Annotated in this window: 56 protein-coding genes, 3 tRNA genes and 1 pseudogene (1 of these 60 running past the window's edge); 34 read left to right on the top strand and 26 right to left on the bottom strand. The window is 69.9% G+C overall.

The features are described 5' to 3' along the window. The 3 genes from QSK32_RS37585 to QSK32_RS37575 all read left to right on the top strand — a co-directional run. Nucleotides 1–74: the final stretch of a hypothetical protein gene (locus QSK32_RS37585; RefSeq protein WP_285474625.1), read on the top strand. Its footprint begins 331 nt before the window's first position; the window shows 74 of its 405 coding nt (coding positions 332–405); its start codon lies off the left edge, out of view; its stop codon occupies nucleotides 72–74. 55 nt (nucleotides 75–129) lie between these two features. After that, nucleotides 130–507, top strand: a complete 378-nt coding sequence (locus tag QSK32_RS37580) for an ArsR/SmtB family transcription factor (protein ID WP_014440216.1) — start codon at nucleotides 130–132, stop codon at nucleotides 505–507. Between the two features lie 93 nt (nucleotides 508–600). Then, complete coding sequence (locus tag QSK32_RS37575) at nucleotides 601–1,275, top strand: class II aldolase/adducin family protein (protein ID WP_045742580.1); 675 nt, start codon at nucleotides 601–603, stop codon at nucleotides 1,273–1,275. A 73-nt stretch (nucleotides 1,276–1,348) separates the two neighbouring features. Here the strand turns inward: QSK32_RS37575 and QSK32_RS37570 are convergent, their stop codons facing one another. The 5 genes from QSK32_RS37570 to QSK32_RS37550 all read right to left on the bottom strand — a co-directional run bounded on the left by QSK32_RS37570 (nucleotide 1,349) and on the right by QSK32_RS37550 (nucleotide 7,588). Continuing rightward, nucleotides 1,349–2,404 carry a DedA family protein gene (locus QSK32_RS37570; protein WP_353051009.1) on the bottom strand — a complete coding sequence of 352 codons (1,056 nt, stop codon included), beginning with the start codon at nucleotides 2,402–2,404 and terminating at the stop codon, nucleotides 1,349–1,351. 110 nt (nucleotides 2,405–2,514) lie between these two features. Then, entirely contained in the window at nucleotides 2,515–5,010 is a 2,496-nt protein-coding gene (locus tag QSK32_RS37565; protein WP_285474624.1) for a polynucleotide kinase-phosphatase, read from the bottom strand. Beyond that, nucleotides 5,007–6,410, bottom strand: a complete 1,404-nt coding sequence (locus QSK32_RS37560; protein ID WP_285474623.1) for a 3' terminal RNA ribose 2'-O-methyltransferase Hen1 — start codon at nucleotides 6,408–6,410, stop codon at nucleotides 5,007–5,009. The genes QSK32_RS37565 and QSK32_RS37560 overlap by 4 nt, the downstream gene beginning before the upstream one ends. 49 nt (nucleotides 6,411–6,459) lie before the next feature. Further along, the gene (locus tag QSK32_RS37555) at nucleotides 6,460–6,663 is read right to left on the bottom strand and encodes an Rv3202a family protein (protein ID WP_045742583.1); all 204 of its coding nucleotides are present in this window, start codon (nucleotides 6,661–6,663) and stop codon (nucleotides 6,460–6,462) included. Between the two features lie 76 nt (nucleotides 6,664–6,739). Beyond that, entirely contained in the window at nucleotides 6,740–7,588 is an 849-nt protein-coding gene (locus QSK32_RS37550; RefSeq protein WP_285474622.1) for a hypothetical protein, read from the bottom strand. Nucleotides 7,589–7,946: 358 nt separating this feature from the next. On the opposite strand from QSK32_RS37550, the gene fbaA reads away from it, so the two are divergent. Further along, nucleotides 7,947–8,972: a class II fructose-bisphosphate aldolase gene (fbaA, locus tag QSK32_RS37545; protein ID WP_045742585.1), complete on the top strand. Its 1,026-nt coding sequence runs from the start codon at nucleotides 7,947–7,949 to the stop codon at nucleotides 8,970–8,972. Nucleotides 8,973–9,077: 105 nt separating this feature from the next. Then, nucleotides 9,078–9,599 (top strand): hypothetical protein, encoded by a 522-nt coding sequence (locus QSK32_RS37540; RefSeq protein ID WP_045742639.1) that lies wholly within the window; start codon nucleotides 9,078–9,080, stop codon nucleotides 9,597–9,599. Nucleotides 9,600–9,770: 171 nt separating this feature from the next. Here the strand turns inward: QSK32_RS37540 and QSK32_RS37535 are convergent, their stop codons facing one another. The 3 genes from QSK32_RS37535 to QSK32_RS37525 all read right to left on the bottom strand — a co-directional run bounded on the left by QSK32_RS37535 (nucleotide 9,771) and on the right by QSK32_RS37525 (nucleotide 11,626). Then, the gene (locus QSK32_RS37535; RefSeq protein ID WP_285474621.1) at nucleotides 9,771–10,022 is read right to left on the bottom strand and encodes a hypothetical protein; all 252 of its coding nucleotides are present in this window, start codon (nucleotides 10,020–10,022) and stop codon (nucleotides 9,771–9,773) included. An 81-nt stretch (nucleotides 10,023–10,103) separates the two neighbouring features. After that, nucleotides 10,104–10,385, bottom strand: a complete 282-nt coding sequence (locus QSK32_RS37530; protein ID WP_285474620.1) for a hypothetical protein — start codon at nucleotides 10,383–10,385, stop codon at nucleotides 10,104–10,106. A 53-nt stretch (nucleotides 10,386–10,438) separates the two neighbouring features. After that, the gene (locus QSK32_RS37525; RefSeq protein ID WP_045742588.1) at nucleotides 10,439–11,626 is read right to left on the bottom strand and encodes an LOG family protein; all 1,188 of its coding nucleotides are present in this window, start codon (nucleotides 11,624–11,626) and stop codon (nucleotides 10,439–10,441) included. 76 nt (nucleotides 11,627–11,702) lie between these two features. Between QSK32_RS37525 and QSK32_RS37520 the strand changes: the two genes are divergently transcribed. Both QSK32_RS37520 and QSK32_RS37515 read left to right on the top strand, forming a co-directional pair. Continuing rightward, nucleotides 11,703–12,692 (top strand): ADP-ribosylglycohydrolase family protein, encoded by a 990-nt coding sequence (locus QSK32_RS37520; RefSeq protein ID WP_285474619.1) that lies wholly within the window; start codon nucleotides 11,703–11,705, stop codon nucleotides 12,690–12,692. A gap of 203 nt (nucleotides 12,693–12,895) precedes the next feature. Then, the gene (locus QSK32_RS37515) at nucleotides 12,896–13,318 is read left to right on the top strand and encodes a DUF3151 domain-containing protein (protein WP_045742590.1); all 423 of its coding nucleotides are present in this window, start codon (nucleotides 12,896–12,898) and stop codon (nucleotides 13,316–13,318) included. Between the two features lie 339 nt (nucleotides 13,319–13,657). Here the strand turns inward: QSK32_RS37515 and QSK32_RS37510 are convergent. The 3 genes and pseudogenes from QSK32_RS37510 to QSK32_RS37500 all read right to left on the bottom strand — a co-directional run. Further along, nucleotides 13,658–14,923 (bottom strand): annotated as a pseudogene (locus QSK32_RS37510) (MinD/ParA family ATP-binding protein); the annotation flags it as partial. Nucleotides 14,924–15,371: 448 nt separating this feature from the next. Then, entirely contained in the window at nucleotides 15,372–16,328 is a 957-nt protein-coding gene (locus QSK32_RS37505; RefSeq protein WP_285474618.1) for a diacylglycerol kinase family protein, read from the bottom strand. A gap of 2 nt (nucleotides 16,329–16,330) precedes the next feature. Beyond that, complete coding sequence (locus tag QSK32_RS37500) at nucleotides 16,331–17,623, bottom strand: adenylosuccinate synthase (RefSeq protein WP_045742592.1); 1,293 nt, start codon at nucleotides 17,621–17,623, stop codon at nucleotides 16,331–16,333. Nucleotides 17,624–17,745: 122 nt separating this feature from the next. Between QSK32_RS37500 and purD the strand changes: the two genes are divergently transcribed. The 3 genes from purD to QSK32_RS37485 all read left to right on the top strand — a co-directional run bounded on the left by purD (nucleotide 17,746) and on the right by QSK32_RS37485 (nucleotide 20,042). Next, nucleotides 17,746–18,987, top strand: coding sequence for a phosphoribosylamine--glycine ligase (purD, locus tag QSK32_RS37495; protein ID WP_045742593.1), 1,242 nt, complete (start codon nucleotides 17,746–17,748; stop codon nucleotides 18,985–18,987). Between the two features lie 148 nt (nucleotides 18,988–19,135). Then, nucleotides 19,136–19,342: a hypothetical protein gene (locus QSK32_RS37490; protein ID WP_285474617.1), complete on the top strand. Its 207-nt coding sequence runs from the start codon at nucleotides 19,136–19,138 to the stop codon at nucleotides 19,340–19,342. Continuing rightward, a complete protein-coding gene (locus QSK32_RS37485) occupies nucleotides 19,326–20,042 on the top strand; it encodes a hypothetical protein (RefSeq protein ID WP_285474616.1) in 717 nt (238 codons plus the stop codon). Before QSK32_RS37490 ends, QSK32_RS37485 begins: the two co-directional genes overlap by 17 nt. Before the next feature lie 70 nt (nucleotides 20,043–20,112). Here the strand turns inward: QSK32_RS37485 and QSK32_RS37480 are convergent, their stop codons facing one another. Continuing rightward, nucleotides 20,113–20,565, bottom strand: coding sequence for an SCP2 sterol-binding domain-containing protein (locus QSK32_RS37480; protein ID WP_045742595.1), 453 nt, complete (start codon nucleotides 20,563–20,565; stop codon nucleotides 20,113–20,115). Between the two features lie 131 nt (nucleotides 20,566–20,696). On the opposite strand from QSK32_RS37480, the gene QSK32_RS37475 reads away from it, so the two are divergent. Genes QSK32_RS37475 through purB form a run of 3 tightly spaced genes read left to right on the top strand, consistent with a single transcriptional unit; the run spans nucleotide 20,697 to nucleotide 23,886 of the window. Then, nucleotides 20,697–21,215 (top strand): ArsR/SmtB family transcription factor, encoded by a 519-nt coding sequence (locus QSK32_RS37475; protein WP_285474615.1) that lies wholly within the window; start codon nucleotides 20,697–20,699, stop codon nucleotides 21,213–21,215. Then, nucleotides 21,212–22,468, top strand: a complete 1,257-nt coding sequence (locus QSK32_RS37470) for an MFS transporter (protein WP_045742597.1) — start codon at nucleotides 21,212–21,214, stop codon at nucleotides 22,466–22,468. The genes QSK32_RS37475 and QSK32_RS37470 overlap by 4 nt, the downstream gene beginning before the upstream one ends. After that, the gene (gene purB, locus QSK32_RS37465) at nucleotides 22,465–23,886 is read left to right on the top strand and encodes an adenylosuccinate lyase (RefSeq protein WP_285474614.1); all 1,422 of its coding nucleotides are present in this window, start codon (nucleotides 22,465–22,467) and stop codon (nucleotides 23,884–23,886) included. Before QSK32_RS37470 ends, purB begins: the two co-directional genes overlap by 4 nt. Before the next feature lie 45 nt (nucleotides 23,887–23,931). Here purB and QSK32_RS37460 read toward each other — a convergent pair whose 3' ends face one another. Further along, the gene (locus QSK32_RS37460) at nucleotides 23,932–24,609 is read right to left on the bottom strand and encodes a S1 family peptidase (protein ID WP_045742599.1); all 678 of its coding nucleotides are present in this window, start codon (nucleotides 24,607–24,609) and stop codon (nucleotides 23,932–23,934) included. A gap of 268 nt (nucleotides 24,610–24,877) precedes the next feature. On the opposite strand from QSK32_RS37460, the gene purS reads away from it, so the two are divergent. From purS to purL, 3 genes are read left to right on the top strand one after another with little or no spacing between them, the layout of a single operon-like run. Then, complete coding sequence (purS, locus tag QSK32_RS37455) at nucleotides 24,878–25,135, top strand: phosphoribosylformylglycinamidine synthase subunit PurS (protein ID WP_045742642.1); 258 nt, start codon at nucleotides 24,878–24,880, stop codon at nucleotides 25,133–25,135. Then, complete coding sequence (purQ, locus tag QSK32_RS37450; protein ID WP_045742600.1) at nucleotides 25,132–25,842, top strand: phosphoribosylformylglycinamidine synthase subunit PurQ; 711 nt, start codon at nucleotides 25,132–25,134, stop codon at nucleotides 25,840–25,842. The genes purS and purQ overlap by 4 nt, the downstream gene beginning before the upstream one ends. 59 nt (nucleotides 25,843–25,901) lie before the next feature. Then, a complete protein-coding gene (gene purL / locus QSK32_RS37445) occupies nucleotides 25,902–28,274 on the top strand; it encodes a phosphoribosylformylglycinamidine synthase subunit PurL (RefSeq protein ID WP_285474661.1) in 2,373 nt (790 codons plus the stop codon). Nucleotides 28,275–28,336: 62 nt separating this feature from the next. Here the strand turns inward: purL and QSK32_RS37440 are convergent, their stop codons facing one another. Further along, nucleotides 28,337–30,112, bottom strand: a complete 1,776-nt coding sequence (locus tag QSK32_RS37440) for a carboxypeptidase regulatory-like domain-containing protein (RefSeq protein WP_169792447.1) — start codon at nucleotides 30,110–30,112, stop codon at nucleotides 28,337–28,339. A 150-nt stretch (nucleotides 30,113–30,262) separates the two neighbouring features. On the opposite strand from QSK32_RS37440, the gene QSK32_RS37435 reads away from it, so the two are divergent. The 5 genes from QSK32_RS37435 (at nucleotide 30,263) to amcA (ending at nucleotide 35,036) form a co-directional block, all read left to right on the top strand. Continuing rightward, on the top strand, nucleotides 30,263–30,625 hold the full coding sequence (locus tag QSK32_RS37435; protein ID WP_285474613.1) for a sterol carrier family protein: 363 nt from the start codon (nucleotides 30,263–30,265) through the stop codon (nucleotides 30,623–30,625). A gap of 142 nt (nucleotides 30,626–30,767) precedes the next feature. Continuing rightward, entirely contained in the window at nucleotides 30,768–32,357 is a 1,590-nt protein-coding gene (purF, locus tag QSK32_RS37430) for an amidophosphoribosyltransferase (protein WP_045742603.1), read from the top strand. A gap of 35 nt (nucleotides 32,358–32,392) precedes the next feature. Beyond that, nucleotides 32,393–33,544, top strand: a complete 1,152-nt coding sequence (gene purM / locus QSK32_RS37425; RefSeq protein ID WP_045742604.1) for a phosphoribosylformylglycinamidine cyclo-ligase — start codon at nucleotides 32,393–32,395, stop codon at nucleotides 33,542–33,544. Between the two features lie 192 nt (nucleotides 33,545–33,736). Further along, nucleotides 33,737–34,840 (top strand): cyclophane-forming radical SAM peptide maturase AmcB, encoded by a 1,104-nt coding sequence (amcB, locus tag QSK32_RS37420; RefSeq protein WP_211275370.1) that lies wholly within the window; start codon nucleotides 33,737–33,739, stop codon nucleotides 34,838–34,840. Further along, entirely contained in the window at nucleotides 34,809–35,036 is a 228-nt protein-coding gene (amcA, locus tag QSK32_RS37415) for a multiple cyclophane-containing RiPP AmcA (RefSeq protein WP_045742606.1), read from the top strand. Before amcB ends, amcA begins: the two co-directional genes overlap by 32 nt. Before the next feature lie 148 nt (nucleotides 35,037–35,184). Here amcA and QSK32_RS37410 read toward each other — a convergent pair whose 3' ends face one another. Together QSK32_RS37410 and QSK32_RS37405 are read right to left on the bottom strand one after the other, a co-directional pair. Then, the gene (locus QSK32_RS37410; RefSeq protein ID WP_045742607.1) at nucleotides 35,185–35,406 is read right to left on the bottom strand and encodes a DUF3073 domain-containing protein; all 222 of its coding nucleotides are present in this window, start codon (nucleotides 35,404–35,406) and stop codon (nucleotides 35,185–35,187) included. Nucleotides 35,407–35,599: 193 nt separating this feature from the next. Then, nucleotides 35,600–36,664 carry a Glu/Leu/Phe/Val family dehydrogenase gene (locus QSK32_RS37405; RefSeq protein WP_285474612.1) on the bottom strand — a complete coding sequence of 355 codons (1,065 nt, stop codon included), beginning with the start codon at nucleotides 36,662–36,664 and terminating at the stop codon, nucleotides 35,600–35,602. A 151-nt stretch (nucleotides 36,665–36,815) separates the two neighbouring features. Here QSK32_RS37405 and QSK32_RS37400 point away from each other — a divergent pair, with 151 nt between their 5' ends. Together QSK32_RS37400 and QSK32_RS37395 are read left to right on the top strand one after the other, a co-directional pair. Further along, complete coding sequence (locus tag QSK32_RS37400) at nucleotides 36,816–37,655, top strand: DUF8083 family protein (RefSeq protein WP_285474611.1); 840 nt, start codon at nucleotides 36,816–36,818, stop codon at nucleotides 37,653–37,655. Nucleotides 37,656–37,936: 281 nt separating this feature from the next. Beyond that, entirely contained in the window at nucleotides 37,937–38,146 is a 210-nt protein-coding gene (locus QSK32_RS37395) for a BldC family transcriptional regulator (protein ID WP_014687221.1), read from the top strand. 229 nt (nucleotides 38,147–38,375) lie between these two features. Here QSK32_RS37395 and QSK32_RS37390 read toward each other — a convergent pair whose 3' ends face one another. After that, on the bottom strand, nucleotides 38,376–38,750 hold the full coding sequence (locus tag QSK32_RS37390; protein WP_045742610.1) for a PPOX class F420-dependent oxidoreductase: 375 nt from the start codon (nucleotides 38,748–38,750) through the stop codon (nucleotides 38,376–38,378). 55 nt (nucleotides 38,751–38,805) lie between these two features. Between QSK32_RS37390 and QSK32_RS37385 the strand changes: the two genes are divergently transcribed. From QSK32_RS37385 to QSK32_RS37370, 4 genes are all read left to right on the top strand, one after another. Beyond that, entirely contained in the window at nucleotides 38,806–39,546 is a 741-nt protein-coding gene (locus tag QSK32_RS37385; protein ID WP_285474660.1) for a class I SAM-dependent methyltransferase, read from the top strand. Beyond that, the gene (locus tag QSK32_RS37380; protein ID WP_285474610.1) at nucleotides 39,543–40,109 is read left to right on the top strand and encodes an RNA 2'-phosphotransferase; all 567 of its coding nucleotides are present in this window, start codon (nucleotides 39,543–39,545) and stop codon (nucleotides 40,107–40,109) included. Before QSK32_RS37385 ends, QSK32_RS37380 begins: the two co-directional genes overlap by 4 nt. 82 nt (nucleotides 40,110–40,191) lie before the next feature. Beyond that, entirely contained in the window at nucleotides 40,192–40,773 is a 582-nt protein-coding gene (locus QSK32_RS37375; protein ID WP_045742612.1) for a hypothetical protein, read from the top strand. Then, a complete protein-coding gene (locus QSK32_RS37370; protein ID WP_045742613.1) occupies nucleotides 40,770–42,038 on the top strand; it encodes a PrsW family intramembrane metalloprotease in 1,269 nt (422 codons plus the stop codon). The genes QSK32_RS37375 and QSK32_RS37370 overlap by 4 nt, the downstream gene beginning before the upstream one ends. A 78-nt stretch (nucleotides 42,039–42,116) precedes the next feature. Here the strand turns inward: QSK32_RS37370 and QSK32_RS37365 are convergent, their stop codons facing one another. After that, nucleotides 42,117–42,368 carry a hypothetical protein gene (locus QSK32_RS37365; protein ID WP_045742614.1) on the bottom strand — a complete coding sequence of 84 codons (252 nt, stop codon included), beginning with the start codon at nucleotides 42,366–42,368 and terminating at the stop codon, nucleotides 42,117–42,119. Between the two features lie 200 nt (nucleotides 42,369–42,568). Here QSK32_RS37365 and QSK32_RS37360 point away from each other — a divergent pair, with 200 nt between their 5' ends. After that, nucleotides 42,569–42,919, top strand: coding sequence for a hotdog fold thioesterase (locus QSK32_RS37360; protein WP_045742645.1), 351 nt, complete (start codon nucleotides 42,569–42,571; stop codon nucleotides 42,917–42,919). Between the two features lie 55 nt (nucleotides 42,920–42,974). Next, nucleotides 42,975–43,373, top strand: coding sequence for a hypothetical protein (locus QSK32_RS37355; protein ID WP_045742615.1), 399 nt, complete (start codon nucleotides 42,975–42,977; stop codon nucleotides 43,371–43,373). A gap of 34 nt (nucleotides 43,374–43,407) precedes the next feature. On the opposite strand, the gene QSK32_RS37350 is transcribed toward QSK32_RS37355, so the two are convergent. Further along, nucleotides 43,408–43,716, bottom strand: coding sequence for a hypothetical protein (locus tag QSK32_RS37350; protein WP_045742646.1), 309 nt, complete (start codon nucleotides 43,714–43,716; stop codon nucleotides 43,408–43,410). Nucleotides 43,717–44,072: 356 nt separating this feature from the next. Between QSK32_RS37350 and QSK32_RS37345 the strand changes: the two genes are divergently transcribed. Further along, a complete protein-coding gene (locus QSK32_RS37345) occupies nucleotides 44,073–45,050 on the top strand; it encodes a calcium-binding protein (RefSeq protein WP_052720478.1) in 978 nt (325 codons plus the stop codon). Nucleotides 45,051–46,174: 1,124 nt separating this feature from the next. Here QSK32_RS37345 and QSK32_RS37340 read toward each other — a convergent pair. The 7 genes from QSK32_RS37340 to QSK32_RS37310 form a co-directional block, all read right to left on the bottom strand. After that, nucleotides 46,175–46,248, bottom strand: a tRNA-Phe gene (locus QSK32_RS37340). Between the two features lie 13 nt (nucleotides 46,249–46,261). Next, nucleotides 46,262–46,335: transfer RNA gene (locus QSK32_RS37335), tRNA-Asp, on the bottom strand. Nucleotides 46,336–46,396: 61 nt separating this feature from the next. Then, nucleotides 46,397–46,469 (bottom strand) — tRNA-Glu (locus QSK32_RS37330). 187 nt (nucleotides 46,470–46,656) lie between these two features. Then, nucleotides 46,657–47,583 (bottom strand): MerR family transcriptional regulator, encoded by a 927-nt coding sequence (locus QSK32_RS37325; protein WP_285474609.1) that lies wholly within the window; start codon nucleotides 47,581–47,583, stop codon nucleotides 46,657–46,659. Next, nucleotides 47,573–48,172 carry an isopentenyl-diphosphate Delta-isomerase gene (gene idi, locus QSK32_RS37320; RefSeq protein WP_045742617.1) on the bottom strand — a complete coding sequence of 200 codons (600 nt, stop codon included), beginning with the start codon at nucleotides 48,170–48,172 and terminating at the stop codon, nucleotides 47,573–47,575. Before idi ends, QSK32_RS37325 begins: the two co-directional genes overlap by 11 nt. Further along, nucleotides 48,169–49,653 carry a phytoene desaturase family protein gene (gene crtI / locus QSK32_RS37315; protein ID WP_285474608.1) on the bottom strand — a complete coding sequence of 495 codons (1,485 nt, stop codon included), beginning with the start codon at nucleotides 49,651–49,653 and terminating at the stop codon, nucleotides 48,169–48,171. The genes idi and crtI overlap by 4 nt, the downstream gene beginning before the upstream one ends. Before the next feature lie 34 nt (nucleotides 49,654–49,687). Then, complete coding sequence (locus QSK32_RS37310) at nucleotides 49,688–50,758, bottom strand: polyprenyl synthetase family protein (protein WP_045742619.1); 1,071 nt, start codon at nucleotides 50,756–50,758, stop codon at nucleotides 49,688–49,690. 69 nt (nucleotides 50,759–50,827) lie between these two features. Here QSK32_RS37310 and QSK32_RS37305 point away from each other — a divergent pair, with 69 nt between their 5' ends. From QSK32_RS37305 to QSK32_RS37290, 4 genes are all read left to right on the top strand, one after another. After that, on the top strand, nucleotides 50,828–51,715 hold the full coding sequence (locus tag QSK32_RS37305) for a phytoene/squalene synthase family protein (RefSeq protein ID WP_045742620.1): 888 nt from the start codon (nucleotides 50,828–50,830) through the stop codon (nucleotides 51,713–51,715). Then, a complete protein-coding gene (locus QSK32_RS37300) occupies nucleotides 51,715–53,040 on the top strand; it encodes a cryptochrome/photolyase family protein (RefSeq protein ID WP_285474607.1) in 1,326 nt (441 codons plus the stop codon). Before QSK32_RS37305 ends, QSK32_RS37300 begins: the two co-directional genes overlap by 1 nt. A gap of 104 nt (nucleotides 53,041–53,144) precedes the next feature. Continuing rightward, on the top strand, nucleotides 53,145–54,518 hold the full coding sequence (locus QSK32_RS37295) for a dihydrolipoyl dehydrogenase family protein (RefSeq protein ID WP_045742622.1): 1,374 nt from the start codon (nucleotides 53,145–53,147) through the stop codon (nucleotides 54,516–54,518). A 36-nt stretch (nucleotides 54,519–54,554) separates the two neighbouring features. Further along, nucleotides 54,555–55,409, top strand: coding sequence for a Rieske (2Fe-2S) protein (locus QSK32_RS37290; RefSeq protein ID WP_211275368.1), 855 nt, complete (start codon nucleotides 54,555–54,557; stop codon nucleotides 55,407–55,409). Nucleotides 55,410–55,835 lie beyond the last annotated feature (426 nt).

The raw sequence follows: 55,835 nt of genomic DNA, 5'->3' as shown, positions 1-55,835 counted from the left end.
GGGGTGCGGCACGCGTCGTCGCGTCGCCCCAGCGGTCGTCCGGGTCGCCGAACCGCGTCGCCCTTGCGGCCTGAAGTTAGCCGGTTCTCCCTGCACACATGCAGGAGAATCGATGCAGTTGGTGGAAGGATGGAGATCGTGGGAACTGCGTTGGCGGAAATGACGATGCCTCAGATCTCGCCGCTTGCCGGCGAGCCTATTGAACGCGCTGACGCCGAGCGCCTGGCGGGAGTGCTCAAGGCGCTCGCCGACCCGGCCCGGCTGCGGCTGCTGAGCCTGATCCAGTCCGCAACGGATGGCGAGGCTTGTGTCTGCGACCTGACGGCTCCTCTGGGCCTCTCGCAGCCGACTGTGAGCCACCACCTGCGGATTCTGACGGAGGCGGGTCTGCTGGAGCGCGAGAAGCGCGGGGTCTGGGCGTACTACCGCCTGGTCCCGACCGCTATCGCGACCATTGCGGACCTGCTGACGCCGCCCCGTAAGCGCGCCACCAAGAAGGCTCGCTGACCGTTGGACAAAGCCTGGCGTCACTCGCATGGGGTCGTGACGCCAGGCCGAGGACCTCGTCGACGTCCATTTTGCGGACCTGAGGAGGAACGGGTGAACTACGTCCCCGGTGACCTGCGTGATCAGCTCGCACACGTGGGTTACGACGTGGTCCAGGCCGGCCTCGTGTGTGGTTCGGGCGGCAACCTGTCCGCCCGGATCCCGGATGAGGACGCCGTTTGGGTGACCGCGAGCGGTTCCTGGCTCGACCGGCTGAGCCGCACCACCTTCGTCCCGGTGCGGACCACCGACGGGACGCCCGCGTCGATCGGTTCGCTGCCACCGCCGCGGATCGAGCCGTCGAGTGAACTTCCGTTGCACCTCGCGCTCTACCGGGCCCGCCCGGACGTCAACGCAGTGGTCCATCTGCATCCACAGACGGCTCTACTGCTGGACGCCCTGGGCGAACACATCCGGATCGTGACCACCGATCACGCGTTCTACCTCCGCCGGATATCGACGGTGCCGTTCCGCCTGCCGGGTGGCACCGAGCTGGCGGCGCTGACCGCGGCGATGGCGGCAGACGGGACCGACTGCCTGGTGCTCAGCCGGCACGGTTGCGTGGTCCTGGGCGACTCGGTGGAGATCGCGCACAAGCGGGCCCGCAACCTCGAGGAAGCGGCCCGGCTCACCTACCAGGCGCTGGCCGCCGGCCGGCTGGAGAACCTCCGGGACTGCCCGGAAGAGTTCCTGGACCGGTTGCAGGGTTCCACCGCTGTGACGGTGTGACGACGCGCTGACACGAAACGGCCGGCCCCGGAGAGATCCGGGGCCGGCCGTTTCCGTGGGTCCATGCGAATGTCTAGCGGGGCGGCCAGTCACCCTGGTTCTGCGACTGACCGTAGGTCTGGCCGCCACCGTAGGGCTGCTGACCGTTGTGCGGCTGCTGACCGCCGTAGACCTGACCGCCGCCCTGCGGCTGCCCGTAGACGTGGCCGCCCTGCGGGGGCTGCTGCGGTTGCTGCGGCTGCTGACCGCCGTACGTCTGGCCGCCACCGTAGGTCTGGCCGCCCTGGTACGGCTGCTGACCGCCGTACGGCTGCCGGCCGAACTGCTCGGTGGGCTGCTGCTCGTCGTGGTGGTCGTGGAACTCCTGGTGGGCGGCGTCCGCCACACCGGCGACGGTGGCCGCGGCCACCACACCCAGGGACTCGGCGGCCTGCGGGCCGGCCTCGCCACCCTTCTTCTTGGCGCGGCGCTCCCGGACCAGCTCGATCAGGATCGGCAGCACCGAGATCAACACGATCAGCACGACCACCGGCAGGATGTAGCGGTCGATGTGGTCGCCGACGAGGTCGTAGATCTGCTGGGCCAGCAGGTAACCGATCAGGATGATGCCGTCGGTCCAGAGGACCGCGCCGACGATGTTCCAGATCAGGAACTGCTTGGCGGGCATGCCCAGCGTGCCGGCGACCGGGTTGAGGAAGGTCCGGACGATCGGGATGAAGCGGGCCAGCACCACGGCCTTGGCCGGACCGAACTTCTCGAAGTAATACTCCGCCTTCTCGACGTACTCCTTCTTGAAGAGCTTCGAGTCCGGCTTCTCGAACATCTGACGGCCGTACTTCGCGCCCAGCCAGTGGCCGAACTGCGCGCCGATGACGGCGCAGATCGGCGCGCCGATCAGCAGGCCGGTGATGGACAGCTTGGCACCCGCGCCGAAGATCGAGTCGGCCACCGAGGAGGCCGCCACCCCCGCCAGGAACAGCAGGGAGTCACCGGGGAAGAAGAATCCGACCAGGAGTCCGGTTTCGGCGAAGAGGATGGCCAGGACACCCGGCAACCCGAAGGCGGAGAGAAGATCCTTCGGATCCATCGGGTTCAGGGCTAGCGGCTCGGTGAGCGCATGGATGTCCACGAGGAGCCAGGGTACCGGCCCTGCAAGGGCCGGTACCTGTATGAATCCTGTGGATACCGCGTGGTCGCCCACCGGTGACGGTGCGGAGGCACCCAGGAGGGGACGGACCGCTACAGACGGGGATCCACCGGCTCCGACTCGGCGGCCAGAATGGCGAACACCAACTCGTGCACCCGCCAGGCCGGCGCGCCCTCGGCCAGCCGGTCCAGTGCCGCCAGACCGAGACCGTGCTCACGCAACGCCAGCGACCGCTTGCGCCCGAGGTTCCGCCCGCGCAGCCGCTCCAGCTGCTCCGGACGGGTGTACTCCGGCCCGTAGATGATCCGCAGGTACTCCCGGCCGCGGCACTTCACCCCGGGCTGCACCAGCCGGCCCTTGCCGTCGGTCACCCCGAGACCCGCCCACGGCTTGACCACCATGCCCTCACCGCCGGCCCCGGTCAGCGACAGCCACCAGTCGGTCGCCGCCTCCTCGGACGCCGGGTCGGCCAGATCCACGACCATCCGCCGGGTGGCGGTGAAGAGCTCCGGGTCTGCCGCGACCAGGCGGTCCGCGATCGCCAGGTGCCAGTCGTGATCCTTCTTCGCGTACGAGACGCCGGCGCCCGCCAGCACCGCGAACGGTGCGAGCGTGACCCCGGTCAGACCATCGGTCGGCCGGATGTAGGACCGGTAGGCGGCCGAGTACCCGTCGATCTCGGCGGACCGCAGCTCCAGCCGGTCCCGCAGCGTACCGACGTCGAGCCCACGCTCGGCGGCGTCCCGCAGGACGTCGAGCGCGGCCGGCAGCGCCGTCCGGCCGGCCGCCCCGACCGCGGCGTAGTGGTCACGGATCAGACCGCCGGCCTTCGCCGACCAGGGCAGCAGCTCGGCGTCGAGCAGCAGCCAGCCGGTCTCCAGCTCGGCCATGATCTCGGTGGCGGCGGCGCGGACCCGGGCCAGCAGCGGCTCGTCAAGCTCCGGGCCGAAGAACGGCCGGCCAGTCCTGGTCCAGATCGCGTCCCCCTCGCCGGTGACGGAGACCCGCACGACGGCCCGGGAGCCCATGTGTTTCTCCTCACAGACGACCCGGTCCAGCCCTGCGGCCCGCAGATCGGCGAAGGCCGACGACGGGTACTCCAGGTAGCCGTCGACGGTCGAACTGGAGCACGGCGCCATCGTGGGCGGCAGCCACACCAGCGTCTCCGGGTCGACCGCGAACCGGCCCATCACCTCGAGCGTCGCCGCCGCGTTCTCGGCGGGGACGGTGGTCCGGCCGTACCCGAAATCGATGTGCCGGCGACCCGTCACGTCCGCGATGTCCAGGCCCTGGTCGAGCCGGTCGGGGACGGTGACCAGCGGCCGCACCGGAGCGTAGTACTCCTTCGCCGCGGGCGTGGCGACCAGCTCACGTTCCGGCCAGCGCAGCGCGGTGAGCCGGCCACCGAAGACACAACCGGTGTCCAGGCAGATGGTGTTGTTGATCCACTCCGGTGTCGGGGTGGGCACGTGGCCGTAGACGACCGCGGCGGAACCCCGGTAGTCCCGCGCCCACGGGTAGCGGACCGGCAGGCCGTACTCGTCGGTCTCGCCGGTGGTCTCGCCGTAGAGCGCGAAACTGCGCACCCGGCCGGACGCCCGCCCCTGGTACGCCTCCTTCAGCCCGGCGTGCGCGACCACCAGCTTGCCGTCGTCGAGCACGTAGTGGCTGACCAGGCCGTCGATGAAGGACCGCACCTCGGTCACGAACTCGTCCGGCTCGGCGGCCAGCTGCTCCAAGGTCTCCGGCAGGCCGTGGGTGAGCTGCACCTTGCGGCCGTTCAGCTTGCGGGCCAGTTTCTGCTCGTGGTTTCCGGGCACACAGATGGCGTGCCCGGCCGCGACCATGCCCATCACCAGGCGCAGCACGCCCGGCGAGTCCGGTCCGCGGTCGACCAGGTCACCGACGAACACCGCGGTGCGGCCGTCCGGGTGGGTGGCGTCCACCGGGCGTCCCCGGTCGTCGCGGGCCAGCTCCCAGCCCAGGTCGCCGAGCAGCGTCTCCAGCTCGGCCCGGCAGCCGTGCACGTCACCGACGATGTCGAACGGCCCGTGCTCGGAACGCCGGTCGTTGAACAGCTTCTCGTAGCGGATCTCGGCGGCCGCGATCTCGTCGAGCCCTCGCAGCACGTGGATCTTGCGGAAGCCCTCGCGGGCCAGCTGGTTGAGCGAGCGCCGCAGGTCACGGCTCATCCGGCCGAGCACCTGACGGCCGAACGTACGGTCCGGGCGGCTCTGCGTACGCTCCCAGGCCACCGCCTCCGGCACGTCCAGCACGATCGCCACCGGCAGCACGTCGTGCTCCCGGGCGACCTTGACCAGCCCGGCACGGGCGTGCGCCTGCAGGTTGGTGGCGTCGACCACGGTGAGCCGGCCGGCGGCCAGCCGCTTGCCGGCCACGTAGTGCAGCACCTCGAACGCGTCACCGGACGCCGACTGGTCGTTCTCGTCGTCGGCGACCAGCCCGCGGAAGTAATCCGAGGAGAGCACCTGGGTGGGCTTGAAGTGGGCGCGGGCGAACGTCGACTTGCCGGATCCGGAGATGCCGACCAGGGCGACGAGGGAGAGCTCGGGAACGTCGAGGATCATGCGGTCACCTCCGTGACGGTGTCGGTGCTTGCTTCGCCGGTTGCTTCGGTCGTCGTGAACAGGGCCAGTTGGGTGGGTGCGCCGGTCGTCTCGTCCGGGTCGCCGACCCCACGGAACGTCACCGTGTAGCCGTGCTCCGCGGCCACCCGGTCCGCCCACGCGGCGAACTCCGCCCGGGTCCACTCGAAACGGTGGTCCGAGTGACGCATTCCGGTCAGGCCCTCGTAGTGGACGTTGTACTCGACGTTCGGCGTGGTGACCACGACCACGCGGGGCCGCGCATGCCCGAAGACGGCACGCTCCAGCGCGGGCAGCCGGGACAGGTCGACGTGTTCGATCACCTCCATCAGCACCGCCGCGTCGAAGCCGCGCAGCCGGTCGTCGCGGTACGTCAACGCGGTCTGGATCAGCCGGATCCGGCCCCGCTGACGCTCCGGCAGACGGTCCAGCCGCAGCCGCCGGGACGCCTGCTCCAGCACCCGGCTGGAGACGTCAGCGCCGACGATCTCGGTGAACGACCGTTCCTTCATCAGGGCGGTGAGTAGCGCGCCGCCACCACAGCCCAGATCGAGCACCCGGGCCGCACCCGACTCGACCAGCGCGGCGAGCACCGCGTCACGCCGCTGCCCGGCGAGCGGCGCCCGGCGCTGCACCGGCAGCTCGGCCTCCTCCTCGGTGGGCGCGGCCACCTCCGGCTCCAGCAACTGCAGCGCGGTGGCCGCCAGCGACTTGCGATGAGCCAGGTAACGCCGGGCGATCAGCACCTTCTCCGGATGGCCGGCCAGCCAGCCCTCGCCGGAACGCAGCAGCTTCTCGATCTCGTCCGGGGCGACCCAGTAGTGCTTGCCGTCGTCCAGGACCGGGAGCAGCACGTACAGGTGGTTCAGCGCGTCGGCGACCCGCAGCACGCCGGTCAGCCGGACGTCGGCGTACCGGCTGTCCACGACGCCCAGCCCGGCGTCGAGCGGGATCGGGGTGGCCTCGACCGTCCAGCCGAGCGGCGCGAACAGGCGGGTGATCAGATCGGGAGTGCCGCGCAGCACCGGCACCCGGATCTCCAGCGGGATCGGGGTGCCGGCCAGCTCCGGACGGTCCTTGGAATTGCCGCGCAGGGCACTCCGGAAGACCTTGGACAGCGCACTGGCGAGCAGGCTGGACGCGGCGTACGGCCGGTCGTTGACGTACTGACTCAGCTCGAACGCGTCCTTCTGCGCCCGGAGCAGTTGCGGATCGACGTCCAGCATCAGCGCCGCCGTGCACTTCTCCTCGGTCGCCTCCGGGTACAGCACATAGGCCGTACCGGTGGGGACGTCGAAGGAATGCACCTTCTCCGGGTGTTTGACCAGTAGGTAACCCAGATCGGTGGCAGGTCGGTGAGTGGTCGTCAACGTGAGTAGCACGCGTCGATGGTGTCAGTGTGCCGCCATCGACGCGATCGAAAAACCGAGGTCAGCGGTAGTCGTCGTCGAACTCGACGACCCGAGCCTGCTCCTGGACGTCCCATTCGTTGGCCTCGACCGGCGCCGGCGTCCGGCTGCGCCCCGGCTCCTCCGGCTCGTCATCGTGCCAGCTCGGGCCCGCGACCACCGCCTGCTCAGCCGCGTCGACCTCGGGCGTCTCCACGTCGATCTCGTCCAGCACCCGCTCGGCCATCGTGGGCTCCCTACGCTCGCGGTCGGTTCCCTGCACCCATGGTGGGCCTTCCCCGCTCCGAATGCCGGACAAACCGTCAGGCACCCCTCGGCGTGACCACGATCTCCGCACTGTCGTTGGCCCGATCGGGGTCGACCGGGCGGGCGTACCCGCTCATCTGCGCACCGAACCGCACCCGCCCCGGCGTCGGCGATCCCTTGGTGACCTTCAGCCGAACAGCGAACGTCTGACTCGCCCCGGCGGCGAGCGGCTTGGACGGGTAGCACCAGAGCATCCGCTCCCGGATCGGGAGACAGTCGCTCCCGACGATCTCGGTGTTCCCCGGCGGCCGGACCTCCAACGTCACCATGTTGTTGAGGTAGAGATCGGGCCGGATCCGGCGGGGGCCGTGATTGACGAGCGTCACCCGCAGGGTCAGTCGGCCACCGACCGGGGCGGATCCGCGAGCACCCAGAACGGCCAGGTCGGTCGCCGGTCCGCCGCCGATCGCCATGTCGAGCAACGCGTGGTTGTTCTCCTGATCGAGGTCGGCCTGCGGTTCGGCCGCGGCGCCGGTCAACTCGGTCAGGGTGAGTTCCGGGCCGGTTCCGGGCACGGCCGGGGTGCCACCGTCGAAGACGCTGGTCATGTCCGACCATTCGGCCGCGGTCGTCCATACCGTCGTCGCGGTGAGGATGCTGCCAGTCACCTTCACGATGCCGGAGTCCCGTGTCGTGGCGTTGGGGCGTGCCTCCACCCAGAGCATCCCCAGGGGATTCGGGTACACCGTTTCGGTCACGGTGATGGTGCAGGTCGTGCGCAGTCCCACGGTGGTGCAGGGCGACGCCGCTCGGTAAGAGCTGTCGCCGCCGCCGACCGACAGGGTGAAGAAGCTCGTCGGGTCGACGGTGACGGCGGCGAAGGCGTCGACACCGGCCCGATCCACAGTGAGGCGGAGGTGATGTGTACCCCTTCCGGGGACTGTGCCCCAGATAATCACGTCTTTCCCATCACTCCCGGGTGCCAATGTCGCGGTCTCCACATGCAGTTGGAAGCCGGATGCGGCCTGGGCGGGGGCCGCAACACCACAGAGAGCGAGCATCATCGCGACGGTCACCGTTGCGATCCGCCCCAGAAGTACGGACATGAGTCGAGCTTATTTACAGTGATAAGACCCATGTGCCGGATTCGACGTCGGGATTTCGGGGTGATTTCCGCTACGCAACGCGACTGCGGAATACTGCCTGTGGAGGACAGCGCGGTCCTGCCCTCTGCTTCCCGTTCCACGAGCAAGGAGCGCACTGATGCCTATCGCTTCCCCCGAGGTCTACGCCGAGATGATCGATCGCGCCAAGAGCGGCGCGTTCGCGTACCCGGCGATCAACGTGACGTCCTCGCAGACCCTCAACGCCGCCCTGCAGGGCTTCGCGGAGGCGGGCAGCGACGGCATCGTCCAGATCTCCACCGGTGGCGCCGAGTACGCGTCCGGCCCGACGATCAAGAACATGATCACCGGTGCCGTCGCGCTCGCCGAGTACGCCACCGAGGTCGCCAAGAACTACCCGGTCAACATCGCGCTGCACACCGACCACTGCCCGAAGAACAAGCTCGACGGGTACGTCCGGCCGCTGCTCGCGATCTCCAAGGAGCGCGTCTCCAAGGGCCTCGCCCCGCTGTTCCAGTCGCACATGTGGGACGGCTCGGCCGTGCCGCTGGAGGAGAACCTCCAGATCGCCGAGGAGCTGCTGGCCCTCTCCGCCGCCGCGAAGATCATCCTCGAGATCGAGGTCGGCGTGGTCGGTGGCGAGGAGGACGGCGTCTCCGCCGCGATCGACGACAAGCTGTACTCGACCGTCGAGGACGGCCTGGCCACCGCTGCCGCGCTCGGCCTGGGTGAGAAGGGCCGCTACCTGACCGCCCTCACCTTCGGCAACGTGCACGGCGTCTACAAGCCGGGCAACGTCAAGCTCCGTCCGGAGATCCTCAAGGAGATCCAGGACGCGATCGGCGCGAAGTACGGCAAGGAGAAGCCGCTCGACCTGGTCTTCCACGGCGGCTCCGGCTCGCTGCTCTCGGAGATCCACGGCGCGCTGGACTACGGCGTGGTCAAGATGAACATCGACACCGACACGCAGTACGCGTTCACCCGCCCGGTCGTCGACCACGTCATGAAGAACTACGACGGCGTGCTGAAGATCGACGGCGAGGTCGGCAACAAGAAGGCGTACGACCCGCGCGCCTGGGGCAAGCTAGCCGAGAACGGTCTGGCCAAGCGCGTCGTGGAGGCCTGCGAGCACCTCCGCTCGACCGGCACCACGTTCGCCAAGTAGTCATCCGGCAGCGGTCGGTCCCGATGCCGGGGCCGGCCGCTGCTGTCGTTGTGGGATCACCCAGGTACATGGGTACGATCGAGCCCGTTCTTGATCAAGGGACCGGTGATCGTGTTCGCTATCGACGGGTGGAAACCCGAGTGGCATCACGACGCCGAGGCACTCGCGGCCATCCACCGGCACGCGTTCGTGCGACTCATCGGCCGTAAGCTGCGGTCCGGCTGGCTGATGTGGGACGTCGGGCAGCGCGGCTGGTTCGCCGACGGCCCGGTGATCCTGGACTTCGGCCAGAGCCGCGTCGAGGTCACCCACCGCAAGTTCGACGAGTGTGCGATCACCTGGGACCAGATCGACATGGCCGTGCCGATCGACTGGTACGAGCACTTCGACTGGCGGGCCGACCCGCACGCCGCGTTGCGGAAGGCGCGGGGCCGACCGCTCCGGGCGGTCAACATCATCGAACGGACCACGTCCGCCGACTGGCGTCCGCGGGTGCTGCACGCGGTCGAGTTCCTCTTCGACGGCGCCCGGCTCGCGGTGTACAACGCGATGGACGAGAACGGGCTGACCGACGTGCCGGAGGCCGAGCTGCCCGCCGCGCACTGGCGCCGTATCCACGTCGCCTGAGAGCCGACCCGGTCCGCCGGTTCACGTGGGCTTGAGAGCCGGGCGGGTCCGCCGGTTCGCGTGGCCCGCGGAGTAGCCGGGTTCACGTGGTCTGAGGGTCAACACGAGCGTGCGCCGCGACCGCCAAGGAGCCATCGCCCGCGGAGTAGCCGGGTTCACGTGGCCTGCGGGTCAGCAGCCGCTGCTGCCGCCCCCGTCACCGCCACCTCCGCCACCGTCGCTTCCACCGCCGCCCCAGCCGCCGCCGTCACCCCAGCTTGCGCCGGTGTCGGTCGGCGCACCGGTGTACGGGTACACGCTGGAGGCGGCGCCGGCCCCGGCCCCGGTGTGGCGGTGGTGTCCACGACGACGCCGGCCCGAGGTGGCGAAACCCAGTCCGACCAGGATCAACACTCCGATGAGGAGAAGCAGCGCGGTCATCATGGCTGCAGTGTGAGTGACGTCCGCCACCGTTCCGCCCGGGTGCCGCCACCGTCGGAGCCCGGGTGCCGTGACCTCGGGAGATCAGTCGCCGCCACCGCCACCACCGCCGCTGTCGCCGCCGCCCCACCCACCCCCGGAGTCCGACGAATCGCTGCTCCACGAGTTGTCCCAGGACGACCCCGAGTCGTGCGACGAACTGGTGCTGCCGACATAGCCGCCCCCGGCGTAACCACCGTGGCGGCTCCTCCGGCTGCCGTCCCGTCCCCGCCGTGCCCGGCCGAAAATGATCACCGCAGCGAACACCGCGACGGTGAAGAGGAACAGCGCGCCACCGAGCGCGAGGATCAAGACGAATCCCACCATGCCCGCAGTGTGCGGCACGCCCGCCAGCACCCGGGATCAGTCGACCGGCCAGGTCACGGCTGCAACGCGGCGACCGCCTCGTCCAGCGAGTCGGTGACCACGACCAGGTGCGACTGATCGCCGTGCGGGGACCGGGCCAGCAACGGCCGCAGCAGGTCCACCACCGGCAGAGCGGACCAGTGCTCGACGCCGAGGAACACGTACGCCCCCGACGGCCCGTCCGTCGCGTAGAACGTCTTCGTCGCCGCCTGGAAGATCTCCTGGACCGTTCCGGCCCAGCCCGGTGCGAACACGATGCCGCCCCGGGACAGTCGCAGGATCGAGTCCTCGCGGACCGCGTTGGAGAAGTATTTGCCGATCTGCCCGGCGAACAGGTTGGCCGGCTCGTGCCCGTACAACCAGGTGGGCAGGGCCAGACCGCCGTGCCGGAGCAGGCCGGCGACATCGGTGGCGGCGACCGGGAACGCCCGCCGGACCGCCAGTGCCGCCGCCGTGTACGGCTCGTGGTCCGGGAAATCCGGCGCACCGGACAGCATGTCGATCGCGGCGGCCAGCTCTTCCGTACCGCGGGACGCGAAGAACGCCCCCAGGTTCGCCGCCTCCATCACCCCCGGGCCGCCGCCGGTCACGATCAGGCGGCCCGCCCCGGCCAGCCGCTGGGCCAGCGAGGCGGCCATCCGGTACGCCGCCGAGCCCCGCGGCGCCGCATGCCCGCCCATGATCCCGACCGGCCCCTCGTGCCCGTGCACCGCGGCCCACGCCGCCAGGGCCTTGCCGAGCGCGTTGTCGATGCCGGCGTCGTGCAGCCGCTGCGACAGGGCCTCCCGGATGTCCGGGACCGGCCCGCCGTGCGCCACGAAATGCTGGTAGACGAGCGTGTCGAACATTCCGGCGAAACCGGCCTCGGCGAATCCCCGGGACAGGTCCTCCGGCGTGTAGAGCAGGGCCGGATGGGTGGGATACGGGCGCTCCCGGAACGGCGGGATCAGATGCGCGCCCCGCCGGATCAGATCGATCTCCACCTCCGGGCCGGCCAGCCGGCAGCCGACGAACAACGCGCCGCCGACGTCCACACCGGTCAGATCCGGCGGGTCCACGTCCAGGTGCAGACCGAGCACCACCAGCCCGGACAGGCTGCGCTTGGCGAGATGGACGTCCAACTCGGCACGGGATTCGATCTCGAGGGCGGTCGCGTCGAACGGCATGTCGCCGCCGAGCACGGGTTGCAGAGGATCCGGCATCGTTCCATCTTGCGCGTGGCGCGCGAACGACAGCCGGGTGGCCCTTGTCGTTGACGGCGAACCTAGAGTTGACCGCATGCGTGCTGCATCGGGATCACTGTTCGGGCTCGCCTACGGCGACTCCCTGGGAAAACCCACCGAGTTCCGGGACTACCAGGAGATCGTCGCCCGATACGGTCCGGGCGGACCGCGCAGACTCGAGGGCGAGCCGGCGCTGGTCACCGACGACACCCAGATGACCCTGGCGGTCGGTGAGGCGTTCCTGGAGGTGCGCACGCTGACCCCGGGCCTGCTGGAGCCGGTGCTGCGCCGCCGTTTCCTGGAGTGGGCGAACAGCCCGGAGAACGACCGGGCACCCGGGATGACCTGCCTGCGGGCGATCGGCGCGCTCGCCGACGGCCGGCCGTGGACCCGGGCCACCCAGACAGACTCGAAAGGCTGCGGGGCCAACATGCGGGTCGCACCGGCCGGGCTCGTCCCCGGGCTGAGCGACGAGGTGCGGTCCGGAGTGGCGCAGTTCCAGGCCGCACTGACACACGGGCACCCCACCGCGTTGGCGGCGAGTGAGCTCACCGCGTACGCCATCTTCTGGTTGGGTAACGGCCTGGCGCCGGCCGATCTGCTCGCGGCGCTCCGGCAGCGCTGCGCCGAGCAGCGCAAGGTCTACCACGGTGACTGGCTGGGCGAGCTCTGGCAGCGGCCCGCGGTGAGCTCACCGGAGGAGTTCATCGCCCGGGGCTGGGACGAGTGCGCGACAGCGCTCGACCGGGTGGAGGCGGCGCTCGCCGCAGGCGACTACACCGGCGACCCGTGCCTGGCCACCGGCGCCGGATGGATCGCGGAGGAGGCGCTGGCCACGGCGCTCTACTGCTATCTGATCTCCCCGGACGAGCCGGTCGCGGTCCTGGGGCGCGGCGCGGCGTCGTCCGGCGACTCCGACTCCATCGCCTGCCTGGCGGGGTCCTTCGCGGGGGCTTCGCTCGGCCTCGCCGCGTGGCCGGCCGAGTGGCAGACCCAGATCGAGTACGCGGACCGCCTGTTCCGTCTGGGCAGGGCCTGGGATTGACCGTCCCGCCGGGCGGCGCGGTTCGAAGGCTCCGTCCGACGTCAGGTGCCGTGCTGTTCAAGCAGTTCTAGTGCTTTCAAGTGTTCCTGGTGTTTTCAAGTATTTCCGGTGTTTTCAAGCGTTTCCGGTGGGTTCAAGCGGTTCCGGTCGGGGAAAAGCGGGCAGGGCGGAATGAACACCGGCCGGCCGGGTTGAATGAGGGCATGCAGAACCTCCTTCCCGAGCCTCCGGCCACTCGCCTGCCCGCCGACGCCGTGGCGGACAAGGCCCTCGCCGAGGCCGCTTCCGCGGGCACCGCGGAGGCCTACAAGGCGGTTGCCGCCGCCCACCCCGCCTACAGCGCCGCGTGGGCGCCCCTCGCCGCCGGTGCTCTGGCCGACGGCGAGCACGTAACGGCCTACGCGTATGCCCGGACCGGATACCACCGCGGACTGGACGCGCTGCGCCGCAACGGCTGGAAGGGCCACGGGCCGGTGCCCTGGTCGCACGAGGCCAACCAGGGCTTCCTGCGCTGCCTGCACGTCCTCTCGCAGGCCGCCGCGGCGATCGGTGAGGCGGACGAGGCGGCCCGCTGCGCCCAGTTCCTGCGCGACAGCGACCCGGCCGCCGCCGACGCTCTCAGCTGACCGCTCACGCCCGAACTCCCCACGCCACTCGGGCTGTGTCGAGTTCGGGCGCCCTACGCACCCCAATTCACCACGCCGCTTGGGGTGTGCTGAGTTTGGGCGTCCTACGCGCCCCAATTCACCACGCTGCTTGGGGTGTGTTGAGTTTGGGCGTCCTACGCGCCTCAATTCACCACGCCACTCGGGCTGTGTTGAGTTTGGGCGTCCTACGCGCCCCAATTCACCACGCTGCTTGGGGTGTGTTGAGTTCGGGCGTTCTACGCGCCCCAATTCACCACGCCGCTTGGGGTGTGGTGAGTTGGGGCGTTGTGCGCGCCTGACGTCGACACGCGGGGTGGGTCAGAGGCCCTCGGCCACGGCGGCGGCTATCTTGAGCCAGGCGTCGCGGGTGTCGGCGGAGAGTTCGCCGTAACGGATCGGCTCACCGGAGTCGACCAGCTTCTCGTACGGGGCGAGCAGCACCGCCCGGGTCCGCGCCGCGAAGTGTTTCTCGATCGCGGGCAGGTCGATGTCCTTGCGGGTCGGCGGCATCGTCACCACGGTCACCGCCTGCCGCACCAGCCGTCGCCGGCCGCTCTGCTCCAAGTGGTCGAGCATCCGCGCGGCGGTCTCGGCCGAGTCGTTACGGGCCGACATGGTGATCACCAACTGGTCGGTGGCGTCCATCGCGGCCTGCCAGTTCTCCGCCCGCACGTTGTTGCCGGTGTCCACGAAGATCAGCTTGTAGAAGCGGCTGACCACGTCGCGGATCTCGGCGAACGCGCCCGCGGTCAGCATCTCGCCGGCGGTTGCGGACTCGTCCGAGGCGAGTACGTCGAACATGCCCTCGCCCTGCGCCCGCACATACTGTGACAGGTCTCCGACCCGGCCCTGGGAACCCTGGAACAGGTGCAGGTCACGGAGCATGTCCCGGACCGTGCGGGCGTGGAAGTCCTGCTGGGCGCGCATCCCCAGGGTGCCCTGGGTCTCGTTGTTGTCCCAGGCCAGCACGTACCCGCCGCGCTTCTGCCCGAACGTCATCGCGAGCAGCACCACGGCTACCGTCTTGCCGGCGCCGCCCTTCGGGTTGACCACGGTGACCTGGCGTAGTCCGCCGAAGTTGCGGCGCACCATCTCGACGTCCTGGCGGAACTCGCGTTCCCGGCGGCCCGGCGCCATCTTGACCAGGCCGAGTGTGCTCTTGCGCAGCAGCGCCCGGGGTCCCATGGTGGCGTCCTGCTGGGGCGGGCGGGCCATCCGGCGCCGGGCGAACTCCTCGGCGGTCGGCGTGCCGTCGGCCAGCCAGGCGAGTTCCTGGAACGGGTTGCCGGCCGGCGGCTCGTCGAACGGGTTCGGCCCGTCCGGCATGGCCGGCACCCCATGCTTCTCCAGGGCACCCGGCTGCTCCGGAGTGCCCGTTTTCTCCGTGAAGCCCGGCGGTCTTTCGGTCGATGCCGGCGGCACGGTCCGGGTCCAGGGCGCCAGGGCAGTCGGCGGAGGCGGCAGAGCCGGAACAGGCTCCGGCGTAGGCAGCGGCACGGACTCCGGTGTAGGTGGGGGCACGGGCGCGGCGAGCGGATCCGCCGGCCGGTGCAGAGGTTGTGCCCACGGCGAATCCGGGTTCGCGTAATCGGAAACCGTGTGATCAGAGGCCGCGTGATCAGAGGCCGGGTGACCGGAAGCCGAGCGATCAGGAATCGCGCGCCCGGGAGCCGCGCGATCGGGACCCGGATCCCGCGCGGGAGGGCGGGACCCGCCGGCCCGCTGAGCCGGGACGTGCACGCCCGGTGGCAACTCCGGCGCCGCCCGCCCGGCCGGCCGGTAGACACCCGGCTCGACCTCCACAGCGGGCGGCCGACGGCCGTCGAGCGGCACCACACGGCCGTGCACCGGGGCCTCCGAGACCCCCGGCGAAGAAGGCGCCGGAGGTACAGAAGATTGCGAAGGCTCCCCGGTGCCGTCCCAGAACGGTTCCACGTCGCGGGGCGGAGGGACGGACTCGTCCTGCACGGATCGACCTCCCGGATGACAGGCAATCGGACCGGATGTCCGGTTCAGCCTGTCACAGAGAGCGTCAGCCCGCGTACACCGCCCAGGCGCCCGGCTCGGTCCACCAGGATCGTTTGCGGCTTGTGGATCCCGCCACCCCGTCGTCCAGGAACTGCAGATCGCCTTCGCGGGGCAGCACCGACACCGCCCGGCCGCGGGCCCGGCGTACCTCGATACGGATCTTGGTGTCTTTCCGGAACCGCTGCTTGACCACGATCGGGACGGCCACCGCCACCTCGACCCGGCCGTCGGTCGGGTCGCCGTCGGCGAGCAGCCGCAGGCCGTCGAACTCGGCGTATCCCGCAGCGTTGCCCACCGCACAGGCCAGGACCGGCTCCTCGCCGTCGGTGAGCAGCGCGTCGTCCACCTCGACCCGGCCGCGCCACGGCACCGCGCGCCCGTCGTCGTCGGATCCGCCGAGCAGGGCGCCGTCGAGCGTGACCGAGCCGCCGTCGTTGCGCAGCAGGTCGAGCCGGCGGACCGAGCCCTCCAGCACCGCCGCCGCCACGGCCGCGGGGGTGCGGGGCAGGCCGAGCTGGGCGGCGAGGTCCCCGGTGTGCGTCGGGTCGAGCGGCAGGATGGCCAGCGGAGGCAGGTCCGGCACGGTCCGGACGGCCGGCAGATCGTCCGGGCGTTTGCTGGGCGGCGGAGCGTACCGCCGGACCAGCCTGCGCACGACGGCGCGCAACTGGCCGTCGGTGGCGCTCGCCACCACCAACCTCAGCTTGGATTCCGGATCCGGCCAGGTCAGGCCGTCCGGCCGGGCCGGACCGTCGAACCGCGCGAGAACCGCGTCGATCTCCTGGTCCGATCCGGCCAGCACCGTCTCCACCCGGGCGCCGGCCTCGCGCAGCGCGTCGGCGCAGGCGAGGACCGGGGTACGCGGGGTGGCGCACACGGCGTTGCACCCACCGCACCCCGACCCGCAAGAGTCGGAGCCGCCCTGGCCCTCGGCCAGGCTGAGCAGCACGACGTCGAACATCCCTAGGCTCCGCTGAGCACCGAGTGGCGCTCGATGACCGCCTCGCGGCCCGGTCCGACGCCGACGATCGAGATGCGCGCGCCGACCCGCTGCTCGACGAACTCGACGAACTCCTGTGCCTGCTTCGGGAGTTCGGAGAATTTGCGGCAGCCGGAGATGTCCTGTTTCCAGCCGGGCAGCGTCTCGTAGACCGGGGTGGCGTGGTGGAAGTCGGTCTGGTTGATCGGCATCTCGTCGTGCCGGACGCCGTTCACCTCGTATGCCACACAGACCGGGATCTCGTCGAGCCCGTCGTAGTTGTCCAGCTTGGTCATCGCGAAGTCGGTGACGCCGTTGATCCGCTGGGCATACCGGCCGATCACCAGGTCGAGCCAGCCGATCCGCCGGGGACGGCCGGTGGTGGTGCCGTACTCGTGGCCGACCTCGCGCAGGTAGTCGCCGAACTTGTCGTGCAGCTCGGTGGGGAACGGGCCCTCGCCGACACGCGTGGTGAACGCCTTGAGCACCGCCACCACCCGGTCGATGCGGGTCGGCGGGATGCCGGAGCCGGTGCAGGCGCCGCCGGCCGTCGCGTTCGAGCTGGTCACGAACGGGTAGGTGCCGTGGTCGACGTCGAGCAGGGTGGCCTGGCCGGCCTCGCAGAGCACGACCTTGTCCTGGTCGATGGCCTGGGCCAGCTCCAGTGCCGTGTCGGCGACGTAGGGCCGGAGCCGTTCGACGTAGGAGAGCAGTTCCTGGACGACCTCCTCGCCCTTGACCGCACTGCGGTTGTAGATCTTCGACAGCACCTGGTTCTTGAACGCCAGCGCGGCGGTCACCTTCTGCCGCAGGATCGACTCGTCGAAGAGGTCCTGCACCCGGATGCCGATGCGGTTCATCTTGTCGGCGTACGTCGGGCCGATGCCGCGCCCGGTGGTGCCGATCCGCCGCGCGCCGAGGAACCGCTCGCTGACCTTGTCGAGCGACCGGTTGTATGCCGCGATCACGTGCGCGTTGGCGCTGATCCGCAGCCGGGACGTGTCGATGCCCCGGGCCTCGAGGCCGTCGATCTCCTGGAACAGCACGTTGAGGTCCACGACGACACCGTTGCCGATGACCGGTACGACGTTCGGGGAGAGGATGCCGCTCGGAAGAAGGTGTAGTGCGTATTTCTCGCCGTCGATCACGACGGTGTGGCCCGCGTTGTTACCACCATTGAACTTCACCACGTAGTCCAGCCGGTCTCCCAGCAGGTCCGTGGCTTTGCCCTTGCCCTCGTCGCCCCACTGGGCGCCGACCAAAACGATCACCGGCACTTTGTGTGATGCCCTTCCCGAAGGAGCATTGCCCGATAGGGAGCATTGCCCCACGTCGTACCTGGAGGAGCCCGGGTACTGCCGAAGTTTACGCGACCGTGTCGCAGGTAGGATGGGCCGTCGTGCGCGTACTTCTGATCGGCTCCGGTGGGCGCGAACACGCGCTAGCCGTCGGCCTTGCCGCTGACCCGTCCGTCGACTTCCTGGCCGCCGCGCCGGGCAACCCCGGCATCGCCCAGGTTGCCGAGCTGCATGAGGTCAAGGTCACTGATGCCGCCGCGGTCGCGGCGCTCGCCGTCACCCTGCGCGCCGACCTCGTGGTGGTCGGCCCGGAGGCCCCGCTCGTCGCCGGCGTCGCCGACGCGGTCCGGGCCGAGGGCATCGCCTGTTTCGGCCCCAGTGCCGCCGCCGCGGCCCTGGAGGGTTCCAAGACTTTCGCCAACGAGGTGATGGCCGCCGCCGGTGTGCCGACCGCCCGGTCGTTCGCCTGCACCGAGATGGACGCGGTCCGTGCCGCGCTCACCGAGCTGGGTGCGCCGTACGTGGTGAAGAACGACGGTCTCGCGGCCGGCAAGGGTGTGGTGGTCACCGACGACCTCGACGAGGCCCTGATCCACGCCGAGGCGTGCGGCAAGGTCGTCATCGAGGAGTTCCTGCCCGGCCCCGAGGTGTCGCTCTTCGTGGTCACCGACGGGACCGCGGTGGCGCCGCTGATGCCGGCTCAGGACTTCAAGCGGCTGCAGGACGACGACGAGGGCCCGAACACCGGTGGCATGGGGGCGTACGCGCCGCTGGACTGGGCGCCGGACGACCTGGTGGAGCGGGTGCTCCGGGAGACCGTCGAGCCGACCCTGGCGGAGATGCGCAAGCGGGGCACGCCGTTCGCCGGTCTGCTCTACGTCGGACTCGCGCTCACCCCGGACGGCCCGAAGGTGATCGAGTTCAACGCCCGGTTCGGCGATCCGGAGACCCAGGTCGTGCTGGCGCTGCTCGAGTCGCCGCTGGCCGGGCTGCTCAACGCCGCGGCCACCGGCACGCTCGCCGAGCACGGTCCGCTGCGCTGGAAGGACGGCTCGGCGATCACCATCGTGATGGCGAGCCACAACTACCCGGGCGTTCCGCGGACCGGTGATGTGATCGAGGGCGCCGAGCGGCCGGGTGTCATCCACGCGGGCACCGCCCGGGACGCTGCCGGGGCTCTGGTCTCGGCCGGCGGGCGCGTCCTGAGTGTCACCGCCGTCGGTGACGACCTGGCGTCCGCACGGGACGCGGCTTACGCACTGGTCGACGGGGTGAAGCTGGACGGCGCCCAGTACCGCACCGACATCGCTCTCCGGGCGGTCCGGGGCGAGATCAAGCTCTGAGTCTATTGCCCGTTTAGGGGAAGAAACGCCGGTTGTTCGATGGGTTGACCGCAGGTAGGGTCCTAGTAGCTTGGTGTGGTTTTCCGGAGCCGCACTCACTCGGGCACCGCACTCTGTGGTCACCCGGCCGACGAGCGTGGGAGACGACATGACTCCGCAGGCGACCGCCATCGAATCGGACGAGGAAGTGCAGGTCCTCCGGCCCTCGCCGGCTGATTGGACGACCTTTGTACAACAGGAGCTCGCCGCGCTCGGGATCGATATGGCCGAGCTGCGCAGGCAAGCACAGGAGCGGGATTTCGCCTCTGCCGCCGCCCGCGAACTGTGGGTGATGGTGGGTGACTCCACGAGTTGACCTGGCGAGTCTGACCAGATCATTCGCCAACCAGTTGAAAGACCTCCTGAACGCGACCGTCTGCGACGGGGCGTATATCGGAGTTCTGGAACGTCCGGATGGTGTCGTATTCCTCGGGACCGAGCTACGAAAGGTCGGTAGGGCGCAACCGGTGCGACTCCGGACCAGCGGGGATGTTCCGCTGTGGCTGGCGGTGCACATGCGGACCGCGTTGGATCCCGAGGGGTACCTCGTCACCCAGGAATCCACCTACACCCTGAGTAAGGGCTTCGACCAGGTGGAACTTCTCCACTACGACTACGAGCGGGACAAGGCCGGATATCCGGACGCGCACGTCCAGGTCATCGGCGGGAGCAAGGACTGGGACGACGTGCTTGTCGCTTCCGGCCGGAGTCGTGGCGGGCTGGGAAAGCTGCACTTCACCGTGGGTGGGCGACGATACCGGCCTTCCGTCGAAGATGTTATCGACATGCTGATCGACGAACGTTTTCTCGACCCCAAGCCGCAGGCACGCGAGCGTCTCGCCGTGAGCCGTGAGGCGTTTCAACGTCGGCAGTTGCGGGCCGCGATTCGTCGTGATCCGGATGCGGCCGTCCTGGAGCTGCGTGCGGCGGGATACCACGTCGTCGAGCCTGATCAGGTGGAACGGCGGAGTCGTACCGGCCTCGCGCCCGGCCGAAAGCGTCGGGGTCGTGGGTGACGGGACTTTGAGGCGTACGAGAAAAGGGGTGTGCGCATCGATCGCACACCCCTTTTGCCGTGTTGTGTTCTCAGTTCTTGGGGATGTCGAACAGCTTGGCGATGCTGGCCGCCAGGCTGAGGTCACCCTTCGCCTTGATCTTGCCGGTCATGAACAGCATCATCGGGTTGCCCTCTCCGGTGATGGTCTTGAGGAACGTGAGCGAGTCCATCGTCATGTGCAGCTTGGGCTCGCGGACCGGCTGGTTGGTGACAGTGCAGGCGCCGTTCTCGATCACGGTCTCGTAGGTGTCGCTCGAGCCGGCCGGGCCGCCCGTGATGGTCCAGTGGATGACGGCCTGGGTGTTGCCGGCCTTCTCCGCGCGGAACAGCGACGGCATCCGGTTGAACACCTCGTCGAGGATCTTGGGGCGCAGGTCCGACGCCATCACCTCGGAGATCTTGGAGTCCGGGGTGGACTTGACGAGCTGGGCGAACTCCTTCGGGCCGATCGACGCGAGCGACTCGGGGCTGAAATCAGTCATCTGCGGACCTTTCGGGATGATCAATTGCCTACTCGCCAGTAACCTTAGCGAGAATGCCGTGTCCTCGTGCAGTGTGCCACTCCCCAACATCCGTTGGACAGTCGGCCTACCGTGCTCATAGACTCCCCAACATGTCTTTGGGAGAAGGTGACACGGCCGCCCTCCGGGCACTCGCCCACCCGGTCCGCCTGCAGATCATGTCGCTGCTCACCGGTGCCTCGCTGACCGCCGCCGAGGTGGCCCGCGAGCTCGGCATCACCCACGCCAACGCCAGCTACCACCTGCGCAATCTCCTCGCCGCCGACCGGATCGTGGTGGCCGGCGAGGAGAAGATCCGCGGCGGTGTCGCCAAGCGCTACCGCTACGTCGGACAGCACCCCCGCGGGACGGTCGCCGCGGAGGAGAAGCGGGAACTCTTCCCAGTCGTCGCCACCGAGCTGCAACGGCGGGCGGCCGCCGCCCGATGGCCCGGTGTCGACCTCATGGGTGACGCCGAGGTCTGGGTCGACCCCGGAAAGTGGCGGGAGATCCGGGACCGGATCGCCGCCGCACTCCACGATCTGCACCAGGCCGCCCAGCCGTCCCGCACCCCGGGCACCGTCCGCACCAGCACCACCATCGCCCTCTTCGAGATGGACGACCCGTCGTGAGCGCCGCGCTGGCACCGTTGCGCCTGCGCGACTTCCGGTGGCTGCTGGCCGCCCGCACGACCGGCGCGTTCGGCAACGCGTTCGCCCCGATCGCATTGGCCTTCGCGGTCCTCGACCTCACCGGCTCGGCCCGCGACCTGGGCCTGGTGGTCGGCGCCCGGACGCTGGCCAACGTCCTGCTCCTGCTCTTCGGCGGGGTGCTGGCCGACCGCCTGCCGCGCGGCCTGCTGCTGGTCGGCGCCTCGGTGGCCGCGGCCGGCACCCAGGCCGCCGTCGCGGCACTGGTGCTGACCGGCGCGGCCACCGTGCCGGTGCTGATCGTGCTCGCCGTGCTCAACGGCATGGTCGCCGCGGTCTCGCAGCCCGCCTCCGCGGCGCTCATGCCGCTGATCGTCGGGGCGGAGATCCGCCAGCAGGCCAACGGCCTCACCCGGATGGCACACAACGGCGCGATGATCATCGGGGCGTCGGCGGGTGGCGCACTGGTCGCGTTGATCGGCCCGGGCTGGGGCATCGCGGTCGATGCCGGCACGTTCGCGCTGTCCGCACTCTTCTTCGCGGTGCTCCGGCTGCCCACCCGGCCGCCGGCCGGTCCCGGGACGGCCCGCCCGGGTGTCCTGTCCGACCTGCGGACCGGCTGGACCGAGTTCCGTTCCCGCACCTGGTTGTGGGTGGTGGTCGCCGGGTTCTGCCTGGCCAACATGGCCTGGGCCGGTGCGATGAACGTGCTGGGCCCGGTCGTCGCCGACGACACCGTCGGCCGGCAGGCCTGGGGTCTGGTGCTCGCCGCGCAGACCGCCGGCATGGTGGCCGGCGCGGTGGTGGTGTTGCGCCTGCGCGTGCGGCGGCTGCTCGGGTACGGCGTCGTCTGCTGCCTGTTCTGGGGCCTGCCGGTGCTGGCCCTGGGCGTCCTCCCGCAGCTGCCGGTTCTGATCGCCGCGGCGTTCCTGTCCGGCCTGGCGATCGAACAGTTCGGCATCGCCTGGGAGACCTCGATGCAGGAGCACGTCCCGGCCGACCGGCTGGCCCGGGTCTACTCCTACGACATGCTCGGTTCGTACCTGGGCATGCCGATCGGGCAGATCGCGATCGGCCCGATCGGTGAGGCGGCCGGCGCCGGGCCGGCCCTGATCGGCGCGAGCGCGGTGATGTTCGTGGCGGCCGTGGGCATGCTGAGCAGTTCCTCCGTCCGCACCCTGCGTCACCAGCTGCCGGAGGACTCGGCGGGGCCCATGAAAGAATCGGTGTCGTGACCATCCCGAACGTGCTCGCCGCCCGCTATGCCTCCGCCGACCTCGTCGCCCTCTGGTCCCCGGAGGAGAAGATCCGGATGGAACGGCAGCTCTGGCTCGCCGTCCTGAAGGCCCAGCGCGACCTCGGAGTGGACGTGCCGGACGGTGCCGTCGAGGCGTATGAGGCGGTGCTCGACCGGGTCGACCTGGAGTCGATCGCCGCCCGCGAGCGGATCACCCGCCACGACGTGAAGGCGCGGATCGAGGAGTTCAGCGAGCTCGCCGGCTTCGAGCAGATCCACAAGGGGATGACCTCCCGCGACCTGACCGAGAACGTGGAGCAGCTGCAGATCCGGGCGTCCCTGGAGCTGATCCGCGGACGCGTCGTGGCCACGCTGGCGCGGCTCACCGCGCTGGCCGTCGAGCACTCCGACCTGGTGATGACCGGCCGGTCGCACAACGTCGCGGCGCAGGCCACCACGCTCGGCAAGCGGTTCGCCTCGGCGGCGGAGGAGCTGCTCATCGCGTACGAGCGGCTGGACGACCTGATCGCGCGGTATCCCCTGCGGGGCATCAAGGGACCGGTCGGCACCGCCGCCGACCAGCTCGACCTGCTTGACGGCTCGGCGGACAAGCTCGCCGGTCTGGAGGCCAAGGTCGCCGAGCACCTCGGGTTCGCCCGGGTGCTGTCCAGCGTCGGCCAGGTCTACCCGCGGTCGCTCGACTTCGACGTGGTCTCGGCACTGGCGCAGGTCGTCGCGGGCCCGTCGTCGCTGGCCACCACGATCCGGCTGATGGTCGGCCAGGAGCTGGTGACCGAGGGCTTCAAGCCGGGCCAGGTCGGCTCGTCGGCGATGCCGCACAAGATGAACACCCGGTCGTCGGAGCGGGTCAACGGCCTCGCGGTGATCGTCCGCGGCTACCTGTCGATGATCGGCGAGCTGGCCGGCGACCAGTGGAACGAGGGTGACGTCTCCTGTTCGGTGGTGCGCCGGGTGGCCCTGCCGGACGCGTTCTTCGCCGCCGACGGGCTGTTCCAGACCTTCCTCACCGTGCTCGACGAGTTCGGGGCGTACCCGGCCGTCATCGCCCGTGAGCTGGACCGTTTCCTGCCGTTCCTGGCCACCACCAAGGTGCTGGTCGCCGCGGTCCGCAAGGGCGTCGGCCGTGAGGTCGCGCACGAGGTGATCAAGGAGCACGCGGTCGGCGTGGCCCTGGCCATGCGGGAGAAGGGCGTGGCCGTCAACGACCTCTTCGACCGGCTGGCCGGCGACGAGCGCCTGCAGCTGTCCCGGGCCGAGATCGACACCCTGGTCGCCGACCGGGCGGCGTTCGTCGGCGCGGCACCGGCGCAGGTGCGTGCGGTCGCCGACCGGGTCGCCGAGATCGTTGCCCGGCACCCGTCGGCGGCCGTCTACGCACCCGCCCCGATCCTCTGATCCCTGAGCCGTTCTCCGTGGTCCCGCGGGATCACGGAGAACGGATCAGACGCCGGCCACCGAGGTGATCCACGACCGGTTGTACGCGACGCTGCCGTAGTACTGGCGGCTCGAACCGTCGGCAGTGGACGCCACCCCCACCTGCGCGTTGTTGTAGACCTGCGGCCCACCCGAATCGCCGCGCCACGCGTTGCCGTTGATCCGGGTGCTGCCGATCGCCCGGCCGCCGTACGCGTCGGTCTGGTTGGTCGAGGTGACCTGCACCGACGCGGTCTTCAGCGTGGTCGACGCGTCGCAGCCGGAGTAGCAGGTCATGCCCCAGCCGTAGATCGAGTTGGTCGACCCGACCGGCGGGTACGCGCTGGACAGCGCCATGTACGTGGTGCTGATCGGCGTGCTGAGCCGCATCAGCGCCAGGTCGTACCGGGTGGAGGTGGCGGAGACCGCACTGGTGGTGCCGCCGGAGGTGCGGTTGACGCTGCCGACGCGGACCGACATGGTGCCGCTGATGCAGTGCCGGGCGGTGAGCACGTAGTTCGCCGAGATGATCGTGCCGGAGCAGGTGAAGCTGCCGTTGCTGAACACGGCGGCCGCCCATGGCGCGGAGGACACCGTGCTGCCTCCGATGATGAACGGTGTGGCGGTGTCGTCGGCCTGTGCCGCGGCCGGGGCGAGCAGCCCGGCGGCCAGGCCGGTCAGGGCGGCCAGCAGTCGAATGCGCACGTCGAGGTTCCTTCCGGGGATCGGGCTTACGGACTGCGCGCGCGGTCGAGCATCGAATTCGATGGATCGAATCTAGAGCGTCCCGATGGACTTTCACCAACGTCAATTGATACCTATCACCGTGTGATGGCCGCGAGGGTGTGCTAGATCACCGGGAGATTGCCTGCTCAATGACCGTTGCGTCGGCCTGCCGACACCGGCCCGTGGCTTGGGTGCACGCCTCACCAGGTAGGCTTCGCGTGCTTACACCTATCAGTCAGGAGTGCCCGTGGCTCGCGTCGTGGTCGACGTCATGCTCAAGCCGGAGATCCTGGACCCGCAGGGCCAGGCGGTGGCGAAAGCGCTGCCCCGGCTCGGCGTCACCGATGTCTCCTCTGTTCGCATCGGTCGTCGGATCGAGATCGATTTCGCTGGTGAACCCGACCTGGATCGGGCCCGCGAGATCGCCGACAAGCTGCTCGCCAACCCGGTGATCGAGGACTTCGAGGTCCGGATCGTCGAGGCCGCCGCGGCGGAGGTCGCCTGACCATGCGGATCGGTGTGGTCACCTTCCCCGGCTCGCTGGACGACGGGGACGCCGCCCGCGCCGCCCGGATCGCCGGCGCTGAGGTCGTCCGTCTCTGGCACGGCGACCCGGACCTGCACGGAGTCGACGGCGTCGTCCTGCCCGGCGGCTTCTCCTATGGTGATGCTCTGCGCTGCGGAGCCATCGCGCGATTCGCTCCCGTCATGGAGACGATCATCGACGCTGCCCGTGGCGGCCTGCCCGTTCTGGGCATCTGCAACGGTTTCCAGATCCTCTGCGAGGCGCACCTGCTGCCCGGCGCGCTGACTCGCAACCAGCACCTGCACTTCCGCAACCGCGATCAGTGGCTGCGGGTCGAGGCGGCCGGCACCGCCTGGACGAACCGCTTCACCGCGGGGCAGGAGATCCTCATCCCGGTCAAGAACGGCGAGGGCTGTTTCGTCGCCGACGAGAAGACGCTCGACGCGCTCGAGGCCGAGGGGCGGATCGTCGCCCGTTACATCCGCGGCAACCCGAACGGTTCGCAGCGCGACATCGCCGGGATCACCAACGAGGCCGGCAACGTGGTCGGCATCATGCCCCACCCGGAGCACGCGGTGGAGGCCCTGACCGGCCCGTCGCTCGACGGCCTCGGCTTCTTCACTTCCGTCCTGCAGGCTCTGGCGGGTGCCTCCGCGGACGGTCAGCGCGCAGGGGGACAGCAGTGACCACGCAGCCCACAGATCCTCAGAAAGCCGCACCCAGCGGCTTCGCTGCGACTGACGTCCTGGTCAACGAGTTCGAGGACGGTCCGGATACCGTCCAGCGGGCCGAGAAGACCCCGGACGACCTGCAGCCGCACAAGGACCTGGGTCTCAAGGACGACGAGTACGCGAAGATCCGCGAGATCCTCGGCCGCCGTCCCACCGCGTCCGAGCTCGCGATGTACTCGATCATGTGGAGCGAGCACTGCTCGTACAAGTCGAGCAAGGTGCACCTCAAGCAGTTCAGTGAGAAGGCGCCGAAGAACACCCGGATGCTGGCCGGCATCGGGGAGAACGCCGGTGTCGTCCAGATCTCCGACGAACTCGCGGTCACCTTCAAGGTCGAGTCGCACAACCACCCCAGCTACGTCGAGCCCTACCAGGGTGCGGCGACGGGTGTCGGCGGCATCGTCCGGGACATCCTGGCGATGGGCGCCCGGCCGATCGCGGTCATGGACCCGCTGCGTTTCGGCGCCGCGGACCACCCCGACACCGCCCGGGTGCTGCCCGGCGTCGTCGGCGGCATCGGCGGCTACGGCAACTGTCTCGGCCTGCCGAACATCGGCGGCGAGATCGTCTTCGACCCGTGCTACCAGGGCAACCCGCTGGTGAACGCCCTCAGCATCGGTGTCCTGCCGGTCGAGCGCCTGCAGAAGAAAGAGGCCACCGGCGCCGGCAACATCGTCGTGCTGCTCGGCGCCCGCACCGGGCGTGACGGCATCGGCGGTGTCTCCGTGCTCGCGTCCGCGACCTTCGACGAGGAGGCCGAGCAGCGCCGCCCGTCGGTGCAGGTCGGCGACCCGTTCATGGAGAAGCTGCTGATCGAGAGCTGCCTCGAGCTCTACGACGCCGGCCTGGTCAGCGGCATCCAGGACCTCGGCGGCGCGGGCCTGACCTGTGCCCTCACCGAGACCGCCGCGTCGGCCGGCACCGGCATGCGGGTCTGGCTGGAGCGGGTGGTCCTGCGTGAGGCGTCGATGACGCCGACCGAGATCCTCGCCAGCGAGTCCCAGGAGCGCATGCTCCTGATCGTCACCCCGGAGAACCTCGAGCAGGTGCTCGCGGTCGCCGAGAAGTGGGGCGTCTGGGCCACCGCGATCGGCGAGGTCACCGCGGCCGCCGAGGACGGCACCCCGGGCCGCCTGGTGATCACCTGGAACGACCACGTGGTCGTGGACGTGCCGCCGGGCTCGCTCGTCGACGACGGCCCGGTCTACCACCGGCCGTTCCGCGAGCCGAACGACGTGCTGCTGCTCCAGGCCGACCGGGCCGAGACGCTGCAGCGCCCGTCGACCGGTGACGAGCTGCGCGCCACCCTCCTGCGGATGGCCGCCTCGCCGAACCTGTGCGACAAGAGCTGGGTCACCGAGCAGTACGACCGGTACGTCCTGGGCAACACCGTGCTGGCGCAGCCGGAGGACTCCGGTGTGCTCCGCATCGACGAGGAGACCGGCCTGGGTGTCGCGCTCTCCGTCGACGGCAACGGCCGGTTCGCCCGCCTCGACCCGTACGAGGGTGCCAAGCTCGCGCTCGCCGAGTCGTACCGCAACGTCGCCGTCACCGGCGCCGAGCCGATCGCGATCTCGGACTGCCTGAACTTCGGTTCCCCCGAGGACCCGACCGTGATGTGGCAGTTCGCCGAGGCCACCCGTGGCCTGGCCGACGGCTGCCAGCAGCTGGGCACCCCGGTGACCGGCGGCAACGTCAGCTTCTACAACCAGACCGGCGCCGCCGCGATCCACCCGACCCCGGTGGTCGCCGTGCTGGGCGTCTTCGACGACGTCGCCCGGCGGATCCCGATGGGCTTCCCCAAGCCCGAGAAGGCCGAGGGCGACCTGCTCTTCCTGCTCGGCGAGACCCGCAACGAACTGTCCGGTTCGGAGTGGGCCTGGGTGACGCACAACCACCTCGGTGGACGCCCGCCGAAGGTCGACCTCGACGCGGAGCAGAAGCTCGGCGCCGTGATGATCAAGGCGTCGAAGGCCGGCCTGGTGGCCGCCGCGCACGACCTCTCCGACGGTGGCCTCGCGCAGGTCCTGGTGGAGAGCGCCCTGCGTCACGACGTCGGCGCCACGGTGACCCTGCCGGACGACGGCACCTCGCCGTTCGTCTACCTGTTCAGTGAGTCGGCCGGCCGTGCGCTGGTCGTCGTGCCGCGCGGGCGGGACAAGGCGTTCACCGCCCTGGCCGCGGAGCACGGCGTGCCGTGCACCCCGCTCGGTGTCACCACCGAGCAGAAGGCGCTGGACGTGCAGGGCCAGTTCAGCATCCCGCTGGACGAGGTGCGGACGGCGTGGACGGCGACCCTGCCGGCGCTGTTCGAGTCCGCGTTCGAGTCCGCCCAGGCGGAGGAGCCGGTTCGTTCGGTGACGCTGGAGCTGACCAAGCCCGAGTGACAGGCACATGAAGAAGGCCCCGAGCGAATCTCGCTCGGGGCCTTCTTCATGTGTCCGTCAGATCAGTCGTCCCACTCGTTGCGCCGCTGTCCGGGCGGTCCATTGTGGGGCGCGGCTCCGTAGGTGCCGCCACCGCGCTGCGGTTGCTGGTTGCCGTAGCCGTCGTTCTGGCCACCGCCCCAGCCGCCCTGCTGCGGCTGCTGGTTGCCGTAGCCGTCGTCCTGAGCGCCCCAGCCGCCCTGCTGGTCGTAGCCGCCCTGCTGCTGGTTGCCCCAACCGTCCTGCTGGTCGTAGCCGCCCTGCTGCTGACCGCCCCAACCGCCCTGCTGCTGGTTGCCGTAGCCGTCGTCCTGAGCACCCCAGCCGCCCTGCTGGTCGTAGCCGCCCTGCTGCTGACCGTACCCGTCGTCCTGACCGGGCTGGTACATGCTGGTGTGCTCGTCGTAGCGCTGGCCCTGCTGGCCGCCCTGCCCCTGTTCGGGCTGGTACATGCCGGTGCGCTCGTCGTAACGCTGACCCGGCGCCTGGCCCTGCTGCTGGCCGCCGTCGTTGTAGCCGCCGTACGCGTCCTGCTGGCCGTAACCGCCCTGCTGAGCGCCGTACGTGCTGGTGTTGCCGGCGAAGCTGCCCTGCGGCGGCATCGGAACGCCGTACGGGTCGGGGAACTCGTCCTCGACCGGAGCGGCCGGGCGGTGGATCATCGTCGGCGCGTCGCCGAGGCTGCCGCCGCCCATGCCGGCAGCCGGGGCGATCATCGTGGCGTCGTTGCCGCGACCACCGACACCGGCCGGCGAGGCCACCCGGGTCGCGTCGAAGCCGGCGCCGCCGGCGCCCGCACCGGCGAGCTTGTCGTCGTCGCCCTCGGCCTCGGCGTTCTTGCGGCGCATCCAGACCAGGACCATCGCGCCGATGCCGGCGGCCACGAGCAGCACGCCCATGATGATCAGCAGCCAGTTGCTGCCGCCTTCGTCCTCACCGGACTTGTTCTCCGCGTCGATGTCGCCCGCGGCCGAGGTCTCACCCTCGGTCGGCTCGTCCTCGAGCGCTTCCTCGTCCTCGGTCGGTTCGGCGCTCACCGAGGCGCTCGGCGAGGGCGTCGGCGAGGTCGTCGCGGCGGCCAGCTTCTTCAGCGTGATCGCGACGTTGACCGTCTTGCCGGCTCCGGCGTTGGCGCTGGCCGAGGTCGACTCGTAGCCGTCCTTCAGCGCGCCGATCTGTACCGTGCCGGGGGTGATCGGCCGGGAGTCGGACGAGGTGAAGGAGTACCGTCCCTCGCTGTTGGTGACCGTGTCGTACGAGTGGCCACCCGAGTCGCTCATCGCGATGGAGACGCCGGAGATCTGCTTGCCGTCGCCGTCCTTGACGCGACCGGAGACCTGGCGCACGGTCTCGGGCTTGTCCTCGCCCTTGACGGTGATGGTCTGGCTCGTCGAGTTGGTGCCCTCGGTCGTCTTGGCGGTGATCTTGACCGTGAAGGTCTTCGTCTCGCCGGCGCTCACGTTCGGCGCGGTGAAGTTCGCGGTGAACGACTGGTCACCGGTGAACGTCTTGACCGAGCTGCAGTCACCGGAGCAGTTCGGGCCACTGACCTCGATGCCTACCGCCGCTGCCGCTGCGGAGCCTTCGCCCCCTTCACCACCGTCCCCGCCCCCCGGGTTACTGATGGTGTACTGAATGGTTACAGTACCTCCAGTAGCAACCTCGGTTGCCGACACCGACCCAATCGAAACGTTGGGGGGCGCCGCCAGGGCAGCCGTCTGTACACCGGCCACCAGGCCGGTGACCAGGGCCAGGAACGCACCGGCCTGGGTCGTCCGGGCTCTCAGGTGCGTCGTCACGTCCACCGCCTTCCGGTCGCGGTCATCGGTTTCGGTGTCCGACGACATCCCGCGACTTGTACACCGTCGGCCACTATGCCTTGTCGCACGTCTTTTACGCGACCCAGGGCGGTGTGCCGTTGTCGGCAGCCCGGGTCGTATTGTCCCGACATGTCCCCTGCGCACAATAATTCCGAGTCGGTCAACGACGCGTTGGACGCGCTGGACCGGGGTGTCGAGCCTGAACGTCCCGTGCTGCGTGACGCGGTACGAGCACTGCTGACCGAGTTGTCCCACCGCGCGCCTGGCCGTTCGGTGGAGGTCCGGATTCCTCCTTTCGGTGCGATTCAGTGCGTCCCCGGCCCTCGGCACACACGTGGCACACCGCCCAATGTGGTCGAAACAGATCCCATGACATGGCTGCTCGTGGCCACCGGCCGCCTGAGCTGGGCGTCGGCCGTCGCCGACGGGCGTATCCGGGCGAGCGGCATTCGTACCGACCTCTCCGAGCACCTGCCGCTGACCGGGGGATGAGCCCGGCTTGCATGGTCGCCACCTCGCGTACACTGGGCGATCGGAGCGGACCGGCGAGTTCGAGCAGATCCGGAGTTCGCGCAGATCCGGGCCCCTGTGGCGGACAGGGGTTCGTGCAGATCCGACATGAGGGAGCAAGCAAGTGCCCCGAGGCGACGGCCGGTTGACCGACGATCTCGATCCCCAGGAGCGTGGCCCCCAGGACGCCTGTGGCGTCTTCGGTGTCTGGGCTCCCGAGGAGGAAGTTGCCAAACTCACTTATTTCGGCCTCTACGCGTTGCAGCACCGCGGACAGGAGGCTGCCGGGATCGCGGTGAGCGATGGTTCCGGTGTCGTCGTCTACAAGGACATCGGCCTGGTCTCCCAGGTCTTCGACGAGCCGACGCTGGCCAGCCTGCGGGGCCACCTCGCGATCGGCCACGCGCGCTACTCGACGACCGGCGGGTCGAACTGGGAGAACGCGCAGCCCACGATCCAGGCCACCCCGTCCGGCACGACCATCGCGCTGGCCCACAACGGCAACCTGGTCAACACCGCCGAGCTGCTGAAGGAGGTCGCCGACCGCGGCCTCGACCCGGCCGGTGGCGCGACCTCGGACACCGCTCTGGTGACCGCCCTGCTGGCCGGCCGTCAGGACCTCTCGGTCGAGGCGGCGGCGATGGAGGTGTTCCCGCGGCTCCGCGGCGCGTTCAGCTTCGTCTTCATGGATGAGAACACGCTGTATGCCGCCCGTGACGCCCAGGGTGTGCGACCGCTGGTGCTCGGCCGGATGGAGCGCGGCTGGGCGGTCGCCAGCGAGACCGCCGCCCTGGACATCGTCGGCGCCAGCTTCGTCCGCGAGGTCGAGCCCGGCGAGATCATCGCGATCGACGAGCACGGCCTGCGCTCGACGAGGTTCGCCTCGCCGGAGCCCAAGGGCTGCCTCTTCGAGTACGTCTACCTCGCCCGCCCGGACACCACGATCGCCGGGCGCAACATCTACTCGGCCCGTGTCGAGGTCGGCCGCAAGCTGGCCAAGGAGCACCCGGTCGAGGCCGACCTGGTGATCGGCGTGCCCGAGTCGGGCATCCCGGCCGCGATCGGCTACGCGGAGGCCTCCGGCATCCCCTACAGCGCCGGATTCATGAAGAACGCCTACGTCGGCCGGACCTTCATCCAGCCGTCGCAGACCATCCGGCAGCTCGGCATCCGGCTGAAACTGAACCCGCTGCGCGAGGTGGTCCGCGGCAAGCGGATCGTCGTGATCGACGACTCGATCGTGCGGGGCAACACCCAGCGGGCCCAGATCCGGATGCTCCGCGAGGCCGGTGCGCTCGAGATCCACGTCCGCATCTCCTCGCCGCCGGTGAAATGGCCGTGCTTCTACGGCATCGACTTCGCGACCCGGGCCGAGCTGATCGCCAACGGTCTGGAGATCGACGGCATCCGGCGGTCGATCGGCGCCGACAGTCTGGGCTACGTCTCGCTGGACAACCTGATCCAGGCGACGGAACAGCCGAAGACCCGGCTCTGCATGGCCTGCTTCGACGGGGAGTACCCGATCGAGCTGCCCACCGCGGACCTGATCGGCAAGCACCTGCTGGAGGGTGTCGGCCGTCGTGCCGCGACCCCCGCGGTGGCCGGCCTGGAATCCGAGTACGAGGCCCGCGAGCACGGCGACGACGAGCGGCAGCAGCTGCCGGCGTCGCTGATCGCCAGCCCCGGTGGCGCCACCGCGCTTCAGCACCCGTGACTTCAAGATCTACAGAACCGCTAAAGGGGAGAACCGTGACCCACGTGTCCGAGCGCAGCAGTGCCGGATCGAACGGTGCCGAGGGCGCCGACCGCCAGCTGTGGACGGCGGGCGCCGGCCGCGGGACGCGGAAGCGTGCGGCCACGTACGCGGACGCGGGTGTCTCCATCCACGCCGGTGACCGGGCGGTCGAGCTGCTCAAGTCGAAGGTGAAGAAGACCACCCGCCCCGAGGTGATGGGCGACCTGGGCGGCTTCTCCGGGCTGTTCAAGCTGAACACCGCGAAATACAAGAGCCCGGTCCTGGCCTCGTCGACCGACGGCGTCGGCACCAAGCTGGTGATCGCCCAGCAGCTCGACATCCACGACACGATCGGCATCGACCTGGTCGCGATGGTCGTCGACGACCTGGTGGCCTGTGGCGCCGAGCCGCTGTTCCTGCTCGACTACATCGCCTGTGGCGAGGTCGTCCCGGACAAGGTCGCCGAGATCGGCGCCGGCATCGCGGACGGTTGCCGTTACGCGGGTTGCGCCCTGCTGGGTGGCGAGACCGCTGAGCACCCCGGCGTGCTGCGCCCGGACGAGTACGACGTGTCCGCCACCGGTGTCGGTGTGGTCGAGGAGAGCGAGATCCTCGGCAAGGAGCGGGTCGAGCTCGGCGACGCCATCATCGCGATGCGGTCGTCCGGTCTGCACTCCAACGGCTACTCCCTGGTCCGCCACGTCCTGCTGGGCGCCGGCCGGATGCGTCTGGACACCGTGGTCGACGACTTCGGTTCGCAGCGCACCCTGGGCGAGGAACTGCTGACCCCCACCAAGATCTACGCCAAGGACTGCCTGGGCCTGATCGAGGAGACCGACGTGCGGGCTTTCTCGCACGTCACCGGCGGCGGCATCCCCGGCAACCTCAACCGGGTGCTCCCCGGCACCATGGACGCGGTCGTCGACCGGTCCACCTGGCGCCCGCAGCCCATCTTCGACCTGATCCAGGCCAAGGGCCGGATCGAGGACACCGAGATGGAGTCCACCTTCAACATGGGCGTCGGCATGTTCGCCGTCGTCTCCGCGGACGACGCGGACCGGGCGATGGCCTACCTCACCGGCCGCGGCGTCGAGGCGTGGCAGGTCGGCGAGGTCATCGAGGGTTCCGGCGAGGTGCAGATGATGGGCTCCTACACCCGGGGCTGATGACCGTGTCCGCGCTGAGCGCCCGTCCGGGAAACTGATTCTGGTTCGTGGCCGAGCAAACGTGAAATGATCCGTGTGTGTCGATGTCCGGCACATGCGGATCTTTCGCATTCAGAGGTGGACCGCGGGCCTGATCCTTGAGTCACAGTGCCGGACGGGAGTGCAGCGGATATGGCGCAAGCGTGGAGCGGGATGCAGGGCATCTCGCCGACACCCGGCTATGTCGTCATGCAGCCGACCACGCTCTGCAATCTGGCGTGCAACTACTGCTATCTGCCGTTCCGGCGGGACAACCGGAAGATGCCGGTGGCGGTCGCGGAGGCGGTCGCGGCCGGTGTCGCCGGGTTCGCCCGGACCGGCCGGTTCTCGGTGGTCTGGCACGGCGGTGAGCCGCTGGCAGCCGGCCGCGCCCACCTGGCCGACCTGTTCGCGCCGTTCGGCGACGCTGTCGAGCACCATGTGCAGACGAACGCGACGCTGATCGACGACGCCTGGTGTGCGTTCTTCGCCGAGCACGACGTCCGGGTCAGCGTCAGCGTGGACGGTCCGAGGGAGCGCAACCACGAGCGGGTGGACCGTGGCGACAAACCGGCCTACCCGCTGATCATGAAGGGGGTGGAGCGGCTGCGCCGGCACGGCATCCCGTTCTCCACCCTGTGCGTGGTGGCCGACCCGCGACCCGGTGCCGCCACCGAGCTCTACGACTACTTCCTCGGCCTCGGCTGCGAGGTGCTCGGCATCAACGTCGAGGAGCAGGAGGGGGTCAACACCCGGCTGAACCGGCGGGACCCGGCGGCGGTCCGGGCGTTCTGGTCCGAGCTGGTCGCCGCCTGGCGCCGCGATCCACGGATCCACCTGCGCGAGATCGAGTGGTCGCTGCGGTACGCCGCCGCTGTCCTGGACGGCACCGCCGATGGTCTGCTGCCACGCCGGCTGGACCCGATTCCCACCGTCGCGTACGACGGGTCGGTGGTGCTGCTCTCGCCCGAGCTGGCCGGTTTCCACGATCCCCGGTACGGCGACTTCACCAGTGGCAACGTGCTGTCCACACCACTGCCCGAGATCCTGTCCCGGGCGGCGGAGACCCCGTGGATCGGCGAGTTCCTGCGCGGCGTCGAGTCGTGCCGCCGGACGTGCCCCTACTTCGGTTTCTGCGGCGGCGCCCACGCGGCCAACCGCTACTTCGAGCACGGCAGGTTCGACGTCACCGAGACGGACCACTGCCGCAACAGCAAGATTCGCCTACTGGAGGGAGTGTTGGACCATGCCCGAGATCACGAGGCCACAGCTGTCTGACGGTGTGGGACCGGATCCGGTGACGGCGCGGGTGCATGACACCCGGGCAGGTCTGACCGCGCTCATCGCGGAGGCGGAAGCGGCCCGAGAACAGCGCGCCGAGGAGGCGTCGCAGGGTAGCGGCTCGGCGGTTTGCGCCTGGAACCACTTCGAGAACATCCCGACGTTCTACAACTGGAACAACCGGCCTCGCTGAGCTCCGCGGAGCGTCAGACAGAGTCCGGTCGAGGCCCACGCGGAAAACCAACCCGCGTGGGCTTCATCGTTGTTGACCGCAGGAAGTGAGTGACCACGACACACACGGAAGCACGCGGTCAGAGTCCGCGTGCCCTATGCGAAACGGGTCAATGCCGCCTTGTTGTCGGCGACCAGGAATCCTGGTCGTCTTCAGCGTCGTCATCCTCGTCATCGTCGACGAACTCATCGTTGTCGTCGTCGAAATGACGGTCGGATTGGCTGGCACCCGCCAGTTCGCGCTGCAAGGCGGTGAGGTCGGTGTTCGGGGAGTGATACTTCAACTCCCGGGCCACCTTCGTCTGCTTGGCCTTAGCACGGCCGCGCCCCATGGCTCGACCCCCTCGCACAGAATTCGGGGCAGCCCGAAGGCGGGCCCCGATGACGTCAGGCATCTCTCGTGGGTCTTACGGTACATGGACGATGCCGCGTTCGGCACCTCGGGTTGCGTGTGACACTGCCGCGCGTCGCGGTTCGTCTTCTCCGGCGTCGCGCGGCAGGCCCCCGAAGCGACCGCCCAGGCCGCTAAGCCAGGTGGATCGAGCGAAGACGACCGACCTCGGACATCCGCCGTTCGGCGAGCCGGTCGGCGGCCACCGCCGGTGGGACGCCCTCGTCCGAGGCGAGCTGGAGGATCCGCCGGGTGGTGTCGAAGACCCCGGTGGCGCGCAGCTTGGCCCGCTCGAAGTTGAAGCCCTCGATCTCGTCCGCGACCTGGATGACGCCGCCGGCGTTGACCACGTAGTCGGGGGTGTAGAGGATGCCGCGGTCCTCCAGCAGCTTGCCGATGCCGGGGTGGGCGAGCTGGTTGTTCGCCCCGCCGGTGACCACCTTGGCGCGCAGCACCGGGACGGTGTCGTCGTTCAGGGCACCGCCCAGGGCGCAGGGCGCGTACACGTCGAGGTCGGAAGTGATCAGCGTGTCGGTGTCCGCGACGAGCTGGATCTCCGGGTGGGTGGTGCGGGCCCACTCCCGGGCGGCGTCGCTGACGTCGGTGGCGATCACCGTGGCACCGTCGCCGATCAGGTGGCCGGCCAGATACTTGCCGACCTTGCCGAGGCCGGCGACGCCGACCGTGCGGCCGTTGAGGGTGGGGCTGCCCCAGGTGTGCTCGGCGGCGGCCCGCATGCCCTGGAAGACGCCCCAGGCGGTGAGGACCGAGGAGTCGCCGGCACCGCCGTGCTGCACGCTGCGGCCGGTCACATACTTGGTCTCGCGTGCGATCACGTCCATGTCCGGGACGTAGGTGCCGACGTCGCAGGCGGTGTAGTAACGGCCGCGCAGCGACTCGACGAACCGGCCGTACGCCCGCAGGAGAGCCTCTGACTTGAGGGTGGCGGGGTCACCCCAGATGACGGCCTTGCCGCCGCCGAGGTCCAGTCCGGCCATCGCGTTCTTGTAGGCCATGCCGCGGGACAGCTTCAGCACGTCCGCGAGGGCGGCGTCCTCGTTCTCGTAGGGGTAGAAGCGCGTGCCGCCGAGAGCCGGCCCGAGAGCCGTGGAATAGATTCCGATGATCGCCTTCAGGCCGGTGCTCCGGTCCTGGCAGAAGACGACCTGTTCGTGCCCGTCGGTGTCGAACACGTCCATTGTTGATCTCCTGATCTCGTTTCCCGGCCTTCGTGGGGCCGTGGTGTCCGGCGGGGTCAGCCGGACACTGCGAGCGTAGTCGCGCGAATAGGAGGGCGATTACGTCAGCGCGGGAAGTTCAACCCGGGCGAATTCGTGAAAGGATCGCGCCGTGCCGTCACTGTTCGCGTCGTACCTACGGGTTTACGAACCGCTGACCGCCTTCGACCCGGACCGGCAGGTCTTCTGGCGCGAGTACGCGCGCCAGGGCCGTGACCTGGGGCCGATCGAGGGGCCGGTCCGCCAGCGCAGCGCCGTGCTCGAGGCGCTCGGCGCGGGCTGGACCCGTCTGCCCGAGTTGCCCGACGAGGCTTACCTGCTGGAGTGGGAGGACACCCTCCTGGTCTGCCCGTGGAGTCTGCGCCTGCGGGTCGCCGAGGCGGCGCTGAACGCCCGCGACGGCGTGCCCGCGGTGCTCGCCGACGCCTTCGTGCCGCCGGTGCTGGCCGGGCAGGCCAAGGCAGTGGTGGAGGACTGGCGCAGCGGCGCCAAGGTCCTGGAGCAGGGTGTGCCGCGGGTGCACGAGCAGATCGCCACCTGGGGTGTGCCGTTGCGCTGGTTCGCCTTCGTCGATCTCGACGAGCGGGAGATCGCGCTGTCCGGCCGCCGGCGCACGCTGCGTTACCGCACGGAGATCTCCAAGGCCCGCCGCCGGGCGCATCGAGCGGTGTCGGTGTTGCGTAAGTCGCTCGGCGACGCGCCGATCACCGAGGCGGTCGAGGAGGGCACCCGCTGGCTCGAGGAGTTCCACCCACGCTCCGTGGTGGAGCTCGACTACGGCGGCCTGGTCAACCTCCTCCCGGAGGACAGCCTCACCGAGGACGATTCCCCCGGACTGGTGGCAGCCGGACTTTCCGCACTTTCCCGTGGTGACGCTGAGTCAGCGAGTGAGGCCTACGAGAAGCTGGTCGCCCGGTGGCGGGTCGTCCAGCTTCTCGAGCGATGCAACTGACCTGCGGAAATAGGACAGACGGGCAGTTTTCCTCGTGTCTGGGAGCGCTCCCGAGGTGAACACTCTTCGTAATTGCGGGTCCGCGAAGCGTGATAATCAGACTAAACGAGACACTATCTGGCGTAGAAAACACGGAAAAATCGGGCATGCTTCATCCGTCTATCTGGGGACGTTCGTCCGTTCGGCCCATGTCGGACATCGGGGACTAGCCGGACCATGAGAGACGCACCGGCCGGCGGGACCCCGGCCGATGTTTATAGGCACCTGTGGAGGAGTGACCGATGGCATCGCGTACGCACGATCCCGAGCCGCTACTAACGCCGGCCGAGGTGGCGTCGATGTTCCGTGTCGACCCGAAGACCGTGACTCGGTGGGCGAAGGCGGGCAAACTCAGCGCTATTCGCACGTTGGGTGGCCACCGTCGTTACCGGGAGTCGGAGGTTCGTGCCCTGCTGCAGGGACAGATTCCCACGCAGCGTCAGGGCGACTGACCCGGTCGACCAAGACCGTTGCAAGGGGCGAGCGCTGGGGAAGGCGATCGCCCCTTCTTCGTCTCAACGATCCGACGACCTTGAAGGAAACCGCTGCCCGGCGCCGGCTTCGTGCGGCGCCGGCTGCTTTTCCCGTACGAACTGAGACTCCCGCCGGCCGTCGGCAGGATTCCACGGCCCCGTGATCTGACCAGCAGGTCTCCCGGCAGTCGGCCGGGACGGACTCCGGTCAGTTCACCAGCACCGCGACGGTGCCGCCGGAACCACGGCGGATCCGGCTGCCGAGCATCAGCAGACGGCCGACCATGCCGTACTTCTTCCGGATGCCGGTGCCGATCCGGCCCAGATCCGAGGTGTCGCCGATCCGCGCGACCGCCTCGACCGCGTCGCCGGTCGGCGTGCCCCGCACGTCGCACGGGCCCACAGTGACCCGCCCGTTGTTCCGGATCCGCTTGTGTTTGCCGCTTTCGGCGACCGTCCAGAATCCGAGACCGCCGCCGGAGTCGGGCACCACCCACAGCGGGGTCGCGACCGCGCGCCCGTCCCTGCGGAACGTCGTGAGCAGGACGTATTTCTCCGACCCGAGTTGCTCCAGTCCGGCCATGTCCTCAAGAGTAGTGACCGTGGATGAACCGGCAATCGGCGACGCCTTCGGCGAGATGATCAGAGACGCGTACGCGGTGCGTACCGGCGTCGGGCCGCGACCGCTCGCCGGTGGCCGGCTGCCCCGTCCGGTGATCGAGGTGATCGAACGCGACGACGGGCTGATCAACGGTGCACCCGCCGACCACTACCTGGACGAACCGGACGCCTGGCAGCCGCACGACCACCGGGCGCTGAAGTACTGCCGGGGCCGGGTGCTGGACATCGGCGCCGGTGCCGGGCGCACCGCGCTCGAACTGCAACGCCGGGGTGTCGCGGTGACCGGCCTGGACACCTCGCAGGGCGCGATCGAGGTGGCCCGCAGACGGGGACTGCGCGACACCGTGCTGGCCACCGTCGACGAGTTCGCCCGGGCCCCGGTCCGGTACGACACGTTCCTGCTGCTCGGCAACAACCTCGGCCTGCTGGAGAGCCCCGAACGCGCCCCGGTGTTCCTGGACGCCCTCGCCCGGCTGGCCGCCCCGGGTGCCCAGATCGTCGCGCAGGGCACCGATCCGTACGGGACGCGGGACCCGGTGCATGTGGCGTACCACGAGCGGAACCGGGCACGCGGGCGTCTCGGCGGGCAGTTGCGTCTGCGGCTGCGCTACCGCGAGGTCGCCACCGGGTGGTTCGACTATCTGAACTGCTCGGCCGCGGAGCTCGAAGCGCTGGTGGCGGGCACCGCGTGGCGGCTGAAATCGATCGACGAGCGGGATCGGCCGTACTACCTTGCGGTCATGGAGCTCACCCATTGACCACACTCACCCGCGACCAGGTTCGCATCAGCAGACGGATCTCGATGGTGCTGCGGCACCGTCCCGAGACGGCCGGTCTCACCCTCGACCCCCATGGATGGGTGCCGGTTGCGGCACTGCTGTCCGCTCTCGGCATCTCCCGGGAGACGCTCGACGCCGTGGTGGCCGGCAACGACAAGTCCCGGTTCGCGGTGGCGCCCGGCCCGGACGGTGTCGACCGGATCCGGGCCAGCCAGGGGCACTCCCGGCGGGTCGCCGTCGACCTGGACCTGCCGCCCGCCGTCCCGCCCGCCGAGCTCTTCCACGGCACGCCCCGGGCCAACCTCGACGCGATCCTGCGGGAGGGGCTGCGCCCGCGCAGCCGGCATCACGTGCACCTCTCGGCGGACGTGCCGACCGCGCTGACCGTCGGGCGCCGCCGGTCCGCCGACGTGGTGGTCCTGGCGGTCGCCGCGACGGTGATGACGGGCGAGGGTCACGTGTTCCACCGCAGCGACAACGGGGTGTGGTTGACCTCTGCCGTCCCCGTACAGCACCTTTCGATAAAACGGACAAATCCGTAATCTGCCAGGTTGATCGTCCATCCACAGTGGCCAGTGCCGGGTTCCCCGGACAGCGGCGCGAAACCGCCGTTAACTTGGACGGATGGGGACGGTCACGCGGCGTCAGCTCACCGATCTTCCCGGCACCCTCGGACTGCCGCTCGCCCTCGGACTCGTGCTGGTGCTCGCCTTCCTCACCTTCGGCCTGCCGTTGCTGGACCAGGCCGTCCCGGCGCAGCGACCGGTCCCGGCCGGCCTGCCCTATCCGGTCGGCGCCGGGGTCACCGTCGTGCCACCACCCGGCGCCACCCTCGACGTCACCGGCACCCGCCCCGGTGAGGACCGGGGCACCGCGCTCTTCCGCGTCGGCCGGGTCCGCTACGCGATCGCCGTCCAGCCCTTCGACGGTGACCTGAGCGCCGCCGCGGTCCGTCTGCGCCAGCGCATCACCGGCACCTCCGGCCACCGGGTCACCGGCACCCAGCTCGCGGTCTCCACGGCCGGCGGTCTCGACGGCGTCCAGGGCGTCTACAGCGCCGGCGGACGCGACGGCCGGTACGCGGTCTTCGTCGCCCACGGGCTCACCATCGAGGTCACGGTCAGCGGTGCCGACCTCGACCTCGGCCGCACCCTGCCGGCCATCGACGCCAGCACCCGGACCCTGGACTACGAGGCCGGTCGATGAGCGACCCGGTGCGGCCGGGCGCCACGGCGGCCGCGCTCGCCCGGCAACCGGCGTTCTGGATCGTTCTCGCGCTGCTCGCCGCCGGAGCGATCCGGATCGGCCAGATCACCACCCGGTTCCTCGCGACGTTCCCGATCGCCACGATCACCGCGATCGCACTGTTCGCGCTGCTCGCCGTCCCTTTCTGGCTCTTCGTCTCGGAACTCGACTTCCTGGAACGCGAACCGGCCGGCCTGCGCGTGGTGGCCTTCGCCTGGGGAGGCCTGGTCGCGACCACGGTGTCCATCCCGGGCAGCACCGCCCTGGAGAACCTGATCGCCAAACTCGGCTCCCCGCACCTGGCCGCCGACTGGGGTGCCGCCCTGGCCGGGCCGACCGTCGAGGAGATCGCCAAGACACTCGGCGTGGTGGCCATCGTGCTGATCGCCCGCGCCCAGGTGAACAGCGTCCTGGACGGCGTCGTCTACGGCGCGCTGGTCGGGCTGGGCTTCCAGATCGTCGAGGACGTGGTGTTCGCGATCGGCGCGGTCGCGCTCGCCGGCGAAGGCGACCAGGTCCAGCCGGTGATCACCACGTTCCTGGTCCGCGGCTTCCTGGCCGGGGTGTGGAGCCACACCCTGTTCGGCGCCCTGGCCGGCGCCGGCATCGGGTACCTCGTGGTCACCCCGGACCGCGGCCGGGGACACCGGGTCGCGATGGCCGGATGCGCGTTCTTCGGCGCCTGGGCCTCGCACGTGCTGTGGAACTCGCCGCTGCTGCGGGACGGCCTGGGCAACGGCGCGCTGGCCCTGCTCGCGGTGCTGGTCGTCAAAGGCCTGCCGCCGCTGCTGCTCATCCTCTGGCTGGTCCGCCGCGCCCACGACCAGGAGGCGGCCTACTACGTCGCGAAACTCGCCACCCTGCGCGACCCGGCCCTGATCACCGACGGCGAACTGCGGGTGCTCGGCTCCGGATCACGGCGCGCGGCCGCCCGCCGGCACGCCGCGGCAAGCGTCGGCCGCCGCGGCCGGGCCGCGGTCCGCCGTCTGCAACGTGCCCAGGCCCGGCTGGCGGTGGAGTTGAGCCGGGCCCCGGCGGAACCCACCGAGGACACCGCGATCCGGCACCGCGCCGAAGTCCGTACGCACCGCGCGGCGCTGGAATCGCTGGGCCACCCGGAGGCCGTCGAAGGCGTCCGCTCCTGGCGGCACACCGTCTCCACGGTCGGCACCACCGCGGTGGCGCTCGCCGTCCTCTGGGTGGCGTTGTCCGCCCTGAGCGGCTAGCGCCTGTCACGCGAGGGATGGCAGGACGGCACCTGAACCTCGCCGCGCTCCTGCCCCTTCACGAAACAGGCGCCGGGCTCAGACGGTCGCCGGCGGCAGTCCGCCGTCGCCGTCCACGACCAGGTCCGGGTTTCCGTCCTCGTCGAGGTCGACCATCGTGACGTCGACCTTGCCGTCACCGTCGGTGTCGAACTGGTACAGGTCCGGCTTACCGTCGCCGTCGGTGTCCGAGACCCAGACGTCGACCTTGCCGTCGCCGTTCGCGTCGCTGGTCACCAGATCCACGCGGGTGTCGCCCCGGGTCTCCACGGTCTCCTGCGGCTCCGTCATGGCCCTCCCCTTTCCCTGCCGGATCTTCCGGCTCGATGGACACATCTGTACCCGATCACCGCCAGAGGCAGACGTCCGGCTGTGATACATGTCGCTGGGTGCTGGTTGATACGCGGGTAACGTACGCCGTCGTGGATATCGCGGAAGACGGCACGCAGCACCTGTTCACCAGCAGCGGTGGCGGTGCGCTCGCCGAGCGGATGGGCATCGTGATCACCGAGGCGACCGCCGAGCGGGTCGTCGGGACCATGCCCGTCGAGGGCAACACCCAGCCGTACGGTCTGCTGCACGGCGGGGCCTCCTGCGTGCTGGCGGAGACGCTGGGCTCGGTCGGCGCGGTGCTGCACGGGCAGACCGTCGACCGTCCGTTCGCGGTCGGCGTGGACATCAACGCCACCCATCACCGGGCCGCCCGGTCCGGACTGGTCACCGGCGTCGCCACCCCCGTGCACCGGGGACGTGCCGTCGCGACGTACGAAGTGGTCCTGCTCGACGAGGCGGACGAGCGGGTGTGCACCGCGCGCATCACCTGCCTGCTCCGCGGGGCCTGATACTCACAGGTAGATCCACGAGCGGAGCTTGACGGTTCCGCGTACCTTTTCTGACGTGACCGAAGTACCACAGCACGCATTCGACGACGCCGCGCAGGTTCTGGAGAGCGCGCTCACCGGCGACAGCGCTGCCGTGGCCGACACCTTCGACGCGGTGGTCAGCCGTGAGGGTGTGGTCGGGGCCTGGGACGTGGCCTGGTGCCTGGCGGCGACGATGGTCGGCCAGGTGCCGATCGGTGGCGCCTGGACCCTGGAGTTCCCGGGCATCGACGACGCGCGGTATGACAAGCGCTGGGTGGCGAGGTTCGTCAGCGCGTATGTCAACGGCGACTTCCCGACCGGTGAGGCGCTCTTCGGCGCCGCGATCCAGGACGGGCAACTGCCGGACTGCCTGATCGCCCTCGCCGGATCCACCGTCGCGACGTTGCGCCACCGCGACGCCCGCGCTGCGTGACCGTGCTCCGACGCGTACCCCGGAGACGTCTGTCCTATCTGGTCCGGAGATAGAGCGCCTTCGCGTATTGCGCGGTCGCCGCGGTGTTGAACATCGCCGCCTGCGACATGAAGAAGCCGTTGTCGGCGATGGCCCGCGATGCCTGCGCCGACCCGGACCAGCGGATGTCGGCCTCCACCTCGGACAGGCCGCGGGCGCGGAACTGCCGCCGCATCGCGGTCTGACCGTTGCGGAAGGCCTCGGAGGCCTCCTCGGCGCTGCGCATGCACGACATCGCCTTCTCGCAGAGCGCCTCCGCGAGGGTGAAGGCCGCCTGTTCCGCCTCGTTCGTGAAGGTCTGCACGACCGTGCCCTCCTTTGACCGAACCCGATACCACACTGTGATGGACCGGGCGTCGCCCATCAAGAGGCTGCCCCGTGAGTGTGGATGAGTGGGGCGGCTTGCCGGTGTGCGCACAAAGGACGAATCCGCGGCTGCCGATCAGGTCTCGGTTTCCTGTGCGGTTGCCATGAATTCGGCCGCCACCCTCGAAAAGTCGGCCGGAGGTGGCTACCGTTCTGTGCAAGGCCCGTGCCGTTCCCCCCGTGACGGCACGGGCCTTTCTCATGATCAGGTTCGGTCTTTTCGGCTGGTGGCGACACCGCCGTACCCCCTTAGGCTGCGGTGGCTGTTGATCTCATGGGGAGAAGAAGACCTTGATGCACTCGTTCCGCCGCAAAGCCCTCGCCACCGTCGGCCTCACCGCCGCCGCGGTCGCCGCCACGTCGGTGATCGCCAGCCCGGCACAGGCCTACACCAGTGGGCTGGCGAAGGTCGTCGGTTCGTCGACGGTCCAGTTCAACGCCCTGATGGGCAAGAGCAACAACCTGGTCATCACGATCAGCGGCCGCACCGTCACGCTGAACGACACGGTCGCGCTCACGGCGGGCAAGGGCTGCAAGGCGGTCAAGGGCGACAAGACCAAGGTCAAGTGCACCACCAAGAAGAAGACCACGAAGATCACCGCTGCCCTCGGCGACAAGAATGACAAGATCACCAACAAGACCGGGGTCTACCTGTTCGCCGACGGCGGCTCCGGCAACGACGTCCTGATCGGTGGCTCGGCCGGCGAACAGCTGCAGGGCGGCACCGGCAACGACAAGATCTGGGGCAACGGCGGCAACGACACCCTCTTCGGCGGCTCCGGCAACGACCTGATCAAGGGCGGCGCGGGCGACGACAAGATCGACGCCGGTGCGGGCACCGACACCGTCTACGGCGAGGCCGGCAAGGACGAGGTCCACGCCGGAGCGGGCAACGACGTCGTCTACGGCGGCGCCGGCAACGACTTCCTCCTCGGCGAGGCCGGCAACGACAACCTCAAGGGCGAAGCCGGCGACGACGAGCTCCAGGGCGGCGCGGGCAACGACAAGCTCTACGCGGGCGCGGGCGCCGACTGGGCCATCGGTCAGGCCGGCGACGACCTGATCTACGGCGACGCCGGCGAGGACGTCCTGATCGGCGGCGACCTCGACAGCAGCGGCAACCACACCGGCAGCACCACCGCCCGCGACCGCCTCGACGGCGGCTCGCAGGCGGACGTGTGCCTGGTGCGGGCCGCGGGCACCGCGGTCAACTGCGAGGACCTCCGCAAGAACGCGGTGGACGCCGCGGACCTGGCCACCCTGCGCGGCTGACCCCTCGTCCCTCGGAACGGCCCGGCATCCTCTGCCGGGCCGTTCTTGTCTGGGTCGCTCGTTTCGGAAGCTGTTCCGAAACGGGCTCCACATCCACGGCGGGTGTTGCCACACCCGCCACGGATGTACACAGCGCCGTCAAACCCGTACCCCCATGCGGCATCGACACACTCTTCTACCGCAAACCGGGCGCTGCAGTGCTTCACGGCCCGCCTGACACCGGCCGGCGCCCGCTCACGCGGATGACAGCGCCCGACCCCGGACTTCCTCGGCACGCATGCCCACGACACCTCAAGCCGACAACGCGTCCACTCTCCCGAAGTCGATCACCTGGCCCCGCGCTATTGCTGCCTCACCGACGTTGAAGCAGCAGTAGCGCAGGGCCAGGTGATCGACTTCGCAGGGGCCCACCGCCGGCACACACGCCTCCGACCCCGGCCACTACAAGCGCCCGGCACCGGCTACAGCCACCCCCGACGACCTGATGACCCGGACCAGAGTGACGCCGAAGGTCGAACGGCAAGATCAGCAACCGATCGCCACCACCACACCTGCCGCCTGCTGACCGGGCCAGCTAGACACGTTTCGCGGTCAAGGTCTGCGTGGTGATTTCGGGCGCGCTGGACGCCCGTAATCACCACACCCGTGGCGGCGTGGTGATTACGGGCGTGCTGGGCACCCGAAATCACCACACCCGTGGCGGGGCGTGGTGATTACGGGCGTGCTGGGCACCCGAAATCACCACACCTGTGGCGGGCGTGGTGATTACGGCCGCGCTGCGCACCCCAACTCACCACACCCCAACTCACCACACCCGTGGCGGAGCCGACGGCCCTCGATCCGCAGCTGAAGATCGAAGGCGGCACGCGCCGGGTGCCAATGGCGATGCCGTCATCCGGTCGGTTGGCTCCGGACGAAGTCGAGTGGCACATGGGCAGACTTCGTCGGCGAAGGACACTGCTGGAGGGAACCGGACGCGGTGCGAGAGATAGCCCCGACAGTGAAAGGGAGTGACCGTGGTGGGGCCACGAGCGACCACCGAAACGACTGAAGAGGCCCGGAAATGACGAAGCCCTCAACCGCGAATTCGCAGAAGAGGGCTTGTCTACCTGGTTCGGTAAAAGTGGCCAGGGGCGGGGTCGAACCGCCGACCTTCCGATTTTCAGTCGGACGCTCGTACCAACTGAGCTACCTGGCCGCGACGTGCATTGCGGTCCTGACGGGACTTGAACCCGCGACCTCCGCCTTGACAGGGCGGCGAGCACTCCAACTGCTCCACAGGACCTTGCTATGTAACTGTCATTCCGTGCCGGTCTGTCAGTGACTTGCGATCACTAACTTACCAGTACCCCCAACGGGATTCGAACCCGTGCTACCGCCTTGAAAGGGCGGCGTCCTAGGCCACTAGACGATGAGGGCAACTCCGCCATCATTGCACACCACGCTGGATGCGTGATCGGCAACGTTTGGTGGCCTTGACCTCAGCCGCTTCGACCTCAGCCGCTTGGCCCCAACCGCGCCCCGTTGAGGCCTGCAAAGCATATGTGATCCACCGACCGCCCGCCAAATCGGTATCCCCGATTCCGTTCGCAACGCTGTGACCAGGTCAAACGTCAACGGTTCCGGCGATGGCCACCAGGTTCACCGCGTCGGTGAGGCTGCTGAGCGGGGTCACACCGACCGGCAGCGCGTCCATCGGCCAGCCCGGTCCGGCCGCCGCGACGACCAGCGGCGGGTGCGGCAGCCGCATCAGGTGCTGGAGTTGGCCGACGTCGCCGGTCCCGCGCAGCTGTGACCAGAGCACGACGGCCGCCGGCCCGGTCCGGGCCACCGCATCCTCCAGCGCCCGGACCGGCATCCGCGCACCCAGCATCCGGGCCGGCACCCCCTTCTCGGCCAGCGCCGCGTCCAGGGCCTCCAGCGGCAGCGTGTGCTGTTCCTCGTCGGCGGCGGACAGGAGGATCCGCGGCGTTCCGGAGGGCCGCGGCACCGCGCCGAGGACCTCGGTGACCGTCCGGGACAGCAGGTGTTCGACCTCGATGAAGCGGCGGGTCGCCTCGTACCGTTCGCCGACACCGATCAGCACCGGCATGATCACCTGCTCCCACGCCGGCACCACGCCACGCCCGGCGATCGCGGCTTCCAGGACGGAGCGCATCGACGGCACGTCCAGCCGCATCGCGGACCGTCCGAGCCCCCGTGCTGCGGGGTCGGCGTGCGGCCCGAGGGCGATGGTCTGCCCACCGCCCGAGCGGGAGGAACCCGGGGCGGCAACGGGGACGGCAACGGGGACGGGAGCCGGTTCCGGGGTACGCCGAGCCCACGCCGCAGCCTCGGCCGGTGCCACCCCTTGAGCCGTCAGTCGTTGCATCACCTCCAGCCGGACGAGGTCCTCGACCGTGTAACGCCGATGATGTCCCGGCTCGTGCCGGCTGGGTCCGAGCCCGTAACGCTGATGCCAGGTGCGCAGGGTGGTGACCGCGACGCCCAGACGTCGCGCGGCGGCACCGGGGCTCAGCCCCTCATCGCCCACCCGACCGCTCCGAACGAGAGGAGTCCGGAAGCGGGTGAACCGCGAAATCGGAGGAGTAGACCGAGACGACCCCTTCGAGCCAGGGCGCGTACGACAACGGATCCGCCGAGATACGCCCCGGCAGGTCCTCGGGCGCGACCCACAGCAGCCGTGCCACCTCGCCGGGGTCGGGCCGGAACTCCATCCCGTCCGGCACGTCGGCCACGAGCACGTGGTCGTACTCCCGCTCCACCCGCCCGGTCACCGGGTCCTCGGCGAAGTACGAGTGGACGCCGACCTCCGAGAGGGTGGAGGAGAGAGCGGAGGCGGTGACGCCCAGTTCCTCGCCGATCCGCACCTCGGCCGCCGCGGCCACCGACTGTCCGGGCGCCGGATGCCCGCAGCACGTGTTGCCCCAGCGCAGCGGGAACCGGGTCTTCGCCGCCGACCGCTGCTGCAGCAGCACCCGGCCGGACGGGTCCCGCAGGAACACCGAGAACGCCCGGTGCAGCGTGCCCGGTGCCTCGTGTGCCCGGAGCACGGTCGTCGACCCGATGGCGGTGCCGTCCGGGTCGACGAGTTCGACCAGGAGGTTCTCCCGGTGGGTCATGAGGCGCTCCCGGTGACCCGGGCGGCGGCCAGTTTCCCGGAGATCAGCACCATCGGCACGCCGACTCCCGGTTGCGTCCCGGAGCCGGTGAAGACCACGTTGGGTAGCGTCGGGTGCAGGTTGGCCGGGCGGAACGGCCCGGTCTGCGCGAAGGTGTGTGCGGCGGCGAACGGGGTGCCGGCGGCCATGCCCTCGTCGGCCCAGTCGGCCGGCGTCACGATCCGCCGCACCTCCACCCCGTCCCGGAAGCCGATGTATCCGCGCTGTTCCAGCACGCCCAGGATCTCGTCGGCGTAGCGCTCGCCGAGTCCGCCCCGCCAGTCGAACGGTGCCTTGTCCAGGTTGGGGGCGGGCGCGAGCACGTAGTAGCTCTGCCGGCCGTCGGGCGCCGCGGACGGGTCGGTGTGGGTCGGGTTGGTGACCAGCAGGGATGGGTCGCTCATCAGCAGACCCTTGTTGATCACCTCGTCGAAGGTGCCCTTCCACGACGTACCGAAATGGATGTTGTGGTGTGCGGTCTTGCTGAACGAAGCCCGTGACCCGATGTGCAGGACCACGCATGACGGGGAGTAGCGGAGCCGGCGTGACGAAGCCCGCGGCGGGAGCAGGTCGCGGTAGGCGATCGGCAGATCCGGATTGAGTACGACCACGTCGGCCGGAATGTGGTCGCCGCCCGCGGTGAGCACTCCGGTGGCTTTGCCGTGTGCCGTGGTGACCTTCTCGACGGTCGTGTCGTACCGGAAGGTGACCCCGTGTTTCTCGGCGGCGCCGGCCAGCGCCCGCGGCACCGCGTGCATCCCGCCCTTGGGGTAGTACACCCCGGCGACCGAGTCGAGGTACGCGATCACCGCGTAGATGGCGAGCGCGTCGTGCGGGGCGAGTCCCGCGTACATCGCCTGGAACGAGAAGATCCGCCGGGTCCGCGGGTCCTTGAAGAACTGATCGATCTTGGGCTGGAGTCGCCGGAACCCGCCCATTCCCAGCAGCTTCAGCAGGTTGAGGTTGAGCAGGTCGATCGGGGAGTCCAGGTTCCGGTCGATGAAGTTGTCCCGTTCCAGCTGCCACAGCCGCCGGGTGTAGTCCACGAACCGCAGGTAGCCGTCGGCCTCGCGCGCCCCGCAGACCCGGGCGATCTCGGCTGCCATCCGGGTCGTGTCGGTACGCACGTCAAGCGTCGACCCGTCCGGGTAGAACGCCCGGTACGCCGGGTCGAGCGGGGTCAGCTCCAGCCAGTCCGAGAGCTTCTCGCCGACCGCCGCCAGGGGTTCCTCGATCAGTTCCGGCATGGTCAGCACGGTGGGCCCGGTGTCGAACTCGTATGCACCGAGGGCCAGCCGCCCGGCCCGGCCGCCCGGCACCGGTTCCCGTTCGACGACGGTGACCTGGCGCCCGGCCGCGGCCAGGTGCAGGGCGCACGCCAATCCGCCCAAGCCGGCGCCGACCACCACGACGCGTTCGGTGGGCCCGTTCACAACTCGCACGTCACGACTCCAGACAGAGGGGGAAGAACAGGGATCATGCCGGTCGGTGCGTGGCGGCGACGGCCAGCTCGAGCAGTGCGGCCCGCGCGTCGGGCTGCATGGGCGCCGCCCGGATCGCCGCGACACCCTCCTCGACCCGCTCCTGGATCATCTCCTCGACGCGGTCCCGTGCGCCGGTCGCGGTGATGATCTGCGCCTGCCGGGAGGGGCCGGCACCCCGGTCGAGTTCGTCGCGCTGCGCGTCGGTGGCCATCCGCCGGGCCAGCATCCGCAGGGTGGTCGGTTTCTCGCTGCGCAGGTCGTCGTCGGCGGGTTTGCCGGTGACCGCCGGGTCGCCGTACACACCGAGCAGGTCGTCGCGCAGCTGGAAGGCCTCGCCGACCGCGATGCCGTAGATCTGGAACGCCTCGTCCAGGCGCGGGTCGCCGCCGGCCAGCGCCAGGCCGAAGCCGAGCGGCCACTGCACGGTGTAGCTGGCGGTCTTGTGCCGGGCGACGAGCAGTGCGCGTTCCACCGACCACGAGCCGGGGTCGGTCTCGCCGAGCACGTCGAGGTACTGCCCGGCGACGGCTTCGATGCGCATCCGGTCATACCGGGTGCGGGCCTCCATCAGCACGTGCGGTGTCAGCGGGGTACGCGCCAGCAGCTGATCCGCCCACACCAGGCAGAGGTCGCCGGCCAGTATCGCCGCGGACGTCCCGAACCTGGTGCCGTTGCGGGCGGCGAAGAGCCGGTGCGCGGTGGGCCGTCCCCGGCGGGTGGCCGAATCGTCCATCACGTCGTCGTGGACCAGCGCGAACGTGTGCATGAGTTCGAGAGCGCCGAGAGCGGGTAGTACAGGTTCGACCGGTTCGGCTGGGCCGGTGATCCCACGCCACCCCCAGTACGCGAAGGTCGGCCGGAGTCGCTTGCCGCCGGCCATCACCAGGTCACGGGCAGTCCGGGCGAAGCCGCCCAGCTCGGGGTCGACGGCGTCCAGGGCGGCGATCTGCGAGGCGAGGAAATCGGCGAGCGTGCCCTCGACGGCGCCGATCAGCGCTCGATGCGAGACCGGCTGGCGGGGGATCGCTTCGACGCGATTTCCCTCGAGGGTGTGATTGGCCACGCTGGGTACCGTACCCTAACTCGTTGAAGTTGCGTCGATTCGTGCGTCGATTTAACCGGGAGGCCCGGGATGGAAACCGATTTGGCGGCGGCCTATGAACGCTGCCGCGAGCTGCACCGAGAGCACGGGCGGACGTACTACCTGGCCACCCGGTTGCTACCGGCGTGGAAGCGGCGGCACGTGCATGCCCTGTACGGTTTCACCCGATATGCGGACGAAATCGTGGACCGCACCGAGTCCCGGCCCCCCGCCGAGCGGGCCGCCCTGCTGACCGCCTGGTCCGACCGGTTCCTCGCCGGACTGCGCGGCGAGGACGTCGACGACGAGCTGCTGCCCGCCGTCCTGCACACCATCGCAGTGTTCGACCTGGACCTCGAGGACTTCGAGAAGTTCCTGCGCAGCATGGCCATGGACATCACCGTCACCGGCTACCGCACCTACGACGACCTGCTCGACTACATGGACGGCTCGGCCGCCGTCATCGGCACCATGATGCTGCCGATCCTGGGCTCCTCCGACCCGGTCGCCGCCCGCGAACCCGCCCGCCAGCTGGGCTTCGCGTTCCAGCTCACCAACTTCATCCGGGACGTCGCCGAGGACCTGCGACGCGACCGGATCTACCTGCCCGAGGAGCATCTCGCCGCGCACGGCGTCACCCGCGAGGACCTGGAACGCGGCGTCACCACCCCGCCGATCCGCAACCTGATCAAGGCCGAGGTGGCGCTGGCCCGCGAGCACTACGCGGCCGCCGCCCCCGGCATCCCGCTGCTGGAACCCGCCTCCCAGGCCTGCATGCGGACCGCCTTCCAGCTCTACGGCGGCATCCTCGACGAGATCGAGGCGGCCGGCCACGACGTCTTCACCCGACGCGCCACCGTGCCCAACCACCGCCGGGCCGCGGTCGCCGTCCGCAGCCTGCTGACCCGCCCGGGCACCCCGATCCAGTTGGCGGCCTGATGCGGACCGCGGTCGTCCTGTTCACCCGCGACCTGCGGGTGCACGACAACCCGGCCCTCGCCGCGGCGTGCGCGAACGCCGACCGGGTGATCCCGCTCTACGTGCTCGACCCGACGCTCGGCTCGCTCTCCCCGAACCGCACCCGGTTCCTCCACCAGAGCCTCGCCGACCTGCGCGAACAGCTGCGTGAACGCGGCGGCGACCTGGTCCTGCGCACCGGCGACCCGGTCGCCGAGACGATCAAGGTGGCCCGGGAGCACGACGCCGCGTGGGTCGGCCTCGCCGCGGACGTCAGCCGTTACGCCCGCCGCCGGGAACGCCGCCTCGCCGAGGAGTGCGAACGGCACCGCCTCGCCCTCGAACTGTTCCCCGGCGTGACGATCGTCGAACCGGGCGCGGTCCGGCCCGGCAGCGGCGGGGCGGCGTACAAGGTGTTCTCGCCCTACCACCGGTCCTGGTCACAGGCGACATGGCGGACCGAGGCAGCGGTACCGGCCGCCGTCACTCTGCCCGGCGGGATCAGCGTCGGACGTCTGCCGGCCGTCCCGGACGGCGAATCACCCCATGCCGCCGAAGGAGGCGAGACCGTCGCTCGGCGGCGGCTGAGCACATGGTTGCGCCATCTCGACGGGTACGCGGAAGCGCACGACGACATGCCGGGTGATGCGACCAGCAGGCTCAGCCCGTACCTCCGCTGGGGTTGCCTGTCGCCCCTGGCCGTCGCCGAGGCGGCCAGGTCCCGCAACGCCGACGCCTTCGTCCGTCAGCTCTGCTGGCGCGACTTCTATTACCAGGTCGTCGCGATCTTCCCGAAGATCTCCACCGAACCGATCCAGGCCGCCCGGGACACCGGCTGGCGCACCGACGAGGACGCCCTGCGGCACTGGCAGGACGGACTCACCGGGGTCCCGGTCGTCGACGCCGGGATGCGCCAGCTGCGCACCGAGGGCTGGATGCACAACCGGGCCCGCCTGATCACCGCGGCGTTCCTCACCAAGCACCTGGGCATCGACTGGCGCCTCGGCGAACGGTGGTTCTTCCGCTGGCTGCTCGACGGCGACGTCCCGAACAACTCCGGCAACTGGCAGTGGGTGGCCGGGACCGGCAACGACACCCGTCCCTACCGACGCTTCAACCCGATCCGTCAAGCGCAACGGTTCGACCCCGAAGGCGTGTACGTTCGTCGCTACGTACCCGAACTCAAGGGAATCGACGGCGCCGCCGTGCACCAGCCGTGGCGCCTGCCCACTTCGATACGCCGTGACCTCGACTACCCCGCGCCACTCGAGTCGCATCGCGACGAAGCCGTGTGGCTGCGGCCGTAGATTCCGCTTTCGAGCGGAAGGGAGCGGGGCCCGCCGGCGTTGCGTCCGTCAAAACGTCAACCGGTGGGCTCCGCTGCCGTTCTTTCTTTGCTTAGCTGTGCCCCATGGGTGAATCGGTCGAAGCAGTTCAGCAAGTGGACGTCGTGGTCGTCGGTCTCGGAGTCGGCGGCGAGGAGGTCGGCGGCCGGCTCGCCGCGGCCGGCCTGAGCGTGGTCGGCGTCGAACACAACCTGGTCGGCGGCGAATGCCCCTACTGGGGATGCATCCCCACCAAGATCATGGTCCGTGCCGGGTCGGCCCTCGCCGAGGCTCGCCGCATCCCGCAGCTCGCCGGCACCTCGACCGTCACACCGGACTGGGCACCGGTCGCCAAACGCATCCGCGACGAGGCCACCGACGACTGGAACGACAAGGTCGCCGTCGACCGGTTCACCGGCAAGGGCGGGACCTTCGTGCGAGGCCGGGCCACGATCGTCGGTCCCGGCCGCGTCAAGGTCGGTGAGCAGGTGTACGCGGCCGGCCGCGGTCTCGTCATCGCGACCGGCACCGCCGCCGTCATCCCGCCGATCGACGGTCTCGCCGGCACCCCGTACTGGACCAACCGGGAAGCCGTCGAGGTCACCACCCTCCCCGCATCGCTGCTGATCCTCGGCGGCGGCGCGATCGGCTGCGAGTTCGCCCAGGCCTTCGCCCGCTTCGGCGTCCAGGTCACGATCATCGAGGGCTCGCCGCGGGTGCTCGCCGCCGAGGAACCCGAATCGTCGGCGGTGGCGGCCGAGGTGCTCGCCGCCGACGGCGTCACCGTCCGGCTCGGGGTGCACGCCGAACGCGTCGACCACGACGGCGGCTTCACCGTCACCCTCACCGACGGCAGCACCGTCACCGGCGAACGGCTGCTGATCGCGACCGGTCGCAGCGCACGCCTCACCGACCTCGGACTCGAGACCGTGGGGCTCGACCCGCAGGCCCGGTTCCTCGGCACCGACGACCGGATGCGCGCCGCCGACGGGATCTGGGCGGTCGGCGACGTGACCGGCCACGGTGCCTTCACCCACATGGCGATGTACGAGGCCGACATCGCGGTCCGCGACATCCTCGGACAGGGCGGGCCGGGCGCCGACTACCGCGCACTGCCCCGCGTCACGTTCCTCGACCCGGAGATCGGTGCGGTGGGACTGACCGAGAAGCAGGCCCGCGACGCCGGCCTCGACGTGCGGGTGGGACATGTGCCGCTCTCGTACACCTCCCGGGGTTTCATCCACGGACCCGGCAACGAGGGCTTCATCAAGGTGATCGCGGACGCCGGGCGGGGAGTCCTGGTCGGCGCCAGCACCGCGGGGCCGTCCGGTGGCGAGATGATCGGCGCGCTGGCGGTGGCGGTGCACGCCGAGGTGCCGCTGAGCACGCTTGCCAGTCAGATCTGGGCCTACCCGACCTTCCACCGCGGGATCGGCGATGCCCTGAAGGCACTCGCCTAGACGTTTCGGTCGCCGTCTCCCGGGCACCCGTCTGACATGTTGCGCCAGGCGATCACCAGACTCGAACAGGCTGACGCCCTCGACGGCGCCGGCGACAGAATCCAGTCCGTGGTCACGGCGGCGGTCCGGCCACGCCGACTGCGCGACCTCCTGCACGGCAGCCCGTGGGGGCACCCGCTGCACCCGGTCCTGGTCCAGGTTCCCGTCGGGGCGTTCCTCTCCGCGGCGATCCTCGACCTGGTGCCGGGTGGGCGCCGGTCCGCCACCACGCTGATCGCGGTCGGCACCGCCGGAGTCGTGCCGGCCGCGATCGCCGGCTGGGTCGACTGGTCCGAGACGACCCGGGACCGGCGCCGGGTCGGCCTGGTGCACGCGGCGACCAACGCGGTCGCCACCGGTCTCTACGTGAGCTCGCTGATCGCACGGCTCACCGGCCATGCCGGTCGGGGCCGGGCACTGGCTTACGCCGGACTTTCGGTTGCGGGAGCGGGCGCCTATCTCGGGGGCCATCTCTCGTACGCGCAAGGCGCCGGCATCAGCCATGCGGCGCCGGAGGTAGCCCTCGTCCCGGAGTCGTGGACCGTGGTCTCCTCGCTGGCCTCGCTACCGGACGGGAAGACCGCGGTCCGGAAGGCGGGTGGTGTCCCGGTCCTGCTTCACCGGCGCGGCGATCAGGTCACCGCGCTGATCGAGCGCTGCTCCCACGAGGCCGGTCCGCTCGGTGAGGGCGAGATCGAGGGGACCGGCGCGGACGCCTGCGTGGTGTGCCCGTGGCACGGAAGCACGTTCAGGCTGGCCGACGGGGCGGTAGTGCACGGGCCGGCCGGGAATGCGCAACCCGTTCTGCCGGTACGGGTTCGCGACGGAGCCGTCGAGGTGCGCCGACCCTGATTCTGGCTTTTCCCGGCGTTGAGCAGGGGTTATGCGCAACACTGGTACCCGATTTGGAGCAGCGGGAGACCTGCGGGTAATGTTTTGCGAGCCAGCAGGGAAACGGGCGAGGCAAAACGAAGAACTCCACTTCAGTGGAGGGCTTCGGACCGGCCGTCCTGCTAAAACTTCTGATCTTGAGACCAGGGCATAGCCATGGGCTCTGATCGGTGGGGCGAACTAGGTTAGATCGGCACCAACCGGGAGAAACCGGTTGACAACGCCAAGAAGACCTAGTAAAGTTGAGCGAGTGCCCCGGACAACGGGCCGCGGAAGCGGGTCGTGAGATGGTGTGCGGTTGTTCTTTGAGAACTCAACAGGGTGCTTGATAAGCCAGTGCCAATTATGGCAATACCCCGGCTCATCATTTCGGTGGTGGGTTGGAGA

Origin of the sequence: Actinoplanes sp. NBRC 101535, assembly GCF_030269225.1 — a bacterium.
GTDB lineage: Bacteria > Actinomycetota > Actinomycetes > Mycobacteriales > Micromonosporaceae > Actinoplanes > Actinoplanes rectilineatus.
The sequence above is the reverse complement of the archived record's forward strand: the minus strand, read 5'-3'. Positions and strand labels throughout refer to the sequence as shown.

Bases quoted from the DNA above. Each gene is read 5' to 3' on its own strand.
- QSK32_RS37375 (WP_045742612.1), top strand. From the start codon at position 40,192: ATGGGGACGGTCACGCGGCGTCAGCTCACCGATCTTCCCGGCACCCTC.
- QSK32_RS37410 (WP_045742607.1), bottom strand. From the start codon at position 35,406: ATGGGGCGCGGCCGTGCTAAGGCCAAGCAGACGAAGGTGGCCCGGGAG.
- amcA (WP_045742606.1), top strand. From the start codon at position 34,809: ATGCCCGAGATCACGAGGCCACAGCTGTCTGACGGTGTGGGACCGGAT.
- amcB (WP_211275370.1), top strand. From the start codon at position 33,737: ATGCAGGGCATCTCGCCGACACCCGGCTATGTCGTCATGCAGCCGACC.
- QSK32_RS37295 (WP_045742622.1), top strand. From the start codon at position 53,145: ATGGGTGAATCGGTCGAAGCAGTTCAGCAAGTGGACGTCGTGGTCGTC.
- QSK32_RS37480 (WP_045742595.1), bottom strand. From the start codon at position 20,565: ATGACTGATTTCAGCCCCGAGTCGCTCGCGTCGATCGGCCCGAAGGAG.
- QSK32_RS37525 (WP_045742588.1), bottom strand. From the start codon at position 11,626: ATGCCGGATCCTCTGCAACCCGTGCTCGGCGGCGACATGCCGTTCGAC.
- QSK32_RS37405 (WP_285474612.1), bottom strand. From the start codon at position 36,664: ATGGACGTGTTCGACACCGACGGGCACGAACAGGTCGTCTTCTGCCAG.
- QSK32_RS37530 (WP_285474620.1), bottom strand. From the start codon at position 10,385: ATGGTGGGATTCGTCTTGATCCTCGCGCTCGGTGGCGCGCTGTTCCTC.
- QSK32_RS37360 (WP_045742645.1), top strand. From the start codon at position 42,569: ATGGGCATCGTGATCACCGAGGCGACCGCCGAGCGGGTCGTCGGGACC.
- QSK32_RS37520 (WP_285474619.1), top strand. From the start codon at position 11,703: ATGCGTGCTGCATCGGGATCACTGTTCGGGCTCGCCTACGGCGACTCC.
- QSK32_RS37365 (WP_045742614.1), bottom strand. From the start codon at position 42,368: ATGACGGAGCCGCAGGAGACCGTGGAGACCCGGGGCGACACCCGCGTG.
- QSK32_RS37305 (WP_045742620.1), top strand. From the start codon at position 50,828: ATGGAAACCGATTTGGCGGCGGCCTATGAACGCTGCCGCGAGCTGCAC.
- QSK32_RS37290 (WP_211275368.1), top strand. From the start codon at position 54,555: ATGTTGCGCCAGGCGATCACCAGACTCGAACAGGCTGACGCCCTCGAC.
- QSK32_RS37370 (WP_045742613.1), top strand. From the start codon at position 40,770: ATGAGCGACCCGGTGCGGCCGGGCGCCACGGCGGCCGCGCTCGCCCGG.
- QSK32_RS37395 (WP_014687221.1), top strand. From the start codon at position 37,937: ATGGCATCGCGTACGCACGATCCCGAGCCGCTACTAACGCCGGCCGAG.
- QSK32_RS37475 (WP_285474615.1), top strand. From the start codon at position 20,697: ATGTCTTTGGGAGAAGGTGACACGGCCGCCCTCCGGGCACTCGCCCAC.
- QSK32_RS37345 (WP_052720478.1), top strand. From the start codon at position 44,073: ATGCACTCGTTCCGCCGCAAAGCCCTCGCCACCGTCGGCCTCACCGCC.
- QSK32_RS37580 (WP_014440216.1), top strand. From the start codon at position 130: ATGGAGATCGTGGGAACTGCGTTGGCGGAAATGACGATGCCTCAGATC.
- QSK32_RS37390 (WP_045742610.1), bottom strand. From the start codon at position 38,750: ATGGCCGGACTGGAGCAACTCGGGTCGGAGAAATACGTCCTGCTCACG.
- fbaA (WP_045742585.1), top strand. From the start codon at position 7,947: ATGCCTATCGCTTCCCCCGAGGTCTACGCCGAGATGATCGATCGCGCC.
- QSK32_RS37490 (WP_285474617.1), top strand. From the start codon at position 19,136: ATGACTCCGCAGGCGACCGCCATCGAATCGGACGAGGAAGTGCAGGTC.
- QSK32_RS37515 (WP_045742590.1), top strand. From the start codon at position 12,896: ATGCAGAACCTCCTTCCCGAGCCTCCGGCCACTCGCCTGCCCGCCGAC.
- QSK32_RS37555 (WP_045742583.1), bottom strand. From the start codon at position 6,663: ATGGCCGAGCGGGTGCTGGACGAGATCGACGTGGAGACGCCCGAGGTC.
- QSK32_RS37565 (WP_285474624.1), bottom strand. From the start codon at position 5,010: ATGATCCTCGACGTTCCCGAGCTCTCCCTCGTCGCCCTGGTCGGCATC.
- QSK32_RS37505 (WP_285474618.1), bottom strand. From the start codon at position 16,328: ATGTTCGACGTCGTGCTGCTCAGCCTGGCCGAGGGCCAGGGCGGCTCC.
- QSK32_RS37385 (WP_285474660.1), top strand. From the start codon at position 38,806: ATGATCAGAGACGCGTACGCGGTGCGTACCGGCGTCGGGCCGCGACCG.
- QSK32_RS37535 (WP_285474621.1), bottom strand. From the start codon at position 10,022: ATGATGACCGCGCTGCTTCTCCTCATCGGAGTGTTGATCCTGGTCGGA.
- idi (WP_045742617.1), bottom strand. From the start codon at position 48,172: ATGACCCACCGGGAGAACCTCCTGGTCGAACTCGTCGACCCGGACGGC.
- QSK32_RS37300 (WP_285474607.1), top strand. From the start codon at position 51,715: ATGCGGACCGCGGTCGTCCTGTTCACCCGCGACCTGCGGGTGCACGAC.
- QSK32_RS37435 (WP_285474613.1), top strand. From the start codon at position 30,263: ATGTCCCCTGCGCACAATAATTCCGAGTCGGTCAACGACGCGTTGGAC.